We start from the raw sequence: 44,501 nt of genomic DNA on the forward strand, positions 1-44,501 counted from the left end.
AATCGCCATGTCCAGGTAGGTGACCGCATTGAGCGCCGTCGTCCCTGCCGCGCCCGCGGCAGCGCCGATCAGCAGGCCGCGTCCGATGCCCATGTGTTCAACGGTACCGCATGCCTAGCATGGAACCGACGCCCGTTCAGAGTCCTGGCCGGCAGCGTCTGACAGTCGTCGCACAGCGCTGATTGTGGCTGTCCTCCAGCGAGTACGCGCCGCTATTGGCGGTCTCCGATTCGACGACGCACCGTCGTTGAATGTGGCACGTGACAAGAGCTGTGCGACGGCGACGCCTGACTTGGTTGGCCGGAGGCGCAACTCTCGCTGCAGCGGTGACCTTCGTCGGGGTCCCCGTCGCCGACCGAGTAGCGGTGGCGTCCGCGGCAGGTGTGCCACGCACCTCGCTCGGAGCCTGGTCGGCAACTGTACCGAGCGCGCCTCCTACGCCATGTCCGTCCCCATCGCCATCCCCCTCACCCCGAGGTGGCGTGAGCAAGGACTGCCCGACGCCGGTTCCGAGTCCCTCGAGTAATCCGAGCCCGCCTCCCACGGCGCCACCGAGTCCACCCGTCCCATCCCCAACCGCATCGCAGCCTCTCAGCCCGGCAGCTACCGCCGCCGCCCTGCCTCCGGGCACCGGCGCGGTGATCATCGACGCGGCACTGGCCCCGAAGCGCGATGCACCTGTGAGTCATCCGCAGCCAAGCTTCCGGCCACCGCCATTGCTCCACTTCGATCCCTACGCCGCTGCCTTCGGTCCGCCTGCACCGTCCGGACTGCGGCCTGCGGTCCGTGACGCCACTCTGCGCTCGCCGAGATCGTCGACGTCGAACGAGGCCCTGATGCTTCTCGCCGCCACGTGCGCGATCCTGATGTTGCTCGGGCGGAGACGGTCAGATGCCGCTCCGGCGGCGTTCCCAGGCGGCCGATGGCCACGAGGCGGAGTCTTGGCGCGACAAGGAGTGACCCGACGTGTGCGAGTGTGGGTGTCCTTCCACTGCTTCGTCTCTCGACGATCCGCGATCGCGGCTGGAGTCGCGCTGCTCGGGGTGCTCACCGTTCCTGGCGCTTGGTCACCAGCGCCGGCGCCGACCAACGCACGCATCGCCGCGGCTCAGCGTCAGCCGGCAGTCGTCAGTGCGCGTGAAAGACGAGTCGCCGCGAGCGCGCGTCCTCAAGTCGCGATGCCCGCGACAATTTCTGCCACTTCTGTCTGGTCCACCTTCGTCCAGCTGGAGGCCGAGATTGCTGACCACCAGGAGATGCTCGCCCAGCAGCAGCGACAGCTCGCGACACTGACCTCCCAGGACATGGCTCCTTCCTCGGCCGGCCGCCCAGCAGATGTCATCGAGACGGGTTCGCGTGCGACCGCGCTCCGCGTGCTGGTGTTGCAGCAGCAGACGGTCCTGGGTGAGTACCACGCCAGCCTGCGAGAAGAGTTTCAGTTCTTCGTCGCAGTAGCGCAGGATGCGGCGTTGCGGGACGCCCTAACAGTGGCAGCGATCCAGACACCAGCCGCTGCCGCGGTGAACGTCGACCTCGGCGCCGTGGTCTCGGAGCTGCAGCAGCAACGAGCGGCGACCGCTGCCGCATCCGCTGTGCCCGTTGAGGCAATTGTTCGGCAGATCAGCCTGGTCGCGCGACCTCCCAGATTCCTGGCGCCGGTTGGCGGCGTCGTGTCCCAGGGCTTCGGCCCGACCAACTTGGCAATGGAGCCGTCGATCATGTTCCAGGGAGTGACTTACGCGCACTTCCACACAGGCATTGACATCATGAACGTCCTCGATAGCCCGATTGCGGCGGCGGCGGCCGGGCAGGTGACCTTCGCCGGGAGTGATCGCGACGCCTCCGGTCACCTCGTCGGCTACGGGAACTACGTTGTCGTTGCTCATGGAGGCGGCTACATGACGGTCTACGGGCACTTGGACAAGGTCCTCGTGGCCACCGGTCAGGTCGTTGGCGCTGGCGAGGAGATTGGGTTGCTGGGCTCCAGTGGCTGGTCCACCGGCCCCCATCTGCACTTTGCGATTCGCCTCAAGGGGATCTTCGTCGATCCCGAAACCCTGCTCGGCAGCGCGGTACGTCCGTGAGGATTCCATGTCCGGCGGCGCTTTAGGTGGGGATGCACAAGAGGGTGGCAACGGTCCGTGGCGCCTTTTCGCTATTGAAAACGACGCTGGGGAGCGCGTCGTGTGTGGAAATACGGAGGTGGCGAGCGTCCGGCTCCGTCACCCACGTCGGCGAGACGCGGGTGCCCCTGCCGCGACCACAGACCACACCACAGACCACCAAGGAGGGGCCCAGATGCCAGGGGTAACACGCCGCGGTTTCATGTACTCGTCAGGCGCCGCCGCCGCGGGCTTGGCCACGGCCGGCGTTGCCGGCGGTGCGCTGTCGGGAATTCTCGGCTCTGCGGCACCCAGTCTCGCCACCGCCAACGCGGACCAGCGAATGGTCGCGTACGTGCGCGACGGCTCCAAGGGCGAGGTGACCGTGATGGTGGGAGACCGCGCAGTGACCTTCCACGACGCTCAGCTCGTCCGTCGCATGCAGAAGGCAATCGCGTGATCGACACGCTCACCACACCCGCAACGCCAGGAGGGGAGTAACCACCATGTCGTCCCACAGGGAAGCGCCGGCAATCTCCGAGGACCCGGTCGCTGACAATACCGACGTCTACGCCTTCGTCAGTCCTGACAAGCCCAGTACGGTCACGTTGATCGCCAACTTCGTCCCGTTGGAAGACCCGGCGGGGGGACCGAACTTCTTCGTGTTCGGCGACAGCGTGCTGTATCAGATCCATGTCGACAACGACGGCGACGGGCTGGCCGAGGTCACGTACGGGTTCTCGTTTAGCACCACGTACGCGTATCCCAACTCGTTCCTGTACAACGTGGGCCCGATCACCTCGATCAGCAGTCCCAACCTGAACCGACGTCAGGTGTACACGGTCACCCGCACCACCGATGCGGGCACCGTGACGCTGGGCAGCGGGCTGGCCTGCCCACCGTGCAACATCGGGCCGGCGTCCACGCCGGACTACGACGACCTGGCTGGGGAGGCGGTTCACAACCTGGGCGGAGGTCGGACCGTGTTCGCCGGCCAGCGAGCCGAGGGCTTCTACGTCGACCTCGGCGCCATCTTCGACCTCGGCGACCTGCGGCCCTTCCAGAGCCTGCACATCGCCACCCACATGCCCAACAGCCAGGGCATCAACGCCACCAAGTACAAGAACGTTCACTCGATCGCCCTCCAGGTTCCCAAGACAGACCTCACAGCCGGTGGCAGCGCTCCCGCCGACCCCACCAAGACCAGCTCGACGGTCGGCGTGTGGGCCACGGCCAGCCGCCAGATGTCGCGGATGTACGAGGCCAACGGCACCATCCTTGACACCGGCGGCCGCGTGCAGGTCTCGCGGCTGGGCAACCCGCTCGTCAACGAGGTTCTCATCCCGGTCGGCAAGAAGGACTACTGGAACTCTCAGCAGCCGGTCAATGAGAGCCAGTTTGCGCAGTACTTCGCCCATCCCGAGCTGGCATCTCTGCTGCCGGGCCTTTACCCGGGGGTCTTCCCCCACCTCAACGCCCTGAACAAGTCCGGCAAGCCACGCGCGGACATCGAGGCGATCTTCCTCACCGGCATCCCCGCAGGCCTTATCCCGGGCTTCCAGAACTACACGGGATCGGTGCAGGCGGAGCAGCTCCGTCTCAACATGGCGATCCCGCCGACCACCAGCAAGCCCAGCAACCTCGGTCTTCTCGGCATGGACCCGGCGGGCTTCCCCAACGGGAGGCGCGTCTTCGACGACGTCACAACCATCGAGTTGCGGGCGCTCGCCGGCGTGACCTACGCGCTGGTCGACAAAAGCTACGTGCCCGACAAGGCTGCCGGGGAGATCACCCAGGGAATCAACTCGAGCAACACCGACCTGACCGCGGACAACACGGTGCACTACCGGTCCGCGTTCCCGTACTTGGGCCATCCCCACGCGGGCTTCGATGTTCCCAACGACAACGAGCCCGCCCCGGTCACCAGGTACTAGAGGAGGGCCCGCTGGGGGCGACGCGTCGCCCCCAGCCCCGCCTTGAGCAGATGGCTGAACACAACGATCTCGGACCCACCGGCGCCGGATCTGTCGTCGCGAACATCGGCGGCGACCGCGGCGCGCTGGTTCTCTACACGCCGGAGTCCATGGTCGGTGCCGAGATTGAGGTCAGCCTGGCAGCCGGCGGCGTCAGAACGCACGTGGCTGTTCGCGAGCGACGTGCGGGAGCCGAGCGACAGTTCGCCGCCTTCTATCCCACCCTCGTCGCTGGAGAGTACGTCGTGTGGGACGCGTCGTCACGCCCCACAGGGATGGTCACCATCGTCGGCGGAGAGGTGGCTGAGTTGTCTGTACGTATCACCGACCGCGCTCGCGGTCAGCATCACTTCTCGCTTTCGCCCGGGACCTGAAATCGCCTGCTGAGGGCGTCCGGCTGGCCACGTCAACCGGTGACAATCAACAGAGGTCATACGCCATGCCATTCGTCGGGACCGGTCACATTTGGCTGATCGGGATACTGCTGATCATCGTTCTGATCATCTGGGGCCCTGGTAAGCTCCCCGATGTCGGATCTGGAATGGGTCGGGCCATTCGCGAGTTCCGCAAGGCCTCCGAGTCAACCAAGGCAGAGTTCTCCAAGGCGACCACCATGGGGACGTCCGACGGGCCTGTCGCCACGGTGCCTGTGGTGCCTGTGGTGCCCTCGCCGGCGGCCGTTGCCGACCCGGTCCCGGTTGCCGCCGGTGTGACCCACGACGCCGGCGGCGAGGGCAACCACCGCACGCCGAGCTGACGTGACGTCGGCGACGCGGAGGGGGTGAGCGGGTGCAGGGGGTGGCCGGCGACGAACGCCGTATGCCGGTCCTCCAGCACCTCGAGGAGCTCAGGCGCGTCCTGATCATCTCGACGCTTGCCTGGGCTGCAGCCACCGTGGCGGCACTCGTTTTCCACGCGGCGATTTTCGAGTTCCTACTCCATCCCTTGGTCTCCGTCCTGGCAAAGACCAACCACATCACGTCGTCCGCGATCTTCACCAGCCTCACCGAGGGGCTCACGATTCCCATCAAGATCTCGGCGATCGTCGGATTCGTCGCAGCTTTGCCAGTGATCATCTGGCAGACGTGGGAGTTCACGTCGCCAGGGCTTCGCCCGGTCGAGAAGAAGTTCGTCGGACCGTTCATCGCCTCCGCGATGCTGCTCTTCGCAGGTGGCGCGGCATTTGCCTACCTGGTGATGCCGATCGGGCTCAACTTTCTGGCCACGTTCCTCGGCAACAGTGCGGTCTACCTGCCCGACATCGACTCGTACCTATCCTTCCTGCTGCTCCTGATCGTTGCTTTCGGGGTGACATTCGAGTTGCCCGTCATCGTCATCCTCCTCGGCGTGCTCGGCGTCGTCTCCTCCCGTCTGCTACGCGCCAAGCGCAAGCTGATCTGGGGGCGATCATCGGCGCTGCCCTGCTGGTCACGCCGGGTGCAGACCCGTATACCCCGACTGCCTTGTTCGTCCCGCTGATCCTCTTTTTCGAGGCCTCCGTTCTCATCCTTGACAAGGTGCTGAAGCGATGACGGCTGACTGACCCAGTTTGCGCTCGGCTTGCTGCTCGCCACGCGCCTTGTGCCCGGTCGTCTGCGGGGCGCGGGGCTCGGCCTCTTGGCTGTCGCGATCAGTGAGGCGGCCCTGCAGAGGTTGCCGGCCAGCATCAGCGCTCCGGGGGTGTATCGGGCCTTCGACGACGGTTGGGGTTTTGGCCTCTTGATCGCTGCCTACGGCGCTGTGGTGACGCTCGCGGCGAGTCGCTCGCTGAGGTCACGGCAGCGCCCATAGCGAGACAGGGCGCGGGCTCAGTTGGGAGGCGCGCCCTCATGCTGACGGGGTGTGACCAGGCCTTCGCGGCCTCGCTCCACGAGCCAGACGTCGGTGGTGAGGTGATCTACGCTTTGATTGGCCAGTGACCCAGGTGTCGTCGACCGCGCGCGCAGATCGCGGAGTCGCCATTCACGCGCATGCGCTGACGCACTCGTACAGCCGTGGGAGACAGAGCGTCTCAGTTCTGCGCGGCATCGAGCTCGAGATCGACGCGGGAAGTCATGTCGCGCTGCAGGGACCGTCTGGCGCCGGCAAGAGCACCCTCCTCAGCCTGCTCGGTGGGTTGGAACCCCCAAGCGGCGGGGAGCTCGTGGTGGGCGATCACGACCTGCGCAGGACGCGTGGCCGTGCGCTGGCGCAGTACCGCCGCCTCATCGTCGGGTTCGTCTTCCAGCATTTCGGCCTTGTCGAGGTGCTCACCGCTCGTGAGAACGTCATGCTCGCGATGAGCTTGTCGCGGGTCCCTCCGGCAGCGCGCCGCCGCCGCACGGATGAGGCACTCGCTGCGGTCGGACTCAGCCACCGCGGCACCCATCGCCCGGCACAGTTGAGCGGCGGTGAACGGCAGCGGGTGGCGATCGCACGCGCAATTGTCAAGCAGCCGCGCCTCCTGCTCGCCGACGAGCCGACCGGCAACCTCGACGACGAGGTTGCGGTCCGCGTGCTCGACCTGCTCGACGCTCTGCGGCGCGAGCACGGCTGCACCTTGGTGGTGGTGACCCACAGTGCGCTCGTCGCTGCGCGGGCGGATCGCCACCTCAGGCTTCGCGACGGCGTGGTGCAGTTGTGAGTTGGCGTGACGGGATCGCGCTGGCGCTGCGCAGCATCAGGCGCAGGCCGGCACGAACGGTGCTCACCATTCTCGCTGTTGCACTGGGCAGCGGGCTCCTCGTTGCCCTGGTGGCGATCGCACAGGTGGCCGACACGCAGGTGATCGGCCAGCTCGGCAAGGGCGGTCCGACCAGCGCCATCACCGTACTGCCCGCCGCCGCGACGAGCGCGCAGCTTGGCAGCGACTCAGCTCAGTCAGGTCAGCCCAACCCGATCACCGCCGAGACGGTGCGCACGATCAGCCGTGCTTCGGCGGTCAGCTCCATCCAGACGGTGATCAGCCAGGCGGTTATCGTCGTGCCACCACCGCTGGGCCAGTCGATCCCCAACTTCCTCGGTGAAGATCCTGACCGCGGGTTGGCCAGGACGTTCTTCGACAACCTCATCGGCGTCGACCTGAACTCAGCCGGCAACCTGCCCATTACGCTCCTGGCCGGGCGTCTCCCAACTCCGGGTTCCATGTCCGAGGTGGCCGTGACGGCCGGGTACCTCGATCACGTGGGTGTGGACGTCAAACACCCGGACAGGGTCCTCGGGAACGTGATCGAGATCGGCGCGCCGCAGGTCACCGATGCGTCCGCCGGCAGCGTCCGATCGCGGTGGACGCGCGCGGCAATCACCGGCGTGGTCGCGCAGAACGCGGGCAGCGGCAACCTCCTGGCCACCCAGGAGCTCGCATCCGCGGACCGCGCGTGGCAACTGGACGGTGTGGACGGCAGCAGCATCGGGCTCCCACTGCCGCCGTCACCATATGCCGGTCTGATCGTGGTGGCCGACTCCCTCAGTGACGTGCACCAGGTGCGTGCTGAGATCACAACCCTCGGCTTCGCCAACAGCGCTCCGGAACACCTGGTGGCGTCCACGCAGCGCTACCTGCACGTCGTCGACATCGTGCTCGGGGCCATCGGCACCATCGCCCTGGTCATCGCGGTGCTCGGCATCGCCAATGCCCTGCTCGCCGCCGTGCGCGAGCGGCGCCAGGAGATCGGCATCCTCAAGGCCATCGGCGCCCGCGACGGCGACATTCTCCGCTGGTTCCTCACCGAGGCCTTCCTGTGCGGTGGCATCGGTGGCATCCTTGGCACTCTGTTCGGATTGGGGGCGGTCGCCATCACTGCGCAAGTGGTGGACACGTACCTCGTTGGCCAGGGCCTCGCCAGCGTCTCGCTCGGGGGCGTTCCGATCCTCACGGCGATGGTTGGGGTGTTCGGCTCGGTGCTGTTGTCGCTCCTCGCCGCCGCATGGCCGGCGCTACGCGCCGCGCGCCTGCCCGCTCGCGAGGCGGTCGGGGCACTGTGAGACCCAGCGTGGCGAAGCTCGTGGGGACGGTGGCGCTCGCCGTGGCCTGCGCGAGCTGCGCCGGCGGCCCGCCTCCGCTCACCTCGGGCCCGACGATTCCCGCGGCCGGCAGGCCGGTCGTCTACGCCGCGCTCGGCGCCAGTGAAACCGCGGGCACCGGCTTGAACGACACTTCGTTGCGTGCGCGGTATGCGTGGCCGCAGCTGTTCTTCAATGCGGCGCTTCCGCGGGCGGCGACGTACTACAACTTCGCCGTGCCCGGCACCACCACCGAAGCGGCCCTGCGAGAGGAAGTCCCGCCGGCGCTTGCCGTGCACCCGGGCATAGTCACGGTCTTCTTCAGCATCGACGACCTGGTTCAGGGGGTGTCGCCGACTACCTTCGGCACCAACCTGGACGCCATCGTCCACGCCATGCGCCAGGGCGGCCGGGCTCGGGTGCTCGTGGGCAACGCTCCGGCGATCGACACCCTCCCCGCATTTCTGGCCTGCCGAGGCGTGTCGTTCGAGGGGGTGCACTGCCCGGTGCTCGCGGGCGTCACCATTCCGCCGACGCAGGCTGTTGATGCCGCCGTGAGCGCCTATGACGCAGCCATCGCCGCGGTGGTCGCGCGCGAGGGCGCCACTCTGGTCGACCTGCGTGCCCACAGTGACCAGATCACCGCCCATCCCGAGGACGTCGCCCCGGACGGGTTGCACCCGAGTCCGCTCGGCGATCAGATGATCGCCCGGCTGTTCGCGACTGCGTTCGAGGTGAAGCGTGCCGGCTGAGGGCGGGTTCAATCGGAGCTCAATGGCCCGTTACCGGCACGGCACCTCGGCACACGCACCTGGCGCCGCGATGAGCTACCGTGACAAGCGTCCCGGATCCGCTGAGGAGCGGGCGCCGGGAGTGGTCCGTCAACCTTCCGGCCGCGTATGAGGGGCAGGCCCCGGCGGGCGTGATGGCGGATCCGCGGAGGAGGACGTTCGTTGCCGTACGCTGAGTTTGCCGTGATCGGCGGCAGCGGTTTCTACGCGCTCATCGACGGTGAGGGCGCCGAACGGGTGGCCGTCGAGACACCGTATGGGGAGCCAAGCGACACCGTCGCGCTGGGCTTTGTCGCTGGGCGCATGGTGGCCTTCCTGCCGCGGCACGGCAGTGGGCACACCGTTCCGCCCCATCGCATCAACTACCGCGCCAACCTATGGGCGCTGGCCTCGCTCGGCGTGACGCGCGTGATCGCGCCATGTGCGGCCGGAAGCCTCCGCGCCGAGGTCGACCGTGGCGACGTCGTGGTCTGCGATCAGGTCATCGACCGCACCCGAGGACAGCGTCACGACACGTTCTTCGACGGACCGGAGGTGGCCCACCTCAGCGCGCCATCGCCCTACTGTGCCGAGCTGTCCGCCGCCGCGGCGACGGCGTGCACGCAGGCGGGTCTGCACACACACCACGGCGGGACCGTGCTGGTGATCGAAGGGCCGCGGTTCGCGACGGTCGCGGAGTCACGTGAGTTCGCACGAACCGGAGCCCACATCATCAACATGACCCAGTACCCGGAGGTCGTGCTCGCCCAGGAGCTCGGCATGTGCTACGCGGGACTCGGACTGGTCACCGATCATGACGCCGGAGTGGACCGCGACCAGCCGAGCCAGGCGGTGACCCAGGAGGAGGTGCTGCGCGTCTTTGCCGCCAACCTCGAGACGCTGCGCGCCGCGATCATACGGCTCATCGCCGCGTTGCCCGCGACGCGCGGCTGCGACTGTGCAGCGCGCCGGCCACAGACGATCAGGCATTGAGCGCCCTGGACCGGGCCGGAGCGCGCGTGGCAGTCATCATTCCAGTGCGCGACGAGGCGGACAGCATTGGTGCCGTGGTCGAGACGGTCCGCACCGAGCTGGGCGCCGAGGTCATCGTCGTCGACAACGGCAGTCGTGACGGCAGCGGCGCAATTGCCGAACGGCACGGGGCTCGCGTCATCGGCGAGGCACGGCGCGGATACGGCTGGGCCTGTCGCACCGGCTGTACCGCCGCCGCGGGCAGCGACGTCGTGGTCATCATCGACGGCGACGGCAGCATGGCCGCGGCTGACATCCACCGCCTTCTGAAGCCCATCCTCCGCGACGAGGCGGACATCGTGTGCGGCGCCCGACCGCGCGGGTCTGCAGCCATGCCATGGCACCAGCGCGCGGGCAACCACGTCATCGGGCTGCTGTTGCGCACCTTGTACGGGCTGCCGCTGCGCGAGCTCGGGCCATTCCGGGCTGTGCGGGTGGCGACGCTCACCGGCCTTGCCCTTCCGGGCTCGCGGTACGCGTGGCCGGCACAGATGCTCGCGCGAGCTGCCCGGTCTGGTCTGCGCGTTGCCGAGGTGCCGGTGGGATACGCCGACCGGACCGCAGGACGGTCGAAGATCGGCGGCAGCGTGCGCGGTTCGTTCGGCGCCGCGTGGGGGGTCGGGTGGGTGCTCATCGGCGAGCGGCTGCGATGAACGCGCTTGTCGTCTTTGGGCGTTCGCCGGACACCGGCTCCGGCAAGAGCCGCCTGCGACCCCTGCTGGGGAGCGGTCGCGTCGACCTGCTGTACTCCGCCTTCCTCGAGGACATCCTCGGCTGGGAGCTGCCGCCCGCGACCACCATCTTCGTGGCCCTCACCGCGGAGCCCAACGGCCTCACCCGGATGGCACCGGACGCGACCTTCCTGGTGCAGCCGGCTGAGGCGTTCGGGGACAGGATCAGCGCGGCAGTGGACAGTGTCTTCGCTGCCGGCGCGGCGCGGGCCGTGATCGTCGGCACGGACTCGCCCACGCTGCCGGCGGTGACCCTGGCTGCGTGCTTCGACAGACTCTCCGAGCACCGTGCCACGCTGGTGCCGGCCGCCGACGGAGGGTGGGTGGCCATGGGTGTCGACGCAGCGCTCGACGGCTCCCTCGCCGGCGTGACCTGGAGCTCTGCGCAGACGTGCGACGCGACGCGGGCGGCGCTCCATCGTGCCGGCCGCAGCCCGCTCCTCCTCGATCCCTGGTATGACGTCGACGACGCCGCCGGGCTGGCGCGGCTGCGCCGCGAGGTGCGTAGTGAGACCGGGTCAGCGCGAGCGCCACGCACAGCGCGAGTGCTCGCCCTGTCACCGTGACCGGCCGTGATCCGCCGGACACTTCTACAACGCGGGCCACTGCTTGTCGCCGTGGCGACAGCGCTCGTCGTCGCCACGACAACCCTGCTCCGCTACCTCACTTTCCACTCGCCGGCATATGACCTTGGGTTCTTCGAGCAGGTCACCGAGCAGACCGCTCACGGCCACCTGTTCGTGTCGGCCTTCCTCCCGTACTCGTTCCTCGGTGAGCACTGGGAGCCGCTGCTCGGGGTCTTCGCCCAGTTCGACCGCCTCGTGCCGACCCCGATCTGGTTGCTTCTCATCGAGGCGGTGGCGGTAGGGGCGGCCCCGCTAGCGGCTGCCCGGCTCGCCGCTGCCTGGCTGCCCCTGTCGAAGGCGGCACCGCTCGTCGCCGCCCTGGCGATGGCGTGCAGCCCGTTGCTCACCACCGGCGCCGCCTTCGACTACCACACCGAGGCGCTGACGCCGGCGGTCGCGCTCTTCGCGCTCGACGCGGCCGCTCGCGGACGCTTTCTCCGCTTCGTTCTCCTTCTGCTTCTCCTGGCTGCCATCAAGGAGGACGCGCTTCTCGTCGTCGCTGGGGTCGGCTGGATCGCCTGGCGCGCCGACGGCAGGCGCATCGGGCTCGCGGCCGCCGGCGCTGGTGTCGCCGGCTTCCTGACGCTGGTCATCGCTGTCATGCCCTTCTTCCGCCACGGGCTGCCCACCGATCTCCTCAAGACATACGGTTGGTTGGCACCCGCCAGCAGGTCGGTAGCACACCTCTTGGTCACCGCGATCAGCCACCCGGGAACGGTGATGAGCCACCTTCTCTCCCACGACGCGCTGTACGGCTGGGCGATCGCTCTCCTGCCCCTGGCATTGTTGCCGCTCCTCTCAGGTTGGGCACTTCTGGGCGCCCTTGCTGTGCTGCTGGTTCCGCTGATGACCAATGTCCCCGCCGAGATGTCGCTCCACTACCAGTACGGCCTCGAAGCTGCCCCGTTGCTGCTGGCCTGCGCCCTCCTTGGCTGGCGGCGGCTCGCGAGCGACGGCGCTGCTCGTCAACGCCGTCTCGGCGCGTTGCTCGCCGCCACGTCGGTGGCCGCCTATGCGGTGGCAGCGCCGCTGCCCGGCGCCCTCGGCTTCGACGCGTCGACGGTGTCCGGCGTCGGCCGGCACGCGGACGTTGAGCGGCTGCTCGGCCTGATCCCGCCGAATGCGCCCGTCGCCGCACAGACCGGCCTCGTCGCCCACCTCGGCAATCGCGCCTCGTTGTGGGAGTTCCCATCGGGACTCGGGGTGCCGTACGTCGTGCTCGACGCTGAGGGACCGATCAGCACCCAGTCGCGGCACGGCTTCGCTCGCGCCGTGGCCGAACTACCGTCCGCCGGGTACGCGGTGATGGCGGCGGCGGCGGGCGTGACGCTATGGGCCCGGTGCTCGGTCGCGCCGGTGGGAAGCTGCGCTCATCGGTCAGCGGCCGGACCGATAGACTACCCCGGCCTCGCCCATGATCCGATCGGGCTCGGAATCCGTAAAGGCTGGACGTACACATTCGGATACCCAGGGGAGTCAGGGTGAGCGTGACGATGGCGCCGCGAGTGATCCAGGAACGGCTTGCCCCAGTACTCGAGGCCGCCGCCGGCAACGCTGCCGATGTCGACCGGGCAGGCAGGTTTCCGCGGGAAGCAGTCGACGCCCTGCGCGACAGTGGCCTCTGCGGGCTGACCGTGCCCGAGGCAGAGGGTGGCCTCGGGGGCAGCCCGCACGACCTCGTCGAGGTCATGTCGAGCGTCGCTGCGGCGTGTGGGTCCACGGCGATGATCTACCTCATGCACGTCGCCGCCACCATGCCCGTCGCGGTGGCGCCCCCCGATGGCCATCCCGGCCTGCTCCGCGAGATGGCGAGCGGCGCCAAGCTCGGCACGCTGGCGTTCAGCGAGCGCGGGAGTCGCAGCCATTTCTGGGCACCGGTCTCACGGCAGGCACAAACCAACGGTTCCGTCGCTTTCAGCGCGACGAAGAGCTGGGTGACCTCCGCCGGCGAAGCCGACATCATCGTTTCGTCAGCGCTGGTGCCCGAGGGCGGCCCCATCGACAGTGACCTGTTCGCGATCCCGCGCGCAACCCCCGGCATTGAGCCCGGTGGGCCGTGGACCGGCATGGGGTTGCGTGGCAATGACTCGCGGCCGATGTCGTTGGAGGTCGAGATCCCCGCCGGTTGGCGGCTGGGCTCACCGGGCGAGGGCTTCCGTCTGATGATGGAGGCGGTGCTGCCGTGGTTCAACCTCGGCAACGCGTCGGTCTCCCTTGGGCTCGCGACCGCGGCTGCCGACGGCGCAGTGAAGCACGCCACGGGTTCATCGTTCCAGCACCTCGGTGAGAGCCTTGCCGACCTTCCGACGATCCGCGCGCAGCTCGCGCGGATGCACATCCGCACCGACGCGCTGCGCTCGTACCTGCACGAGGTGGCTGGATCGCTGATGCAGCCCGACGACCGAACCCAGCTGCGCGTGCTCGCCAGCAAGGCGTACGCCAACGACACCGCGCTCGAGGTCACCGACATGGCGATGCGCGTCTGCGGCGGCGCGGCGTTCTCGCAGCACCTCGCCATCGACCGCTTCTTCCGCGACGCTCGCGCCGGGCACGTGATGGCTCCGACAGCCGACGTTCTCTACGACTTCTACGGCAAGGCGATCACCGGCCGTCCGCTCTTCTGATGGCGGCCCGGACAGTCGTCGTCGGCGCGGTGGCGTACACGGCCAACGTGGTGCCCATCTGGGACGGCATCCGCGAGTACTTTCGCGGCAAGGAGCCGGACATGGACTTCGTGCTGTTCTCGAACTACGAGCGTCAGGTTGATGCTCTCATCGCCGGGACGATCGACATCGCCTGGAACACCAACCTGGCCTGGGTTCGCACTGTGAAGCAAACCGGCGGACGGTGCCGCGCCCTCGCCATGCGCGACATCGACGTCACCTTCCGCAGCGTGTTCGTCAAGCGCGCCGGTGACTCGATGGCGAGCATCGATGACCTCCGCGGACGCCGGATTGCGCTAGGGTCGCGTGACTCCACCCAGGCGGCGATCCTCCCGCTCTATTACTTGCGCCGCGCCGGCCTTGAGGACATCGAGGTGGTGCGCTACGACCGCGACGCGGGCAAGCACGGGGACACCGGGCGCAGCGAGATCGACTCGCTGCGGGCGATGCTCGACGGTGAGGCCGACGCCACCGCGATCGGCATCACCACGTGGGAAAGCATCGGCCGCGACGACCTCATGAAAGGGACGGTAGAGGCATTTTGGGAGACGCCCGAATACTGCCATTGCAACTTCACAATTACCAATCTCGACGCGGCCGTGGCGGACGCCTGGGCTGCGAGCCTGCTCGCCATGGACTGGGACGTCCCGGAGCAGCGCCGGATCATGGAGATGGAGGGACTGCAGCGCCGCTGGGTGCGGCCTGAGCTCGCCGGCTATCAAACGCTGTTCGAAGCCGTCGAGGAGCAGGAGATCCCACTTCGATGGTGATCCTCGACCTCGTTGAGCGGGTGGGCCCTCTTGCTGAAGGCATGGTGGTCCGGGTCGACGCCGGCCTGCCCGCGGAGGTCGAGCTCGCGCGCGCTTGGTGTGACAGGACCGGCAACACGCTCGTCGAGGCGACAGGGCAGTGGATTGAGATTCGCCGGGGCCGTACGGCCGCCGCCCGCAGTAGCCTGCCTCCGGAGCGTCGGCCGGGCGTTCGCCTTTGGATGTACACGAACTTCGACTGCAACCTGGCGTGCGCGTACTGCTGCGTCCGTTCCTCGCCACGGGCGCCGCGCCGGGCCCTCGGCTCCGAGCGCATCGCCCGGCTCGCCGCGGAGGCCGCCGCCTGGGGAGTTGAAGAGCTGTACCTCACCGGCGGTGAGCCCTTCATCCTTGCCGACATCGACGAGAGCATTCGGGCGTGCGTGGCACTCCGCCCGACCACGGTGCTCACCAACGGCATGCTCTTCACCGGCCGTCGCCTGCGCACCCTCGCGGGGTTGCCCCGTCAAGGCCTCGCGCTGCAGATCAGCCTCGACTCCGCGACGCCGGCGATGCATGACCACAACCGCGGCGAGGGCAGCTGGGATCGGGCGATGGCGGGAATCCGCACCGCGCTCGACCTGGGTTTCAGGGTGCGCGTTGCAGCCACCATCGATCAGAACAATCCAGGGGCTCTCGCCGCGGCGGACCAACTCGAGGCGCTTCTCGACGAGCTCGGCATAGCGGCCGAGGACAAGCTCACCCGGCCAGTGGCCCTGCGCGGCTTCGCCGACAGCGGCCTGGTGCTGGCGCCCGAGACGATGGTGCCTGAGGTGACAGTCACGGCGTCGGGCGTCTACTGGCACCCTGTCGGCGCGGACGACACCGACATGCTCATCGACTCGGTGCTGTTCCCGCTGGCGCCTCGCATCGACCGGATTGTGTGCCTGTTCGAGGAACACGCGCAACGGCAGGCGTCAGCTGCAATGGTGTTCCCGTGCGCCTGATACGCTCCGACCGTGTCCCCGTCGTGAGCTGGAGCGCGGCACTGGTCGTGCTTCGGACATTCCTTGGAATCGCGTACTTCACCAATGGGCTGGCGAAGCTGATCGGATTTAGCAACTTTACGATCGGCCCCTGGACGCAGTACCTCATCAACCGACCCGGTGCCAAGGGCGTCCTCACGTATGACGTGCACAACCCGCACTACGGCATCCCGCTGGCGCGGGATTTTGCTCACAACTTCGTTCTGCCCAACTGGGACGTGATTGGCTGGGTCGTGACCGCTGGCGAGTTGGGCGTAGGCATCGCCTTGCTGCTCGGCATCTTCGGCCGCCTCGGGGCGTTCGCCGGTTTCCTCATGGCGCTGATGCTATTTATCTGGGATCTTGGTGCCGGTGGCTGGACCTACGACTACTTGTACGACGTCGTACTGTTGGGCATTCTCATGCTGACACCCAACCTCCCCGGACTCGACCGCTTGATGCCGTGGTCACGCGCCTATCGCGGTCGACGGACGGTCCAGGCGCCGGCGACCACGTCGACCGGCTAGAGCACAAGCAGAACCGATCGCGCCGGGCCGCGGGTGACCGGTAGGCAGGCGCGAGTGATCCGCTTGCGGCGGGCCCGCGTACGCAGGGGGTGAGCTCAGATCGCTCTGAGAGAAACCACACAGGGGTCACGCATGTTCACTGCACCACGACTCGTCGGCACATCTGGCGGCGCCATCATGGCGGCGCTCATCATCGCGGGGTGCGGAGCAGACGCGAGCACGTCCTCCTCGACCTCGACCGCCGGTGCGACAACCGGCACAACTACCAACAGTGTCGTCGCACCGGCGGCGGCGCTCAACATCACGGGCGGTGCGACGAAGGTTGACATCGACCCGGCCACGGCGATGGTCCTTCAGCAGCACGGTGTCTCAGTGGCACCGGTGGCGCCCGCGACCGCGGCGATGGTCAACGGCACCGTTGAGGTCACCTTCCCAGTCACCACAGGCTACGCTGCCATCTACCCCAACAGTGACCTTCCATACATTCGGGGCAGCATCGCGCACAGCGGCGGCATCACGTTCTCCGGCGGTGGCAAGTCGCTGACCGCCACGGATTTCGTCATCAACCCCGGCGTGTCGTCCCTGACCGCCACCGCTGGCGGCAAGGGTGTGCCGCTGCTCGATCTCGCTGGAAACAAGGCAATCGTCAGCACCGACTCGGCTGGCGTGCACATCAACGGCGTGGTTGCATCACTGTCTACAACCGCGGCGGACGCGCTCAACAGCACGTTCGGTGTCTCCCTCTTTGCGCGGGGCATCAAGGTCGGCGTTGCCAGCGTCACCGTGGCGGGTACCGCTGATCCAGGCGGCGCTGCCAAGGCGCAGGTGGAGCAACTCTCCGGCCAGGCAACGTCAGTCCTCATCAATGCGGGAACTGCCCAGGTGCTGCAGCAGCATGGCGTGAGCGTTGCCCCAGTTGGGCCGGCCACTGCGTCGACCTCCGGGGGCCTCACCGTCATGTTCCCGATCACGAGCGGGTACGTTGCCGTGTACCCGAAGTCCAGCCTGCCCTTCATCCGGGGACTCATCACCCACAGCGGCGGACTCACCTTCTCGGCTGGGTCCAAGTCCTTGACGGTGACGGACTTCGTCATCGACCCCGGGACCTCCCAGCTCTTCGCCACGGTCGCAGGTTCCGGCGCGGTCGTTCCGCTTCTCGACCTGCACGGCGACGCGCTGACCATGAGCGCTGATCCCTCGGGCGCGATTCACATCGACAACGTCACTGCGACGCTGTCGTCGTCGGCGGCCGGCGCCCTCAATGCCACCTTCGGAGTGACGCTGTTCACCGCGGGGATCGCCGTCGGCGTGGCCTCCGTGGTCGCGGTGGCCGCGACGCAGTAGCCCCCCGCTAGGTCGCACAGGCCGGAGCCGGCCCCCTGGCAGCAGGTGGGCGCCCGCTCCTTGCTGCGCCACGAGCTTTCCCACAGTGGCAACGACACTCGCCCGGCACTGCTGGCCGCTCCCCGCCGGACGGAACGAGATCGCTGGTTGTGGATCGGCCGGCGGATGGGGTGGGGGTGGGCCTGGCTTCGATTTGAGCCGGCGGTCACCGCCTCGCTCGTCGCGCCGAGCCGGGCTGCAGTCGCGACGGGTTGGTTGCCATCATCGGCGCGTGAGCAGCGCTTCCGACAGCACACCGCACCCAACGGACGGCCCATCGCCGAGTACGGCCTCCTCTCCGACTGCTCGTCGGCGGCGCTGCTGCACTGCCACGGCTCCATCGACTGGCTGTGCATGCCGCGCTTCGACAGCCCCGCGGTGTTCGCCCGCATCCTCGGCGAGCGTGCTGGGCACTGGTGCATCCAGCCGAGCACAGCGTTCACGGCCCAGCGACGCTACCTGCCCAACTCGCTGGCCATCGAGACCACGTTCACGACCGATGCCGGCGTGGTGCGTCTCACCGACGTCATGGCTGCGCGCACCGGCCAGCGCGAGCATGACCTCGGGCTCGACGCACCGCACGAGGTGCTGCGCCTGGTGGAAGGAGTGGAGGGCAGCGTCGAACTGCACCTCGAGCTGGCTCCGCGCCCCGAGTACGGTCTGGTGCGGCCACTGTTCCGCCGCACCGACAACGGGGGACGCACCTTCGGCGGGCCCAACCAGGTGGCGGTCACAAGCGGTGTTCCCGTCGAGGTCGACGCCGGCACCATGCGCGCGACATTCGCCGTGACCGCCGGCAAGACTGCCGGTTTCGCGATGCGCTGGGCTGCCGTGGAGAGCCCGGATCCGGTGCCGACGCCCGCGGATGACGTCGCCGCGGCGGTGGCCGACACTGTGGAGGCCTGGCGCTCGTGGGAGGTCCACCACCACTACTACGAGGGCGCCCAGCACGACCGCGTCCAGCTCGGCTCCCGCGTGCTCAAGGGTCTCACCTACCGCCCCACCGGCGCCATCGTGGCGGCACCCACGACATCGCTGCCCGAGACCGTCGGGGGCGAGCGCAACTGGGACTACCGTTTCTCCTGGACCCGCGACGCCAGCCTCACCCTGCAGGCGCTGTACATCGGCACCTGTCCGGACGAGGCTGTCGACTTCGTTTCCTTCATGACCAGCGCCGCTGGCGGTGGCGCGACCGCCGAGGACTCGCTGCAGATCATGTACGGCATCGGCGGCGAGCACGACCTCAGCGAGCGCGAGCTGCCGCACCTCCCCGGGTGGCGTGACTCGCGGCCTGTGCGGGTCGGCAACGGCGCCTGGGGCCAGACGCAGCTCGATGTGTTCGGCCAGCTCCTCGACATGATCTACCGCTACCGTGAGCGCCTCGGCACCCTTCACCCGGAGATCCAGCACTTCGTGTGCCAGCTCGCCGACCGGGCCGCCTCGAGCTGGGAGGGACGCGACGCCGGCATGTGGGAGATGCGCGGTGAGCCGCGCCACCACCTCTCCTCGAAGGTGCTGTGCTGGACGGCCCTCGACCGCGCTGTCAAGCTCGCCGAGGGCCTCGGCGTGGACGCCCGGGTCGAGCGCTGGGCGCAGGAGCGTGACAGGATCCGCGAGGCGGTGCTGACCCGGGGCTGGAGCGAGGCGCGCCACGCGTACGCGCAGTCGTTCGACTCGGACGAACTCGACGCAGCGGCACTGCTCATGCCGGTCGTCGGCTTCCTGCCCGCCACCGATGCGCGCATGACCTCGACCATCGAGGCGATCGCCCGCGACCTCACCGAGGGCGGCCTCGTCCTCCGCTACCGCAACCAGCAGGGTCTGAACGTCGACGGCCTCACCGGCGAGGAGGGCACCTTCGTGATCTGCTCCTTCTGGCTGGTGTCGTGCCTGGCGCAGGCGGGGCAGGTGGAGCGCGCGCAGGGGCTCTTCGACAGGCTGGCCGGCTTCGCGAATGACCTGGGTCTGCTCGCCGAGGAGATCGACGGCGCCACCGGGGAGCACCTGGGCAACCCGCAGGCGTTCAGCCACGTCGGCCTGATCACCGCGGCGTGGGACATCGACCAGGCGCGCGCCGCGGCCACCAGCGCGGCAGGCTAATCCGGAGCCGGCAGTCTTGACGCCGGAGCCCACTGACTCGACGGTGCCGACGGCCTCGTGGCCGAGGATGCGCCCATCGGTGACCTGGGGAAGATCAGCCTTGAGGATGTGCAGGGCCGTCCCGCAGATGGTGGTGGCGTCGACCCGGACGATCGCGTCCGTGTCGGCGGTGACGGTTGGCTTGGCGACGTCCTCCCAGGCCTTCCGCCTGGCCGTGAACGCTCACCCGCGCAGGCGTTGACCGGGCGCGCCAGGGTGGCCCGGATCGCCGGACCGATCCACGACAGGCTCGTCGTGTACGTCCTCGTCGCCGCTGTTGCCGGCCTTCTCGCGCCGGACGCGGCCAGTCGTCTCTCGGCCGGTGTGCCCTACATGCTGGCGGGGCAGGTGCTGGGTGTCGCGCTGACCCTGACCGTTGGGCAGTTCGCTACTGTGGCGCGCCGCCCGCTCCCGGTGTTGCTCGCGCTGGGCGCCCAGTGGACCGTGCTCCCGCTCGCCGGCGTGGCGCTCCTGCATGCCGGTGGCAGTGCGGACCTTCGCGACGGCGCGCTCATCGTGGCGGTCGCCCCGGCGGAGATCACCAGCGCGCTCGTCGCGCTTCTCGCGGGGGGAAGCGGTGCGGTCGCGACGCTCTGTATGGCCGGCTCGCTGCTGCTCGGGACCGTGCTCACGCCGCTGTGGGTGAGCGCCGTGCTCGGGCCCGGTGCACATGTCGACGGGCAGACCCTCATCCTCGAGCTGGCACTCGCGGTGGCGCTCCCGCTGATCATCGGAGTGGGTCTGCGCACCTCGCTTCCCGGGCTCGGCCGGCTGCGATCGCGCGCGCTGGACCTCTCCGCAATCAGTGTCGTGCTGGTGGTGTTCGTCAGCGTCGGCTCGGCGCGCACGCTGCTGTTCTCGACATCGCTGCTCGAGGGCCTGGCGCTGTGCGCCATCCTGCTGCTCGCCGGCTACGCGCTCGGGCTGGTGATCGGCCGGCCCTGGCGCCGGGATGCGCATCTGACGCGAGCACTGCTCTTTCCCGTGGCGATGCGCGAGTTCGGGATCGCGGCGACTGTGGCTCTGGCGGTGAGCCCACGCTCGCTGGGGTTCATCGGCCTGTACGGCCTGACGCTGATGGTCACCGCACCGACAGTGGCGCGCTTGATCCGACCCTGACTGAGGGCAGCCTCGCTACGGGGAAGGGACGATCCGGATGTAGGGCCGCGGTGCCTTCCAGCCGTCCGGGTACTTCTCCTTGGCCTGCTCGTCGCTGACCGACCCCGCGATGATCACGTCGCCGCCCTTCTGCCACTGCGCCGGCGTGGCCACCGCGTGCTTGGCGGTGAGCTGCAGGGAGTCGATGACCCGGAGGACCTCGTCGAAGTTGCGCCCGGTGGTCATCGGGTAGATGAGCACCAGCTTGATCTTCTTGTCGGGCCCGATCACGAACACGTTGCGCAGCGTTTGGTTCTGCGCCGGGGTGCGACTGGTGGGGTCGCCGTCGACGTCCGAGGGCAGCATCCCGTAGAGCTTGCTGACCTTGAAGTCGGTGTCGGCGATCATTGGATAGTTCGGGGCCGTACCCTGCGTCTCCGCGATGTCCTGCGCCCACTTCGCGTGGTTGTCGACGGGGTCAACGGAGAGCGCGATGATCTTGACGCCGCGCTTGGCGAACTCGGGCTCGATGCTCGCCATGTAGCCGAGCTCGGTGGTGCAGACGGGGGTGAAGTCGCGCGGGTGCGAGAAGAGCACCGCCCAGCCGTCGCCGATCCAGTCGTGGAACTTGATTCGGCCCTCGGTAGTGTCGACCTCGAAGTCTGGCGCCGTGTCGCCGATTGTCAGTGCCATCCTGCTGCTCCTGTGCCGCGATCTTTCGTCACCGTCGTGTGGGGTGGTCGATCGTAGCGAAGACTCGCCAGGCCGGCGCCTGACGCCCCGGTCCCGTGTGTTAGCCTACGGCCGGTCGGGCCTCCGTGGGGGAGTGCCCACAGCTCAGGAAGGGGCTAGGAAGGGATGATCCGCAGGCGGGTGCTGTTGTCCATTGCCGTCGTCAGCGTGGCGCTGCCGCTTGTCGGTTCGCCGACCCGGGCCTCAGCGGCCACCCTGGCCTTCAGCACCGTCCAGCTGCCCGACTACGGCGGCGAACCGTCGATCACCTCCGACAACAACGGCCTGCTCTACGTGAGCACCCCGAGCGGTGTGCCGAATCCAAAGGTCACGAACGCTACCGAGCCCGGCACGTACAGGTCGTTCGACAAGGGAGCGAGCTGGGGCCAGATCGAATCCCCGGACCCTTCCAGCGGTGACACCTGCCTGGCCACCGACCAAGCGAATGCTTTGTACTGGTGCAATCTCGCCGGCAGCCAGGGTTCCTTGCCCCTTCAGGCGGACGTGTGGAAATCGAACATCGCGGCCAACGCGGCGTGCACCACCACCGCCGGCACTCCTCCGGGAACGCCGAACTCGTGCAACTGGGTGCACGGCAACCCGGCGGCACTGGGGACCACCAACCCGACGCCGACTCCGTGCACTGTCCCCGGGCAGGCGTCCTACCCGACCAGCTGCAACTTCTTCGGGGTCGACCGGCAGTGGACGGCAGCGTCGAACATCGTCGCCCCGCATCCCATCCCCGCCGGCTACACAGGTCCGCAGGTGGTGCTCATGTACCACGACTTCTACGGACCCAGCCAGATCTGGGTGAACATCTCCAACGACGGCGGACAGACCTTTGGCGCGCCTATCGAGGTCTTGGCCAACTCGGCGACGGTCACCGGCGCCGTTGTCGCCGAGGGATTCACGCTGTGCAATACCGTCCCGGCCGGCGTGCAGATCGTCAAGCCCAATCTTCCCCACGCGGGACGCATCTACGTCTCGTGGATCTCCGTCGACGTGGCCTCGAACGCCAACGGCTGCAACATCAGCATGGACCAGTCATTCCACACTGCCTGGGTCGCGTACTCGGACGACAACGGAACCACGTGGACGCCGCAGATGGTCTACGATTCCGGCGTTGGCCACGACATGTCCACGCCGTTCGCGAGCTTCACCCTTGACGACAGGGGCAACCCCTACATGGCGTTCAACACGCCGAGCCCGGCCGAGAACCCGGCAGTGTGCGGCGCGGAGTCGAACCTGGGGACGGTCCAGTCCGACGCCAGCTGCATGTTCAACACGTATGTGGTCTGGTGCCAGTGCGGCGGCAACACAGTGTCATTCGACGACGGTGCCGGCCTGATCGGCGGCGCCGCTGCCACCGCCTACCAGGTGAACGCCACCCCGGCAAGCTGTCCGACTGACAACACGCGACCAGTCGAGTGCGGCACCAACATCTACGCCACCGTCGCCGCGGGCGACCCGGGGCAGGTGGATGTCTCGTACCTGCATACCGATGAGATCGTCCCGACCGGGGCACTTGGTGTCGGGAAGTTCGATCCGCTGGGCTGCGACAAGAACGACGAGCCGGCGCCACCGCCAACCTACCCGGCCCGCTGTCATTGGAACCTGTATGGAGCCAAGTCCCTGACCCTAACCTCCCCTCCGGCGACCGCCAGCTGGACCAACGTGCAGATCACCTCCGCGCCGATGCACTACGGCGACATCTGCAACCTGGGGATCGCCTGCGCCCAGGCCGTCGGCCCGATTCCTCGCGATCCACGCCACCTGCTCGACTTCAACCAGGAGACAATCGATCCCACCACCGGCTGCGCGCACATCTCGTATGCGGACGACAACGCCGGGAGCCCCTACGGTGATCCCACCAACCCCAGTCCGCACGGGGGTCACCTGGTCGTTGCCAACGAGATCCCCGACCCGACGACGGGCATCTGCATGACCCTCACCACCGACGTAACAGGGATTCCTGAAGCGCCCTGGGCCGCGCTCTTCGTGCCGGCAGCGGTGGTGGGCGCGCTCAGTTGGGTCCGTGGCCGGCGCCGCCGGACGGCTGCACTCGCCCTGAACTGACAGAGGCGCGCTCAGATCGCGTCCCGGTCCTCGTGGCGGCGTGTCGAGCGCGGGTCGATGTGGTACGGCACGTTCATCACCACCGTGCGTCGCCGGAAGAGCAGAGCGGCCTTGAGGCGCAGCGCGGTCTGGTTGTGGAGCAGGTTGTGCCACCACCGGTCGAGCACCAGCTCAGGCACGACCACGACCAGTGTGTCGTCGGGCCGCTGACGGTCGATCGCGTCGAGGTACGCAAGCAGTGGCCGGATGTAGGAGCGGTACGGGGTGTCGATGATCGTCAGCGGGACATGGTTGCCCCAGGCGTCCCACTTGGCTCGCAGCCGTGCGGTGTGCTCGGGGTTGTCGCAGATGTGGACGGCGATGACGGTGGGGGAGAAGGAGCGGGCCATCGCCAGTGACTCGAAGGCGATGCCGTTGAGGTCGGTGATCGGCACGATGAAGGTGGCCTGGACGGCGATCGGGCGCTTGGAGGTGTCCGCGTCGACCTGGACGGCGACGTCTGAATAGTGACGGTTGATCGCCCGGAAGATCATCACCAGCGTCGGCACGATGAGCAGCACCACCCAGGCGCCTTCGAACAGCTTGCTCGCGCCAAAAACGAGGAAGACGATGCCGGTGAGGCACATGCCGATGAAGTTGAGCGGCAGCCCGTGCTGCCAGCCCGGTTCACGGCGGCGCAGCCAGCGCACCACCATGCCGGCCTGCGACATTGTGAAGGCCAGGAAGACACCGACGGCGTAGAGCGGGATGAGCGCATCGACCTTGGCTTGGAAGATCACCTCGAGCAGGATGGCCAGCAGCCCGAGCACGACGATGCCGTTGCTGTAGGCGAGCCGGTCACCGAGGCGGCCGAATTGGTGCGGCGCGTAGTTGTCGCGGGCCAGGAAGTAGAGCAGCCGTGGAAAGTCTGAGAACGAGGTGTTGGCGGCGAGCACGAGGATGAGGGTGGTCGCGATGGCGACCACAACAAAGAGGATCGAGCCGTTGCCGAAGGCGCGCACCGCCAGTTGGGCGATGACGCTCTGGTAGGTACAGGCGCTGCCGCTGGTGACGGCCGCGCAGCTGATGTGCGAGGGGTCGAATGGACGCAACCCGAGCGTCTGGGAGGCGACGGTGACGCCGACGAACATGACCGCGAGGATCACGCCCATCACGGTCAGGGTGATGCGGGCGTTGCGCCATTCGGGCGGCTTGAACGCCGGCACCCCGTCGCTGATCGCCTCGACCCCGGTGAGGGCTGTGCAGCCTGAGGCAAAGGCGCGGAGGATGAGGAAGAGGGTGAGGCTCTCGGTGCCGTGGATGGCCGCCGTCTCGGTCGCCGGCAGCATCGAGCCGGTGGCACCGCGGACGATGATGGTGATGATCATCGTCAGCATCGCTCCGATGAACAGGTACGTCGGCGCCGCAAAGATCGATCCCGATTCGCGGATGCCGCGCAGGTTGCCGACCATGATCAGCGCGATGAGCGCCACGCAGATGGCCACGCGCTGGCCCCCCGCGGCGGGGATCGCGCTCTGGATCTGGTCGACACCACTGGCCACCGAGACGGCCACCGTGAGCACGTAGTCGGTCATCAGAGCGGCAGCCGCCACCAGGCCGAAAATCGGACCGAGGTTGTCCTTGGCGACGATGTACGAGCCGCCGCCCTTGGGGTACGCCTTGATGGTCTGGCGGTAGCTGAGAACCACGAAGGCGAGGAGGATGACGATCGCCCCCATGATCGCCAGAGAGGCGCCCAGCGCGGCGGCGCCCGCCAGCGCGAGGACGATGAGGATCTGCTCGGTCGCGTAGGCCACCGATGAGAGTGCGTCCGAGGAGAGCACCGCCACCGCCTTGACCTTGGTGAGCCGCTCGTGCACGAACTGGCTCGTGCTCAGAGGGGCCCCGATCAGCGCATTCCGCACCCTCCCGCGCAGCCGTGCCAGCGTCCCGTCGGGTTGAGCCACCCGTGGCGTGACCTGAAGGAGGCCGGGTGCGAGGCGGTCGAAGCCCTGCTGCCTAGCACGGACGACACGGACGAATCGGTCGGCGGGAAGCGCACCACGGTGCTCCACGTTGACCAGGTCAGGTGAGATCGCCCACGGAGACGGGGTGGTGGGGCTGGGCAGCGATTCCCAGGACTCGCCGGCAGCGCGCAGCGCAGCGACCTCGTCGGGGGGGAGGGTCACGTCTGGGACAGCCGGCGCGTCGTTGGTCACGCCACCCTGTCGTCGCTGGGTCCGCTGGGCTGTCGCCGCGCCTTGAGGTGACGGAAGCTGACGCGGCCGATTGGCACGAGGTCCTCGAGGTCAAGGCGCACCACGGTGTGGCGCAGCCAGCGCCGCCGCTCCACCAGCACGTCGCACCCATCCCCGCGATGGACCAATGCGGTGACCCGGCCAAGTCGGCGGCCGGAGTCATCGATGACCCGGCAGCCGAAGAGCGTGGCGGGGTCGAAGCGGTCGCCGTATGTCACGGGCCGAGCATCGCCCGGGCGCGGTCAACGAACCGTCAACGATCCCTGGCCAAGGGCGAGGAGCCGAAGCGATACCCCTGGTGGCCGACGGTCACGATCACTCCGGGGTTGGCGGGATCGTCCTCGAGCTTGCGGCGGAGGCGCTGGATGAAGGTGCGCAGGTAGTTGCGATCGCCGATGTACGCGGGCCCCCACACCCGCCCGAGCAGGGTGCGATGATCGCGCGTCATCCCCGGGTGCGAGGCCAGCTCAGCGAGCAGCACCCACTCGGTGGGGGAGAGGCGCACCTCCGCGCCGGCGCGTGTCACCGACCGGTTGGTGAGGTCCACCACCACCTCGCCGGCTCGGGCGACACCGGCGTCCCCGGTGCTGCGCACCCGCCTCAGCACGGCGCGAAGCCGGGCGAGCAACTCGTCGGCGCCGAACGGTTTGGTGAGGTAGTCGTCGGCGCCGAGGTCGAGCGCGCGGACCTTGTCGCGCTCCTCGCCGCGCGCGGAGATGACGATCACCGACGGCTGGCGCCGTCCTTCGATCTGCTGCAGGATTTCCCACCCGTCCACGAAGGGGAGGCCGATGTCGAGGAGCACCACGTCGTACGGCTCCTCGCGCAGGCGCTGGGCGGCCTGGACGCCGTCAGAGACCGCCTCCACTGTGAAGCTGCCGCCGCGCAGAGCAGCCGCGATCGATTGGCGGAGCGCGCGGTCGTCCTCGGCCAGGAGGATGCGGGCCGTCTCGCTCATGCGCTCGGCAGGGAGAAGGCGAACCGACCGCCATCGCCCGGGAGCGGATCCTCGAGCCACACCCGCCCGCCCTGGGCGGCGACCAGGCCACGCACGATCGGCAGGCCCAGGCCGGTGCCGCCGCTGCCGCGCACAAAGCGCTCGAAGATGCGCTCGCGCTGCTCCAGGGGCACACCCGGGCCCCGGTCGATGACCCGGATCACCACAGTGTCCCCATCCGCGACCGCCGCCACGGTGAGCGCGGTGTCTGCGGGAGCGAAGTGATCCGCGTTGGCGAGGAGGTTATCGATCACCTGTCCGAGCCTGTCCCAGTCGGCGAGAACCTCCGGGGTTGCGGGGGAAACCTGTACCTCGATCTCTCGCTGCGGGCTGGAGCGGCACAGACGTCCGGCCGCGGCCTCGACGGCGTCGGCGACGTCCACCCGGTCGAGCCGCAGGTCAATGGCGCCGCCCTCGATGCGCGCCATGTCGAGCATGTCCGAAACCAGCCGTGCCAGCCGTTGCGCCGCTGCCGCCACCTCGTCGAGCTCCGCACGCAGCGTCGGCTGCAGGTCGTCGCGGCCCAGCACAGCGGTGGCGCCTGTGAGGATGCCCCCCAGCGGGGTGCGCAGCTCGTGCGACACGTTGGCGAAGAACTCGTGGCGCACCCTGTCGGTCTCCTCGAGAACCTGTACCTGCCGGTCCCGTTCGGCGAGCCGCGCCGCGACCTGCGCCGCCGCCGCCTGCTCTCGGTTGAGCCGGGCGAGGTCGATGTTGGCGCGCTGCAGCTCACCCGCCAGGGCCTGCGAGCGCAGCTGAGCGTTGCGCCGCCGGGAGCCGAGAGTGCCCACCAGTCCGGCCGCGCCGAAGAACACGATCAGGTTGACGACGTCCTCGGCGTTGGCGATGGACAGTGTGTGCTTGGGCGGTACGAAGAGGTAGTCAACCAGGATGGTGCTGAGGGCGGCCGACACCAGCGCGGGCCCGACGCCGATGGCCACGCCGAGCACGGCGACGATCGACAGGTACAGGAAGGCGTAGTCGCGCGGGTTGTTGAAGTTGACGCCGACGAGCACCAGCGTCAGCGCTGCTGGAGCCATTACGGCGGCCACGTATCCACCGATCCTCACCATCGAGAGCTGCCGCCCGTAATCCGCCATGGCTGGAATCATGAATCGCCGCGCGAGGGCCTGGCGCGTCACCTCACTTGGTGAGCAGGCTGGCCACCACGTTGATCGTGATCGCGACCACCACCACGCCGAACATGTACGACAGCATCGCGTGGCGAATCGCGGCCCGACGGATCTCCTTGCTGTTGAGGTCGGTGTCGGACACCTGGAAGGTCATCCCGATCGTGAGCGCCACGTAGAGGAAGTCGCCGTACGTCGGCATGTAGCGGCCGGAGTGAAAATCGATGCCACCGCCGCCCGTGTAGAAGAGGTGCGCGTAGCGAAGCGTGAAAACCGCATGGACCGAGCCCCACGACAGCACCACGCTCGCGACCGCCACCGCGGTGAGCACCGTCTTGGCCGATCCCTGCAGCGTGGCAGCGTGGATCAGGGCGAACACGACGCCGACCAGGCTGGCCACGCAGGCGCCCACGATGATCGCGTCCGCGGCGGCCCTGGAGTTGTCCTCCGTCAGGCAGTGGGCCTTGGTGCTGGAGGCGTCCATGTGGTGCAGCTTCAGCCACGCTGTGGTGAGGAATGCGAGGGCAGTCGCGTCCCAGCCCACCAGCACCGCGATCTGCCACTGGGCGAAGACCATCGTCGGGACGAAGGCGATCACCCCGAGAGCGACACAGAGCGCGAGGCGGGTGCGGGCATTCATCGCTTCCTTGTACGCGCGCGGTACGGTCCTGTCCAGCGCGAGCATCCCGGGCGGCGCAGATGGTAGAAGGGCCGCGATGGATCTCGTTGGCGGCGTCGACAGGACCGTGGGCGACCTCATCGAGGGCGCCGAGCGCCGTCACCATGGGCGGCGCCTGGGCCGCATCGGCTGGACCCGCGCCCTGGAGGGCCGGAGTGCGGGGTGGGCTGGTGGAAGCACGGCTCCGCGCGACGGCAACCGCCTCGAGGTGTGCGTCGACGGCGCCGCCGCGCTGCCCGAGATTGCGGCCGCGATTCGGTCGGCGCGGCGATCCGTGCACGTCGCGGGCTGGGCGATCAGCCCGGAGTTCGCCATGGAGCGGGAGCCCGCCGTCACCACCCTGCGCGAGCTCCTCGCCGAGGCTGCCGAGCGGGTCGAGGTGCGCGTCCTTGTGTGGGCCGGAGCCCCGTTGCCGCTTATCCACCCCACGCGTGCGGAGGCCAGGAGGGCGCTCGCCAGCCTGACCCGCGGAACGCGTATTCGCGGTGCTCTCGACGCGCGCAACCGCCCCATGCACTGCCATCACGAGAAGCTCGTCATCGTCGACGGGGCCACCGCGTTCGTGGGCGGCATCGACCTCACCTACCTGGGCGGCGACCGGTTTGACGGCGCCCCCCATGGGGCACGTGACGGCCTGGGGTGGCACGACGCCGCCGCACGGCTGAGCGGCCCCGCGGCCAGCGACGTCGCCGCGCACTTCGCGATGCGCTGGGAGGCCACGACCGGTGAGCACCTCCCGTCCGACGATGTGCCTGCGGCGGCGGGAATGAGCCGCGTGCAGGTGGTCAGGACGGTTCCGGAACGCACGTACCCGGCGCTACCGGATGGTGACTTCAGCGTCCTCGAGGCATACGTCGGTGCGCTGCGGCGCGCCCATCGCCTCATCTACATCGAGAACCAGTTCCTCTGGAGCGCGGAGATCGTCCGCGTGCTCAGCCGCAAGCTGCGCCGCCCACCCAGCGACGAGTTCCGTCTCTGCGTGGTGCTGCCTCTGCGCCCCAATACTGGCAACGACGACACCCGCGGCCAGCTCGATGTGCTCATGGAGGCCGATCGCGACCAGCGCCTGCTGGTCGGCACTGTCGGGCCACCCGGTCGCCAGTACCCGCGCGTCTACGTGCACGCCAAGATCGCGGTGGTCGACGATGAGTGGCTCACGCTGGGGTCGGCGAACCTCAACGAGCACTCCCTCTTCAACGACACGGAGATGAACGTGGTGACCGACGACGCCGGCCTGGCGCGCCGCGTGCGTGAGCGGCTGTGGTCCGAGCACCTCGGCGAGGACTGCACGGGCGCCGATCCGCTCGCGGTGATCGAGGAACGCTGGCGGCCGCTGCTCAACGGCAATGCGCCGAGCAGTGTCCAGCTCCGCCCGCTGCCGAGCACGTCGCGTCGGGCAGCGCGACTGCTGGGACCGATCAAGGGCCTCTTCGTCGACGGCTGAGCCGGACCGGCCTGCTCAGATGGGACGAGGACGCCTCCTGCGCCTCAATGCCGCGGCGGCCACCGTGGTGCCCACCAGCGCGATGAGCAGGGTGGCCGGCGCCTCAGGAACCGCAGCCGCGACGAAGGCGACCGGGGTCGTGTTGCCGCCGTCGAGGTCCTTCATGAGCTTGGTGATATCCGGAGTGCCCCAGCCAGAGGCGTAGTCCCAACCCGTTTTCGAGCAGGAATACGGTCCCGGGGTGGGCTCACAGGATGGGATGGTGTTGGTGTTCCCGGCCTGACCGATGTCGAAGAAGTCATTCGCGTAGCGGGTGACGTCAGTGTTGTTGCGTAGATCGCCGGTGACGCGAACCCGAGCCGTCCGGGATTCGACGAAGCGGCCTGGATGCGCGTCCACATGCCCAGCCACAGCGGCGAGCTCAGGCTTGTGCCGCCACCGGCGTAGTACCCCCTCCTCCGTCTGGACGCGTGCGAGCGCGCCTTCCTGGTACCCGCACCTCCTTAACCGCCTGCTGGCGACGAACCTTGCGCCTTGACAGGGGGTCAGGCGGGCTATATAGTCGGCGCCGACTAATCGGAGTCGTCTATGCCGAATTTCAACCGAACGCCCGCCGCTCTCGTGGTGCTCAACCTGCTCTGCGAACGGCCCCGTCACCCCTACGCGTTGCGCATCCTGATCCGAGAACGCGGCATCGAGAGCGTGGTGAAGATGGGCAATGCCTCGATCTACGACTCGGTGGAGCGCCTCGAGCGGGCAGGCTACATCGAGGCGAGCGAGACCTCCCGGGAGGGCCGCAGGCCGGAGCGCACCGTGTACTCGGCGACCGAGGCCGGCAGGGACGAACTCCACATCTGGATGGGGGAGCTGCTCTCCGAGCCGGTGGAGGAGTACCCGCGGTTCGGCGTGGCGCTTGCGTTCGTGCTCGGCCTTGGCCGCGACGCCACGCTGCACACGCTGAGGCACCGCATCATGCGCCTCGAGTCACTGGTCGCCGCGCGCGACGCGGTCACCGCCTCCCTGACGCATGTACCGCGGATCGTCCTCATCGAAGGGGAGTACACGCAGGCGTTGCACGTTGCTGAGCTCAGCTGGCTGAGCGGCATCGTCGACGACATCGCCGCCGGGCGGCTGTGGACCGACGCCGAGATCGAAGCCCTGTTCACGCTCCCGTCGGGGGCGGACGAGGAACCCGGCGGCAATGCTGAGATGACCCGACTCATAGAGAAGCACAGACAGAAGAACCGTTCACACGAGGGGGCTCGAGATGGCTGACACGCAGACCCACACCACGGAGCGGCCGAACCGGCCCATCGCCGCGCTCGTCGTCCTCTCGCTCGGCCTCTTCATGACGCTGCTCGACCTCACCATCGTCAACGTCGCCATCCCGCGCATCAGCGACGGCCTTGGCGCTGGCCTCGACAGCATCCTCTGGGTGCTCAACGCGTACAGCCTGGTGTACGCGGTGCTGCTGATCACCTCGGGACGGCTCGGGGACATCATCGGACCACGACGCCTGTTCGTGATCGGGACCGGCCTGTTCACGCTCGCGTCCTTGCTGAGCGCGCTGGCGAGCTCACCTCTCCAATTGATCTTCTCGCGCGCTCTCCAGGGTCTCGGCGCGGCAATCCTCGCGCCGCAGGGTTTGCCAATCCTGCTGAGCATCTTCCCGGTCGAGAAACGCGCCGCGGTTTTCGCCATCTTCGGTGTGCTCGCCGGGCTCGCTGTGCTTGCTGGTCCCACCCTCGGGGGGTTCCTCGTGACCCACTTCGGCTGGCAGTCGATCTTCTATGTCAACCTGCCTGTGGGGGTGCTGGTGATCGGCGCGGCACTGCTGTTCGTGCCCGACATCCGGCCCGGACGCAGGCACCGTCTCGACTTCGTCGGCGTGGCCCTGGCGACTGCCGGGCTGCTCGGAGTCGTGTATGGGCTGATCGAGGGCCAGCGCTACCAGTGGGGCACCATCACCGGCGTCATCTCCATCCCGCTGGTGATCGCCGCGGGTGTGGTGGTGCTCGCGGTGTTCTTCGTCCATCAGACGCAGCGCCAGGATCGCGAGCCGCTGCTGCCCTTCGCCGTGTTCCACGACCGCAACTTCGCGGTGATGACCTTCGTGCTCAGCGCGATGGGCTTCTCCATCGTGAGCTTCTACCTGCCGCTGACCATCTACCTGCAGTCCGTGCTCGGGCTCTCCGCCGTCGACGCCGGGTTGACGATCGCCGCGCAACCGGTGGCGATGATCCTCATGTCGGGGGTGTCGAACGGGCTGATGACCAAGGTCAGCGCAAAGTACCTGCTGATACCCGGCCTCGTTGGCCTCGCCGCGGGGGTCGCCTTCATCGCGATCGCTGTGCACGCCGACTCCGGACGTTGGAGCTTCCTGCCCGGTCTGATCCTCGCCGGTGTTGGGATGGCGTTCATCTGGGGTCCTGTGTACTCCCTGGCCACTCGCGACCTCAAGCCGGAGCACGCCGGCGTGGCCTCAGGTGTGCTCAACACCATCCAGGAGCTGGGCGCGGTCATCGCCGGTGCGGTGGTGGGCGCGGTTCTCCAGACACAGCTGGCGACCAACCTGCGGGCAGAGGCGGTGGCGCGCTCGGCCGCTCTGCCGCAGCAGGCACAGGCGCCGTTCGTCGACGGCTTCAGCCACGCCAGCAGCTCCGGTCTTGCGGTGGGTGCGAGTCAAAGTGCGATCCCTCCTGGGGCGCTGGCGCACGTCCCGGCGGCGCTGGCCGCGCAACTCCAGCAGGCGGGGCACGAGGTGTTCGCCAGCGCATTCGTCGGCGCGATGCGGCCGACGCTGGTCATCGGCGTCGCGGTGGTGCTTTCGGCGGCTGGGGCCGGCCTGCTGGCCCGGGCGAGGTCGAGGCGGGCGGGCGAGCAGTACCCGACAGCGAAGCAGCCGGCAGCAGCGATGTGACGCTCGTGGCCAGCCTGCCCCCCAGGTGATCGGGTTGCCGACTACGCGACAGCGCTGCCGCTGCGCGGAACGGTGACGGGCTCGTCGAGCGCGAGCTTCACCCGATCGCGACCCTCGCGCTTGGCCCCGTACATGGCCACATCCGCCGCACGCACCAGGTCGGCGAGTGTGGACCCATGCTCGGGGAAGCTGGCGATGCCAACCGATGCGGTGATCCGCTCGATCCCCAAGCAAGCCGGCGGGATGGGCACCTTGGTCATCGCCGCACGCAGATCGGTGGCGACCCGCACGGCGCCCGCCGCGTCAGCGTCGCGAAGCACGAGGACGAACTCCTCGCCGCCCAGCCGCACCGCACCGTCGCCGGCCCTGCTGGTGCGCCGCAACTCGTCGGCGACGCGCTGCAGCACCTCGTCGCCGGCGGCATGGCCGCCGGTGTCATTGATCCTCTTGAAGTGGTCGAGGTCGACCAGAACGATGCTCAGAGGTGCGCCGCGGCGCCGACAGTCGGCGATCTCGCGCTCGCCGGCCTCGCGAAGCCAGCGGCTGTTGAACAAACCGGTCAAGCCGTCGGTCATGGCGCGGCGAGCGAGCTCCTCGTACAGCTGCGCGTTGTGCCACGCGGCGGCGGCGGTGTGCCCGAAGAGAGAGGCCGCCTCGAGATCTTCGTCGGTGAAGCGGTTGAGCCCCATCCGCCGGCAGTTGAGCATGCCGAGCTTGTGGTCACCGGCGACCAGCGGGATGAGCAGCAGTGATTCATGCTCGAACGGTGTGTTGGGAATCGTGGTGGCGGCCGGGTGGGCGCCCGCGTTGCCGAGGTTCTGTGGGGTGCCCAGGGCGAATGCCCAGCCGTTGAGGCCGACCGACATGGAGAAGCTGTCGGCCATGATCTGCTCGGCCTGCGGACCGGTGGCGAACGCTGCCACGAACTGCTCGGTGTCCGGGCCGGCTTCGTAGATGGAAAGGTCGTCGACGGGCACGACCAGGGACAGCTGCTCGGCGATCACAGCGAGGATGCGCTGGGGGTCGTGCTCAGCTTGCAGCGCCAGGGCGGCACTGCTCAACGCGTGCGGGAGACTTGCCTGCTTCACAGTGCTCGCCGCCGGCGGATGCCGGGTCACCAGCTGGTTGGGGTGCACCGGGCCGTCGGGGGTGAAGGAGTCGACAGTGAGCGAACTGAGCAGACCGAAATCCACCGCCACCAGGTCGCCCTGGAGCGATGGCATGGCAAGCGGTTCACCAACATGCGCCCCCTGCCCGAATTGGATGCCGAGATCGAGGAGGGTGGCGAGGTCGTCGTGGGTGTCGACGCCTTCGGCCACGATCTGGGCGTTGAGGTGCGTGGCAAATGACAGCAGCGACACCACCAGCGCGCGGCGCGGATGGCTGGTGTGCAGCTCGCTGGTCAGGCGCGGACCGAGCTTGATGAAGTCGGGCCGAAGCTCTGCGATGCCCAACATGCCCGCCTGGGAGGCCCCGCCATCGTGGGTGGCGACCCGGAAGCCGCAGCTGCGAAGGTCGGCCACGATGGTGCCGAGGCCGGCGGCATCGGCCGCGGATCCCGGCTCGCTGATCTCGATGGCGATGCGATGGGTCGGAGCATCTTCATCAGCCGCCAGCTCTTGCAAGCTCTGCACCGCGCCTCGCTCGACGAGCGCGGAGACCGGCAGGTTGAGAAACAGAATCGGCGGGCGGATGGCCACCGAGCAGGTGAGCGCAGCCCGTACGAAGATGAGGTCGAGCTCGGCACCCACGCTGCCTTCGCGGATCGCCTGGTAGCCGAGGACGCTCCCGTCCAACAGCCGGGCCACCGGGTGCAGAGCGGCGCGCACGCCGTCGAAGTCGCTGAGATCCATCTCCGGGCAGCTTCCTCGCGACCGTCGACGAGACCAGTGACGTGTATGTCGCAGGGCGGCATCAAATCCGGGCCGAATTGCAATGTGCGAACCGGTGCCCCTGGTGCAGCGCTCGGCGTTACCAGCCTGTTATCGATTGGACCCGTGCGCCTCGACATGCGATGACTGACAATCGCATCACTCCGCTCAAACGTCACAGGGGCCGTCATCATGAGTCGAATCCACCGCCTGGTCAGACCAGCTGTCATGGTGATCGCGGGTGTCTCCGCAATCGCCACGCTCTCGGGCTCCGTCCCGGCAACCGCGCATGCTCGCGCCGCCGGCGCCCAGGCCCACGCCCGCATCCACGGGGGGCCCGCCGTTGCCCATGCCCGCGCCATCGTGACGCTCGCCTAATCGCGCTTCAGGACACCACAACCTGTCGTTGACGTCGGCGGCGGGCCACGATGGCCACCACCCCGGCGCCGGCGACGAGGAACAGAGCGGCCAGTGGCGCCTCGGCGGCGGTCGATAGGGGAACAGCGCAGCTCTGACCGGTGAGGCTGGTGCCGTTGGTCTGCTGGATGAAGAGCGGGCGGCTCGTTGCTGCGCTCGGATCCGTGGTGGTCTCACCGCTGGCGATCATCACGCAGCCGTTCTGGTCGACGGAGTTGGTGAAGAAGTCACCGAGGCGCCGGTCCTGTCCGGTGGCCACGCATGTGGTGCCGCTCTGGCACATGCCGCCGTTGTGGATGGGCGCTCCGATCGGATCGTTGGGGCCGAGGATCGTCGGCGACGCTGTGTCAGCGCCAAAGACGCTGGTCTCGAGAAGCGAGACGTTGCCAGTACCGCTGTCGGGCTGGGTGGCGCCGTCGTACTGGTACCAGACCACCGAGACGTTCCCCGCTCCGGCAGCGGTGCTCGGCACCGCCACCCATGGCCAGAAGACGCTCTTCCCTGGTGAGGTGATGGTGATCGGCGTGGTGAACCCGGTCGACGTGTTGTGGAGGTCGAATGTCGAGAGCTTGATCGCATTGACGAGGTTGCCAGCGAGGTCCGTCGTGGTCGTGTCCCACACCAGGTATACCCGGTCGTTGGCATCGATGCCGATCGACGGCCAGTGCGCGAACACCGGGTTGGTGCCGGGCACCTCGAACTGCTGTGGAAACTGAGTGACGGTCGAGTTGGTGGCGAAAGCGCCGTTGGCGTTGGGGAGGATGCTGATGCCCACGCCACTGCTCTTGTCACTGTTGGTGAAGAAGGCGGGTTCGATCAGGGCTCCGTGATAGCCATCGGTGGTGATGTTGTGGTCGTAGAAGAGCTTGCCGGCGGCGGTGTACGTCCCGCCGCGGCTGGCAATGCTGGAGTTGCCGTAGTCGAGGATCCCGGGACCGGTCGCACCACTGGGGTCGCTCGGGATGACGGCGCCCGCAGCGCCCTGGCACTGCAGCGTTGTGAGACCGCCCGCGTTGGTGATGACACCTCTGAAGATCTCGTGCCCGCTGCTGAGGCTGGTCGAGGCATCAAGAGTGGTGTCGGTGGCGAGGTAAACCTGGCCCGAGGTGCCGCCGGCGAGCCACGGACGGTCACCGCTGTGGCAGTTGTTGTTGCCGACCGGGAAGCTTCGGGCGCCGTCGTGGGACGCGAACACCGCGTCGTTGGCAAGGTCGATCCCCGTGTTGTAGAGCCAGCCGCCCTCGTCCGTCGACCAGTCAGGGTCGCTGAAGCCAACCCCGAAGGGGCTGGTGGGTCCGACCGAGCCGACGCCGTTCTCGACCACGGTGGTTCGCTGCCAGCTCGAGCCCTGGTTCGTCGAGGTCCAGACGTTGACCTGGTTGGTGTAGCTGCACACGAAGCCACTGGGCAGGCTCTGTGGCGGAACGGTGGGGGTGGCGCACAGGTTGGTGGTGTCGGGGGAGACGAGCCCGTCGCGGAACAGGTGCGTGGTGCCCTCGTGCGACGTGTAGGCGAGATCCGCTCCGTTGATGTTGTTGCTGTAGTAGGTCACCAGGGGCTCGCCACCGGCGAGCGTGGGGTCGACGGTGTGATGGGTCCAGCCTGGCGGACTTGGGCTGGACGCATGAACGATCACGGGCAGTGCAGCCATGGTCGCGACGGTTGCCGTCCCGACCGCGAGGAGCGCAGCCAAGTGGCCGCGCGATGGACGGCGTGGTGCGCCATGGAGATCAGTCATCGGCCCCTTCCTGTTGTCGCGCGTCGCCACCGGCGGCGCGGACGTCTTCCCTTCGCCGCGCAGCGTACTCCACCGCGCATTGGCGCGTGGCCCGCGACCCGGGTGGGTCAGGTGCGGGCCGCTGGGCCTTTCGCTGCGGCGAGCGACCGCGGTGCGGACGCCGCCTTCGCGCGGGCTGCCGGAGTGTGCCCGACGAGGTCACCATCGGTGTCCGTGGCGGCGTCGGCAGTGGCGGCGTCGACGAACTCGAGGAGGCGAGCCACCGCGATGGGCTTGGTGATGTAGCCGATCGCCCCGCCGGTGAGGTAGCGCTCGATACCGGAGGGGATGGCGTCCGCGCTCACCATGACCACGGGGATGGCGCGGGTTGCCGGGTCACTTCTCAGCCGCTTCATCACCTCGTCGCCGTCGATGTCGGGAAGGTTGACGTCGAGGAGGATGAGCCGCGGCGAGTGCTCCCGGGCCAGGTCGACGGCCAGCTCGCCGAGCATCGTCGACACCAGGTGCACGCCGGGACGGAGCCTGGTGAAGAAGCCCTGCATCAACTCGATGTTGACAATGTTGTCTTCAACGTACAGGACGGTGCGCCCGGAAGCGCGCGACGGTGCAGTCGAGGGGGGGTCGACGGCGGGGATGTCCAGCAGCGGCGGGCGTTCGCCGGCCGTGAGCAGGATCGAGAGGGTGGTGCCACTCCCCACCACGCTCTGCACGTCCAGTCGGCCACCCATGGCGTCGACGAGCTGGCGGGAGATGCCCAATCCCAGCCCCGTGCCCTCCACGGTACGGGCCGCGCCGAGGCGCTCGAAGGGGACGAAGATCGACGCCAGGTCGGCGGCGGCGATGCCCGTCCCGGTGTCGGTGACGTCGATCTGCACGGTCGTTCCACCGGCGTCGACGATGCTCACCGCGACCTCGCCGTTGCGGTGGTTGTACTTGATGGCATTGCCGACCAGGTTGAGCATCACCTGGCGGAGCGCCTGGTTGTCGCTGAGAGCGATCGGGCGGCCCGCATCGGCAAGCTCGGAGCGCAGGGCGACGCCGTACCTGGCGGCCAGCGGGCGCATCAATGCGAGCACGTCGAGGATCACGGCGTTGACATCGACCGGCTCCATGGACAAGCGCAGCTGGCCCTTCTCGAGCCGCGACACCTCAAGGACGTCGTTGATCAGGGCGAGCAGATGGTTGCCGCCCTTCTGGATCGCCGCCACATAGCCCTTCTCGCGCTCGGCTAGCGGGGAGAGGTCGAGCAGCTCCGCGTACCCGAGCACAGCGGTGAGGGGGGTGCGCAGCTCGTGGCTCATGCGCGACAGAAACTCCGTCTTGGCGGCGCTGGCAACCTCGGCCACCTCGCGAGCACGTCGCAGGGCGGCTTCGTACCTGGTTCTCTCGGCGACGCGGCCGAGCACCATGCCGACCTGCACCATGACGTCGAGGAGCATGCGATCGGCCTCGAACGGCGTCTCCGAGAAGAACTCGAGCACGCCGACGGCCTCGTCTCTCACGATGATCGGGAACGCCGCGATAGCGCGCATGTGCTCGTCGTCGACGAGCGAACAGCGAACTCGGTCAGCGTGGTCCTTGGAGAGACGGCGGACGTCGGCGATGTGTTCGGGGTTGCATGTTGCGAACACACGACCGGGCACGCACACGCCGGCCGGGAAGCTGACATCGTGGTGGCGGCTGCGCAGGCCCGCCAGCTGGGCGGGATCGTCGACGTGCCAGACGCCGCTGGAGACGAGGACCCCGGCGGCGTCCTCGTCGGGGAGGAGGACATGGCCGACCGTCCAGCCGGTCTGCCTGCAGACCTCGTCGACCGTTGTCTGCAGGGCATGGGTCATCGACGTGGGGGCGCCGTTGGCCGCCACCGAAACGACCTGGAGCAGCTGGAGGAAGGCGTTGCGACGCTCCAGCTCCGCCTCGATGTGGAGCAGGGAGGCTCGCGACGTCGAGCGCCGGGGGGCAATCGGCGGCCTCAACCGAACACTGGATGGCTGAGGCGTTCTGGACATGGTGGTGAGCACACCACTCGTACGCCTTTGCCTGGGATCCGTCTGTCTCGCGCCGTACCGTGACGCGCTTCGTAACCGAAAAGTTCGTCGGCCAGCGGCTCAGCCGCGCAGGCGCCGCCACCACGACAGGGCACGGATCCGCTCCAGCTCGGCGGTGGCGGCGTCGGCCATCTGCATCTGCTGGTGGAGGAGGCTGATGATCTCACGCTCGCGATCGCACGCCTCGGCGGCGTCGCTGCGGCGCCCCGCCTGCTCCAGGCCGGCGCGTTCACGCCAGGTGCGCAACCCCACCCGCAGGGTGGCGATGCGGCGGTCGCGGTCGGCGAGCTCAGTACGCAGCCGGATCATCTCCACGAAAGAGTCGATGGCCTGCAGTTGGAGGGCGAGGATCACCGGCGTGTCGTCCTCGGGGGCGGGCGCACGGCGCGCGCCTTGGCCGGTGCCGACGAGCTCCACGATGCGCTTGCGGTTGGCCTCGATGGACCCCGATGGGGGAGCGTGCACAGCCATGGGGATCTCCTGGAAGAGCGTGGAGTACGACGGAGAGACCTCGCTGCGCCAGACGGTACACCGGAACGGCCGGCAGTGCACGGATTGCGCCGGCTACCGGGCTTTCTCGAGCAGCGCTTCCAGCTGGCCGGCAAGCACCGCCGTCTGGGCGGGGTCGCGCCCGACCAGGTCGGCGACGGTCTCGAGGACCTCCTGGCGCAGGATGGGCTCGAGCTTGGCGGCCTCGGCGTCCGGCACGGCGTCGACCGGGCCGGCGTGGACATGCCCGGTGGCGGCGAGCTCGGCGGCGGCCAGCGACGCCACCGCCGCGTCGAGCTCCTCCTGCTCGCGCGCCAGGCGGGCTTCGATGCGCCCGATCCGGGCGGCCGTGCGGCGCTCGGTGGCGGCGGCCTCTGCGACGGGGCTCACCACGGCCATCTCACGGTCGGACTCGCGGGCGGCGCGACGCCGGTCGGCCCGATTGGTGAGCGCGATCCACACCAGCAGCAGAGCGGTCACCACCATCCCGGCGATGGCCCACCCCGAGAGCGTCGTAGCCAGCCGCAGGTTGTTGGCGCGGGCGGCGCTCCAGGCGATGGCGATCAGGAAACCCGATGCCCACCCCACGACGACGACGCCGAGAGAACGTCCCACATGCACCATTCTGCCAGCGTGTCACCCGCCGGTGCGACCCCACGGCGCCCCCCGGGAGAGGCGCCCTGCCAGCGGCGCGGTCGACGTGACCTCCCCGCTACGCTCCAGACGTGGGCCACGACCTCGACGACTACTGCGCCGCCAACCAGCCCCGGTTCGTCGACGAGCTGATCGAGCTGTTGCGCATCCCCAGCATCTCCGCCCACCCCGACCACGCTCCTGACGTTCGCCGCAACGCGGAGCACCTCGCGGCGGCGGCTCGCGAGGCGGGGTTCAGCACGGTGGAGGTGGTGGAAACCGAGGGGCACCCGGCGGTGTATGCGGAGCGGATGGTCGACCCCGCGCTGCCCACTGTGTTGGTGTACGGCCACCACGACGTGCAGCCGGCCGATCCGCTCGACGAGTGGGTGTCGCCGCCCTTCGAGCCGGAGGTGCGCGACGGCAAGCTGTTCGCGCGCGGCGCGGTCGATGACAAGGGCCAGGTGTACATGCACCTCAAGGCGGTGGAGGCGCACCTGCGCACCCGCGGTGAGCTGCCGGTCAACCTGCGCCTGCTCGTCGAGGGCGAGGAGGAGGTGGGTTCCAGCCACTTCGAGCAGCTGGTCGCCGACCTCGGCGACCGCCTGGCCGCGGACTTCGCGGTGGTGTCCGACACTGGCATCTTCGCGCGCGGTGTGCCCTCGCTGACAGTCGGGCTGCGCGGGCTCGCCGGCGTCGAGGTGGAGGTGCGCGGTCCATCGCTCGACCTCCACTCGGGCGTGTTCGGCGGCGCGGTGCAGAACCCTATCGAGGCGCTGGCGCGGATGCTCGCGTCGCTGAAGGACCCTGCCACGGGGCGAGTGACCGTTCCCGGCTTCTACGACGACGTCGTCGAGCCGACGGCCGCGGAGCGCGAGGGATACCGCTCGCTGCCGTTCGACGAGGCAGCCTTCCGGGCCACCGCCGGCGGCATCCCCGCGACCGTGGGGGAGGAGGGGTGGTCTGTGCTCGAGGCGCGCTGGGTGCGTCCGACCTTGGAGATCAACGGGATCTGGGGCGGCTACCAGGGCCCGGGTGGGAAGACCATCGTCCCTGCGCATGCGGGGGCCAAGATCACCTGCCGGCTGGTGCCCAACCAGAAGCCCGAGGTGATCGCCAATCTCGTGGCCGGGGCGCTGCGGGCGGCGACGCCGCCAGGCGTCACCACCGAGGTGACGGCGCGCGGTGGTGGCAGCCCGGTGATCACGCCCGCCGACCACCCCGCGGTGCGGGCGGCGTCGCGGGCCATGGGCGCGGTCTTCGGCGTCGAGCCGGTGATCATCCGCGAGGGCGGTTCGATCCCCCCGGTGGAGGTGTTCCAGCGCGTGCTCGGGATGCAGTCGGTGCTGGTCGGCGTTGGGCTGCCCGATGACCAGATCCACGCCCCCAACGAGAAGTTCGACCTCGACCACTACGCGATGGGCATCAGGATCCTGGCCCGGCTGTGGGACGAGGTCGCCAAGGAGCCGGCATGAGCGAGCAACCCCCGCCACCGCCACCGGACGACAACCGTCTCGAGCTGCCTCAGCCGGCGTCCCCCGCGCCCCCGGCGTACCCGGTGCAGTCCGCGTACCCGGTGGCCGCGCCGGTGCTGCCCGGCCTGCAGCGGCCCGGGCCGGCTCCGGGGGTGGTGTACCTCGGCTTCGGGGCGCGGCTGCTCGGCTACATCATCGACGTCATCGCCGTGTTCATCGTCGAGGCGCCCTTCACCGTCCCGCTGGTGTACGTGCCGATCGCGCAGTACTACCGTGACCACCCGCCGCCGACCGGGCAGACGATCGCTACCCTGCCCGCTGACCTTTCCAACCGGTTCCTGGTGGTGGGGCTGATCGGGGCGCTGGTGAGCGCGCTGTACTTCGGCGGGCTGGTGGCCTGGCGGGGCCGGACCCTCGGGCAGCAGGCCATGGGGGCAGAGGTGGTGCGCGCCGAGGACGGCGGCCGGCTGCCGGCGGGTCGAGCGTTCGCCCGCGCGGTCATCTTCTGGGGGCCGGGGGTGCTGGGACTGATCCCCGCCGTGGGGTCGATCGCCGGGTTGATCGCGCTGATCGGCCTGCTCTCGGCGGCCTGGGACCAGCGCAAGCAGGGCTGGCACGACAAGCTGGCGCGCAGCCTGGTGGTCAAGCGGGTGCCGTTGTGAGCCGCATCGAGCATGTCGACGCGCTGGAGGTGCTCGACTCGCGTGGCAACCCGACGCTGGAGGTGCGGGTGCGGCTTGCGGGGGGCGCCGCGGGGGCTGCCATGGTGCCGAGTGGTGCCAGCACCGGTGCGCACGAGGCTGTGGAGCTGCGCGACGGTGACAAGGCGCGCTACGGCGGCAAGGGCGTGCTAACCGCGGTGCGCAACGTGGCGGAGGTCATCGGGCCTGCCGTCGCCGGCATGGACGCGCTCGACCAGCGCGCGCTGGACGACGCGCTGGTCGAGCTGGACGGCACCCCGAACAAGGGTCGCCTCGGCGCCAACGCGCTGCTCGGGGTCAGCCTGGCGTCTGCGCACGCCGCCGCTGACTTCGCAGGGCTTCCGCTGTATCGGCACCTCGGTGGACCTGAGGCGCAGGTGCTGCCGGTGCCGCTCCTCAACGTGATCAACGGCGGTCTGCACGCCCAGACCAGCGTCGACTTCCAGGAGTTCATGTTGGTGCCGCTCGGCTTCACGACGTTCGCCGACGCGCTGCGCGCCGGCAGCGAGTGTTTCCACGCACTGCGCTCTGTGCTGCACGGGCGCGGCGAGAACACCGGCCAGGGGGACGAGGGTGGCTTCGCACCGAGCCTGCGGCACAACGAGGAGGCGATCGAGGTGCTGCTCTCGGCGATCGCGCGCGCCGGCTACACGGCCGGTGTCGACGTCGCCCTGGCGCTCGACCCGGCGGCGTCCGAGCTGTTCTCCGATGGCCGCTACGTGCTGCGGGGCGAGGGGCGGGAGCTCGAGCCGCTCGAGCTGGTGGAGCTGTGGGCGACGTGGGTGGCGCAGTACCCCATCGTCTCGATCGAGGACGGCATGGCCGAGGACGACTGGGACGGCTGGGCGGCGCTTACCGAGCGGCTGGGCTCGCGGGTGCAGCTGATCGGCGACGACCTCTTCGTGACCAACGTGGCGCGGCTGCGTGAGGGGTTCTCGCGAGGCGTCGCCAATGCCCTGCTGGTGAAGGTCAACCAGATCGGAACGCTGAGCGAGGCGCTCGAGGCCATCGCGCTGGCGTCGTCGCACGACTACGCGTCGGTGATCAGCCACCGCAGCGGCGAGACCGAGGACACCACCATCGCCGACCTCGCGGTTGCGGTCAACGCCGGCCAGATCAAGACGGGCGCGCCGTCGCGGTCGGAGCGGGTGGCCAAGTACAACCGGCTGCTCCGCATCGAGGCTGAGCTGGGGTCGTCCGGGCGGTACGCGGGGCGGTCGGCGTTCCGGTTGCTCGACGCGGCCGGGGCTGGCGGCGCCGATGCTCGCTGAGTGAGCGACGACATCCGCCTGGCGGCGATCCGGGCCGGCGCCGTGCCCGCCGGCGGCGACGAGGGGAGGGACCTGGTTGCGCCCCCGGCGCTCTCGTCGGCGCGCTCGTATCCCGACCTGGACGCGCTCGACGCCGCCATGGAGGCGGATCCCCGGGTGTATCGCCGCTACAGCAACGAGAGCGTGGCGTTGCTCGAGGCAACGCTGGCGGCGCTCGAGACGCCTGGTGGTGGCGAGGCGCCGGTGGCGCGTGTCACCGCCAGCGGGCAGGCGGCGCTGCTGCTGCTGGTGAGCGCGGCGGCGATGAGCGGACGGCGGCGTGTGGTGCTGGTGCGGCCATGTTACGGGGCCACCGAGGCGTTGCTGGTGGGGCCGCTGGCGGCGCTGGGCATGGCGACGACCGTGGTCGACCTGCCTGTTGACGGCGGTGCTGACGCGGGCGCGCTGGTGGCGGCGGTGGGCGGCCCTGACGTCGCCGTGGTTGTGGTCGAGATCGTCACCAACCCGCTGCTCACGGTGGTCGACGTGCCCGCGGTGGCCGCGGCCGCGCGTGCGTGCGGCGCGGTGTGCCTGGTGGACAGCACCTTCGCGACGCCGTTCCTCTTCCAGCCGCTGGCGCATGGGGCCGACCTGGTGCTGCACAGCCTGACCAAGCATCTCGGCGGCCACAGCGACGTGCTCGGCGGCGTGGCCCTCGCGTCGCCGCAGAGTGAGGCGGCCGGGTGGCTCGACGCCACCAGCCGGTCGCTCGGCGCGGTGCTGTCGCCGTTCGACGCGTGGCTGACGCTGCGCGGTCTGCGCACCGCGCCGCTGCGCGTGGAGCGCGGCAACGCCACCGCTGCAT

The 44,501-nt window shown here is 68.9% G+C and carries 41 protein-coding genes; 28 read left to right on the forward strand and 13 right to left on the reverse strand.

The window, feature by feature from the left end; translation table 11 throughout:
• The first annotated feature begins 1,178 nt into the window (after positions 1-1,178).
• The 18 genes from JF886_RS16455 to JF886_RS16540 all read left to right on the forward strand — a co-directional run bounded on the left by JF886_RS16455 (position 1,179) and on the right by JF886_RS16540 (position 17,523).
• Entirely contained in the window at positions 1,179-2,084 is a 906-nt protein-coding gene (locus tag JF886_RS16455; protein WP_337314429.1) for a M23 family metallopeptidase, read from the forward strand.
• Between the two features lie 214 nt (positions 2,085-2,298).
• Positions 2,299-2,562, forward strand: coding sequence for a hypothetical protein (locus JF886_RS16460; RefSeq protein ID WP_337314431.1), 264 nt, complete (start codon positions 2,299-2,301; stop codon positions 2,560-2,562).
• A 46-nt stretch (positions 2,563-2,608) separates the two neighbouring features.
• Positions 2,609-4,036, forward strand: a complete 1,428-nt coding sequence (locus JF886_RS16465) for a DUF4331 domain-containing protein (RefSeq protein ID WP_337314433.1) — start codon at positions 2,609-2,611, stop codon at positions 4,034-4,036.
• 50 nt (positions 4,037-4,086) lie between these two features.
• Positions 4,087-4,449, forward strand: a complete 363-nt coding sequence (locus tag JF886_RS16470) for a phospholipase (protein WP_337314435.1) — start codon at positions 4,087-4,089, stop codon at positions 4,447-4,449.
• Between the two features lie 65 nt (positions 4,450-4,514).
• On the forward strand, positions 4,515-4,832 hold the full coding sequence (locus JF886_RS16475) for a Sec-independent protein translocase subunit TatA/TatB (RefSeq protein WP_337314437.1): 318 nt from the start codon (positions 4,515-4,517) through the stop codon (positions 4,830-4,832).
• 32 nt (positions 4,833-4,864) lie between these two features.
• Complete coding sequence (gene tatC, locus JF886_RS16480) at positions 4,865-5,554, forward strand: twin-arginine translocase subunit TatC (protein WP_337314439.1); 690 nt, start codon at positions 4,865-4,867, stop codon at positions 5,552-5,554.
• Between the two features lie 436 nt (positions 5,555-5,990).
• Entirely contained in the window at positions 5,991-6,698 is a 708-nt protein-coding gene (locus JF886_RS16485; RefSeq protein ID WP_337314441.1) for an ABC transporter ATP-binding protein, read from the forward strand.
• Positions 6,695-8,038: an ABC transporter permease gene (locus tag JF886_RS16490; RefSeq protein WP_337314443.1), complete on the forward strand. Its 1,344-nt coding sequence runs from the start codon at positions 6,695-6,697 to the stop codon at positions 8,036-8,038. The genes JF886_RS16485 and JF886_RS16490 overlap by 4 nt, the downstream gene beginning before the upstream one ends.
• An 8-nt stretch (positions 8,039-8,046) precedes the next feature.
• On the forward strand, positions 8,047-8,808 hold the full coding sequence (locus JF886_RS16495) for an SGNH/GDSL hydrolase family protein (RefSeq protein WP_337314446.1): 762 nt from the start codon (positions 8,047-8,049) through the stop codon (positions 8,806-8,808).
• 201 nt (positions 8,809-9,009) lie between these two features.
• Positions 9,010-9,819 carry an S-methyl-5'-thioadenosine phosphorylase gene (locus JF886_RS16500; protein ID WP_337314448.1) on the forward strand — a complete coding sequence of 270 codons (810 nt, stop codon included), beginning with the start codon at positions 9,010-9,012 and terminating at the stop codon, positions 9,817-9,819.
• Positions 9,820-9,845: 26 nt separating this feature from the next.
• Positions 9,846-10,511 (forward strand): glycosyltransferase family 2 protein, encoded by a 666-nt coding sequence (locus tag JF886_RS16505; RefSeq protein ID WP_337314450.1) that lies wholly within the window; start codon positions 9,846-9,848, stop codon positions 10,509-10,511.
• Positions 10,508-11,155 (forward strand): TIGR04282 family arsenosugar biosynthesis glycosyltransferase, encoded by a 648-nt coding sequence (locus tag JF886_RS16510; RefSeq protein WP_337314452.1) that lies wholly within the window; start codon positions 10,508-10,510, stop codon positions 11,153-11,155. Before JF886_RS16505 ends, JF886_RS16510 begins: the two co-directional genes overlap by 4 nt.
• Before the next feature lie 6 nt (positions 11,156-11,161).
• Positions 11,162-12,700 carry a DUF2079 domain-containing protein gene (locus JF886_RS16515; RefSeq protein ID WP_337314454.1) on the forward strand — a complete coding sequence of 513 codons (1,539 nt, stop codon included), beginning with the start codon at positions 11,162-11,164 and terminating at the stop codon, positions 12,698-12,700.
• An 8-nt stretch (positions 12,701-12,708) separates the two neighbouring features.
• Entirely contained in the window at positions 12,709-13,839 is a 1,131-nt protein-coding gene (locus JF886_RS16520; protein WP_337314503.1) for an acyl-CoA dehydrogenase family protein, read from the forward strand.
• The gene (locus tag JF886_RS16525; protein WP_337314456.1) at positions 13,839-14,648 is read left to right on the forward strand and encodes an Rv1680 family SBP-like protein; all 810 of its coding nucleotides are present in this window, start codon (positions 13,839-13,841) and stop codon (positions 14,646-14,648) included. The genes JF886_RS16520 and JF886_RS16525 overlap by 1 nt, the downstream gene beginning before the upstream one ends.
• Entirely contained in the window at positions 14,642-15,634 is a 993-nt protein-coding gene (locus JF886_RS16530) for an Rv1681 family radical SAM protein (RefSeq protein WP_337314458.1), read from the forward strand. The genes JF886_RS16525 and JF886_RS16530 overlap by 7 nt, the downstream gene beginning before the upstream one ends.
• 23 nt (positions 15,635-15,657) lie before the next feature.
• Positions 15,658-16,179 (forward strand): DoxX family protein, encoded by a 522-nt coding sequence (locus JF886_RS16535; RefSeq protein ID WP_337314459.1) that lies wholly within the window; start codon positions 15,658-15,660, stop codon positions 16,177-16,179.
• 132 nt (positions 16,180-16,311) lie between these two features.
• The gene (locus JF886_RS16540; protein WP_337314462.1) at positions 16,312-17,523 is read left to right on the forward strand and encodes a hypothetical protein; all 1,212 of its coding nucleotides are present in this window, start codon (positions 16,312-16,314) and stop codon (positions 17,521-17,523) included.
• Positions 17,524-17,784: 261 nt separating this feature from the next.
• Here the strand turns inward: JF886_RS16540 and JF886_RS16980 are convergent, their stop codons facing one another.
• Positions 17,785-19,815, reverse strand: coding sequence for an alcohol dehydrogenase catalytic domain-containing protein (locus JF886_RS16980; RefSeq protein WP_502711448.1), 2,031 nt, complete (start codon positions 19,813-19,815; stop codon positions 17,785-17,787).
• Here JF886_RS16980 and JF886_RS16555 point away from each other — a divergent pair.
• Positions 19,720-20,820 (forward strand): bile acid:sodium symporter family protein, encoded by a 1,101-nt coding sequence (locus JF886_RS16555; protein WP_502711447.1) that lies wholly within the window; start codon positions 19,720-19,722, stop codon positions 20,818-20,820. The two genes, JF886_RS16980 and JF886_RS16555, sit on opposite strands and share 96 nt — an antisense overlap.
• A gap of 15 nt (positions 20,821-20,835) precedes the next feature.
• On the opposite strand, the gene JF886_RS16560 is transcribed toward JF886_RS16555, so the two are convergent.
• A complete protein-coding gene (locus JF886_RS16560; RefSeq protein ID WP_337314466.1) occupies positions 20,836-21,492 on the reverse strand; it encodes a peroxiredoxin in 657 nt (218 codons plus the stop codon).
• A 186-nt stretch (positions 21,493-21,678) separates the two neighbouring features.
• Between JF886_RS16560 and JF886_RS16565 the strand changes: the two genes are divergently transcribed.
• A complete protein-coding gene (locus JF886_RS16565; protein ID WP_337314468.1) occupies positions 21,679-23,607 on the forward strand; it encodes a sialidase family protein in 1,929 nt (642 codons plus the stop codon).
• Between the two features lie 11 nt (positions 23,608-23,618).
• Here JF886_RS16565 and JF886_RS16570 read toward each other — a convergent pair whose 3' ends face one another.
• Genes JF886_RS16570 through JF886_RS16590 form a run of 5 tightly spaced genes read right to left on the reverse strand, consistent with a single transcriptional unit; the run spans position 23,619 to position 28,611 of the window.
• On the reverse strand, positions 23,619-25,805 hold the full coding sequence (locus JF886_RS16570; RefSeq protein ID WP_337314470.1) for an APC family permease: 2,187 nt from the start codon (positions 25,803-25,805) through the stop codon (positions 23,619-23,621).
• Positions 25,802-26,062 (reverse strand): PRC-barrel domain-containing protein, encoded by a 261-nt coding sequence (locus JF886_RS16575; RefSeq protein ID WP_337314472.1) that lies wholly within the window; start codon positions 26,060-26,062, stop codon positions 25,802-25,804. Before JF886_RS16575 ends, JF886_RS16570 begins: the two co-directional genes overlap by 4 nt.
• A gap of 35 nt (positions 26,063-26,097) precedes the next feature.
• The gene (locus JF886_RS16580) at positions 26,098-26,802 is read right to left on the reverse strand and encodes a response regulator transcription factor (RefSeq protein ID WP_337314474.1); all 705 of its coding nucleotides are present in this window, start codon (positions 26,800-26,802) and stop codon (positions 26,098-26,100) included.
• Positions 26,799-27,941, reverse strand: a complete 1,143-nt coding sequence (locus JF886_RS16585; protein ID WP_337314476.1) for a sensor histidine kinase — start codon at positions 27,939-27,941, stop codon at positions 26,799-26,801. Before JF886_RS16585 ends, JF886_RS16580 begins: the two co-directional genes overlap by 4 nt.
• Positions 27,942-27,984: 43 nt before the next feature.
• The gene (locus JF886_RS16590; RefSeq protein ID WP_337314478.1) at positions 27,985-28,611 is read right to left on the reverse strand and encodes a DUF1345 domain-containing protein; all 627 of its coding nucleotides are present in this window, start codon (positions 28,609-28,611) and stop codon (positions 27,985-27,987) included.
• Between the two features lie 76 nt (positions 28,612-28,687).
• On the opposite strand from JF886_RS16590, the gene JF886_RS16595 reads away from it, so the two are divergent.
• On the forward strand, positions 28,688-30,094 hold the full coding sequence (locus tag JF886_RS16595; RefSeq protein ID WP_337314480.1) for a phospholipase D-like domain-containing protein: 1,407 nt from the start codon (positions 28,688-28,690) through the stop codon (positions 30,092-30,094).
• A gap of 15 nt (positions 30,095-30,109) precedes the next feature.
• On the opposite strand, the gene JF886_RS16600 is transcribed toward JF886_RS16595, so the two are convergent.
• The gene (locus tag JF886_RS16600; protein ID WP_337314483.1) at positions 30,110-30,493 is read right to left on the reverse strand and encodes a hypothetical protein; all 384 of its coding nucleotides are present in this window, start codon (positions 30,491-30,493) and stop codon (positions 30,110-30,112) included.
• Positions 30,494-30,682: 189 nt separating this feature from the next.
• On the opposite strand from JF886_RS16600, the gene JF886_RS16605 reads away from it, so the two are divergent.
• Positions 30,683-31,369: a PadR family transcriptional regulator gene (locus JF886_RS16605; RefSeq protein WP_337314485.1), complete on the forward strand. Its 687-nt coding sequence runs from the start codon at positions 30,683-30,685 to the stop codon at positions 31,367-31,369.
• A complete protein-coding gene (locus JF886_RS16610) occupies positions 31,362-33,014 on the forward strand; it encodes a DHA2 family efflux MFS transporter permease subunit (protein WP_337314487.1) in 1,653 nt (550 codons plus the stop codon). The genes JF886_RS16605 and JF886_RS16610 overlap by 8 nt, the downstream gene beginning before the upstream one ends.
• A 41-nt stretch (positions 33,015-33,055) precedes the next feature.
• Here the strand turns inward: JF886_RS16610 and JF886_RS16615 are convergent, their stop codons facing one another.
• Positions 33,056-34,867: a diguanylate cyclase gene (locus JF886_RS16615; protein ID WP_337314489.1), complete on the reverse strand. Its 1,812-nt coding sequence runs from the start codon at positions 34,865-34,867 to the stop codon at positions 33,056-33,058.
• Between the two features lie 210 nt (positions 34,868-35,077).
• On the opposite strand from JF886_RS16615, the gene JF886_RS16620 reads away from it, so the two are divergent.
• Positions 35,078-35,263: a hypothetical protein gene (locus JF886_RS16620; protein WP_337314491.1), complete on the forward strand. Its 186-nt coding sequence runs from the start codon at positions 35,078-35,080 to the stop codon at positions 35,261-35,263.
• Positions 35,264-35,270: 7 nt separating this feature from the next.
• Here the strand turns inward: JF886_RS16620 and JF886_RS16625 are convergent, their stop codons facing one another.
• The 4 genes from JF886_RS16625 to JF886_RS16640 all read right to left on the reverse strand — a co-directional run bounded on the left by JF886_RS16625 (position 35,271) and on the right by JF886_RS16640 (position 40,192).
• Entirely contained in the window at positions 35,271-37,040 is a 1,770-nt protein-coding gene (locus JF886_RS16625) for a hypothetical protein (RefSeq protein WP_337314493.1), read from the reverse strand.
• 107 nt (positions 37,041-37,147) lie between these two features.
• Complete coding sequence (locus JF886_RS16630; RefSeq protein ID WP_337314495.1) at positions 37,148-39,016, reverse strand: ATP-binding protein; 1,869 nt, start codon at positions 39,014-39,016, stop codon at positions 37,148-37,150.
• Between the two features lie 132 nt (positions 39,017-39,148).
• On the reverse strand, positions 39,149-39,559 hold the full coding sequence (locus JF886_RS16635; protein ID WP_337314496.1) for a hypothetical protein: 411 nt from the start codon (positions 39,557-39,559) through the stop codon (positions 39,149-39,151).
• A 93-nt stretch (positions 39,560-39,652) separates the two neighbouring features.
• Complete coding sequence (locus JF886_RS16640; RefSeq protein WP_337314497.1) at positions 39,653-40,192, reverse strand: hypothetical protein; 540 nt, start codon at positions 40,190-40,192, stop codon at positions 39,653-39,655.
• A 110-nt stretch (positions 40,193-40,302) separates the two neighbouring features.
• Between JF886_RS16640 and JF886_RS16645 the strand changes: the two genes are divergently transcribed.
• The 4 genes from JF886_RS16645 to JF886_RS16660 form a co-directional block, all read left to right on the forward strand.
• Positions 40,303-41,685, forward strand: coding sequence for a dipeptidase (locus tag JF886_RS16645; RefSeq protein WP_337314499.1), 1,383 nt, complete (start codon positions 40,303-40,305; stop codon positions 41,683-41,685).
• The gene (locus JF886_RS16650; RefSeq protein ID WP_337314500.1) at positions 41,682-42,347 is read left to right on the forward strand and encodes an RDD family protein; all 666 of its coding nucleotides are present in this window, start codon (positions 41,682-41,684) and stop codon (positions 42,345-42,347) included. The genes JF886_RS16645 and JF886_RS16650 overlap by 4 nt, the downstream gene beginning before the upstream one ends.
• Positions 42,344-43,657 carry a phosphopyruvate hydratase gene (gene eno / locus JF886_RS16655; RefSeq protein WP_337314501.1) on the forward strand — a complete coding sequence of 438 codons (1,314 nt, stop codon included), beginning with the start codon at positions 42,344-42,346 and terminating at the stop codon, positions 43,655-43,657. The genes JF886_RS16650 and eno overlap by 4 nt, the downstream gene beginning before the upstream one ends.
• On the forward strand, positions 43,658-44,501 hold an 844-nt coding region (locus tag JF886_RS16660; protein ID WP_337314502.1), incomplete at its 3' end, for a PLP-dependent transferase.

Source organism: Candidatus Aeolococcus gillhamiae (assembly GCF_016464765.1).
GTDB lineage: Bacteria > Chloroflexota > Dormibacteria > Aeolococcales > Aeolococcaceae > Aeolococcus > Aeolococcus gillhamiae.

Excerpts from the sequence above, each read along its gene's own strand:
- JF886_RS16520 (WP_337314503.1), top strand. The coding sequence starts at position 12,709 with ATGGCGCCGCGAGTGATCCAGGAACGGCTTGCCCCAGTACTCGAGGCC.
- JF886_RS16625 (WP_337314493.1), bottom strand. The coding sequence starts at position 37,040 with ATGACTGATCTCCATGGCGCACCACGCCGTCCATCGCGCGGCCACTTG.
- JF886_RS16560 (WP_337314466.1), bottom strand. The coding sequence starts at position 21,492 with ATGGCACTGACAATCGGCGACACGGCGCCAGACTTCGAGGTCGACACT.
- JF886_RS16635 (WP_337314496.1), bottom strand. The coding sequence starts at position 39,559 with ATGGCTGTGCACGCTCCCCCATCGGGGTCCATCGAGGCCAACCGCAAG.
- JF886_RS16610 (WP_337314487.1), top strand. The coding sequence starts at position 31,362 with ATGGCTGACACGCAGACCCACACCACGGAGCGGCCGAACCGGCCCATC.
- JF886_RS16620 (WP_337314491.1), top strand. The coding sequence starts at position 35,078 with ATGAGTCGAATCCACCGCCTGGTCAGACCAGCTGTCATGGTGATCGCG.
- JF886_RS16590 (WP_337314478.1), bottom strand. The coding sequence starts at position 28,611 with ATGAATGCCCGCACCCGCCTCGCGCTCTGTGTCGCTCTCGGGGTGATC.
- JF886_RS16540 (WP_337314462.1), top strand. The coding sequence starts at position 16,312 with ATGTTCACTGCACCACGACTCGTCGGCACATCTGGCGGCGCCATCATG.
- JF886_RS16650 (WP_337314500.1), top strand. The coding sequence starts at position 41,682 with ATGAGCGAGCAACCCCCGCCACCGCCACCGGACGACAACCGTCTCGAG.
- JF886_RS16595 (WP_337314480.1), top strand. The coding sequence starts at position 28,688 with ATGGATCTCGTTGGCGGCGTCGACAGGACCGTGGGCGACCTCATCGAG.
- JF886_RS16475 (WP_337314437.1), top strand. The coding sequence starts at position 4,515 with ATGCCATTCGTCGGGACCGGTCACATTTGGCTGATCGGGATACTGCTG.
- JF886_RS16510 (WP_337314452.1), top strand. The coding sequence starts at position 10,508 with ATGAACGCGCTTGTCGTCTTTGGGCGTTCGCCGGACACCGGCTCCGGC.
- JF886_RS16455 (WP_337314429.1), top strand. The coding sequence starts at position 1,179 with ATGCCCGCGACAATTTCTGCCACTTCTGTCTGGTCCACCTTCGTCCAG.
- JF886_RS16585 (WP_337314476.1), bottom strand. The coding sequence starts at position 27,941 with ATGGCGGATTACGGGCGGCAGCTCTCGATGGTGAGGATCGGTGGATAC.
- JF886_RS16465 (WP_337314433.1), top strand. The coding sequence starts at position 2,609 with ATGTCGTCCCACAGGGAAGCGCCGGCAATCTCCGAGGACCCGGTCGCT.
- JF886_RS16530 (WP_337314458.1), top strand. The coding sequence starts at position 14,642 with ATGGTGATCCTCGACCTCGTTGAGCGGGTGGGCCCTCTTGCTGAAGGC.
- JF886_RS16460 (WP_337314431.1), top strand. The coding sequence starts at position 2,299 with ATGCCAGGGGTAACACGCCGCGGTTTCATGTACTCGTCAGGCGCCGCC.
- JF886_RS16525 (WP_337314456.1), top strand. The coding sequence starts at position 13,839 with ATGGCGGCCCGGACAGTCGTCGTCGGCGCGGTGGCGTACACGGCCAAC.
- JF886_RS16615 (WP_337314489.1), bottom strand. The coding sequence starts at position 34,867 with ATGGATCTCAGCGACTTCGACGGCGTGCGCGCCGCTCTGCACCCGGTG.
- JF886_RS16605 (WP_337314485.1), top strand. The coding sequence starts at position 30,683 with ATGCCGAATTTCAACCGAACGCCCGCCGCTCTCGTGGTGCTCAACCTG.
- JF886_RS16470 (WP_337314435.1), top strand. The coding sequence starts at position 4,087 with ATGGCTGAACACAACGATCTCGGACCCACCGGCGCCGGATCTGTCGTC.
- JF886_RS16580 (WP_337314474.1), bottom strand. The coding sequence starts at position 26,802 with ATGAGCGAGACGGCCCGCATCCTCCTGGCCGAGGACGACCGCGCGCTC.